We start from the raw sequence: 57,461 nt of genomic DNA, 5'->3' as shown, positions 1-57,461 counted from the left end.
GCCCACGCCGACCGGCTGCGCGGCACCCTGAGCGCGCTCGGCCGGGAGAACGGCCATCTGGTGATCGCCGGGGCCGGCTGGATCGGTCTGGAGGTCGCCGCCGCCGCGCGCACCTACGGGGCCGAGGTCACCGTCATCGAGCCCCGGCCCGGCCCGCTGCACACCGTCCTGGGGCCCGAGATGGGCGCGCTCTTCGCGGATCTGCACCGCGAACACGGGGTGCGCTTCCACTTCGGCACCCGGGTCACGGAGATCACCGGCGAGGACGGCCAGGTCTCCGCCGTACGCACCGCCGACGGCGACGAGCACCCCGCGCACGACGTGCTGGCCGCCATCGGCGCCGCCCCGCGCACCGCGCTCGCCGAGTCCGCCGGCCTCGCGCTCGCCCCCGGCGGCCCGGACGGCCCGGGCGGTATCGCCGTGGACGAGGCGCTGCGCACCAGCGACCCGGACATCCACGCGGCCGGGGACGCGGCGGCGGTCCGCTACCCGCTCCCGGCGTCCGCGGACGGCACGCACGCGCCGGGCGAGTGGCTGCGGGTCGAGCACTGGGCCAACGCCCTCAACGGCGGTCCCGCCGCGGCCCGTTCGATGCTCGGCCACCAGGTGCGCTACGACCGCGTCCCGTACTTCTTCTCCGACCAGTACGACCTCGGCATGGAGTTCTCCGGCCACGCCCCGCCCGGCTCCTACGACCAGGTGGTCTGCCGGGGCGATGTGGGCAAGCGCGAGTTCGTCGCGTTCTGGCTGCGCGGCAACCGCGTGCTGGCCGGGCTCAACGCCAACGTCTGGAACGTCACCGACGAGGTGCAGGCGCTCATCCGCAGCGGCGCCCCCGTCGACCCGCTGGCCCTGGCGGATCCGGGTGTACCTCTCGCCGCACTGGGCACCCAGGACGCCGGCACCCGGAACGGGACGCCGGCCTAGGGAGCGCCACCGCACCCCTGTCCGCTCGGAGGCGGACGGGGTGCGGTGGCCACGCCCCGGGCGGTGCGGCCTGAACCGGTGGTGAGCCGTCCGGCAGCGGCCCGGCCCGGTGGTGGCCCTCGGGCGCGGGCGCAGCCGGGGCCGCGCCCGCGCCGGGAGCCCGCAGGCCCGTGTGCCCCGTCGGCGGCACCGGCGGATCGCTGGTGATGCCGCCGAGGGGCATCCGGGATAAATTGCGGACGAACCGGCACATAGGGCGCCCGGGGTGCACCGGGTACGCCGGGCGCACCGGACAGCGAGCAAGGGACGCGTGAGCATGCCGAAGCAGACCGTGGCCGAGCAGTTCGTCGACACCCTGGCGCGCTCCGGGGTGCGCCGGCTGTACGGGGTGGTGGGCGACAGCCTGAACCCGATCGTCGACGCGGTCCGCCGCACCTCCGCCATCGACTGGGTCCAGGTGCGCCACGAAGAGGCCGCCGCCTTCGCCGCCGGGGCCGAGGCCCAGCTCACCGGGACCCTGGCCGCCTGCGCCGGCTCCTGCGGCCCCGGCAATCTGCACCTGATCAACGGCCTGTTCGACGCCCACCGCTCCATGGCCCCGGTGCTGGCCCTCGCCTCGCACATCCCCAGCAGCGAGATCGGCACCAGCTACTTCCAGGAGACCCACCCCGAGCGGCTGTTCACCGAGTGCAGCCACTACAGCGAGCTGATCTCCACCGAGCAGCAGATGCCGCGCGTGCTCCAGACGGCCATCCAGCACGCCGTCGGCCGGCAGGGCGTCAGCGTCGTCGCCCTGCCCGGCGACATCGCGGCCCGGCCCGCGCCCGAGAGCCCCGAGGAGCACGCGCTGGTCACCTCGCGCCCCCGGGTACGCCCCGGCGACGCCGAGATCGAGGCGCTGGCCCGCATGATCGACAAGGCCGAGAAGATCACCCTCTTCTGCGGCCGGGGCACCGCCGACGCGCACCAGGAGGTCATGCACCTCGCCGAGCTGCTGAAGTCGCCCGTCGGCCACGCCCTGCGCGGCAAGGAGTGGATCCAGTACGACAACCCCTACGACGTCGGCATGAGCGGGCTCCTCGGCTACGGCGCCGCCTACGAGGCCACCCAGGAGTGCGACCTGCTCATCCTGCTGGGCACCGACTTCCCCTACCCGGGCTTCCTGCCCAAGAACAACCACATCGTCCAGGTCGACGTCCGCGCCGAGCACCTCGGCCGCCGCTCCCAGCTCGACCTCGCCGTCTGGGGCGACGTCCGCGAGACCCTGCGCGAGCTGATCCCCAGGATCCAGCCCAAGACCAGCCGCCGCTTCCTGGACCGGATGCTCAAGAAGCACGCCGACGCGCTGGAGGGCGTCGTCAAGGCGTACACCCGCAAGGTCGACAAGCACGTACCGATCCACCCCGAGTACGTGGCCTCCATCCTGGACGAGGAGGCCGCCGAGAACGCCGTCTTCACCGTCGACACCGGCATGTGCAACGTGTGGGCCGCCCGGTACCTCACCCCCAACGGCCGCCGCCGCGTCATCGGCTCCTTCAGCCACGGCTCGATGGCCAACGCCATGCCGCAGGCCATCGGCGCCCAGTTCCTCGACCGGGACCGCCAGGTCGTCTCGATGTCCGGCGACGGCGGCTTCTCCATGCTGATGGGCGACTTCCTCACCCTCGTCCAGTACGACCTGCCGGTGAAGGTCGTGCTGTTCAACAACTCCTCGCTCGGCATGGTCGACCTGGAGATGATGGTCGACGGCATGCCCTCCTACGGCACCAGCACCCCCAGCACCGACTACGCCGCGATGGCCCGGGCCGCCGGGGCGCACGCCGTGCGGGTCGACAAGCCCAAGCATCTGCGCGGCGCCCTGCGCGACGCCCTCAAGCACAAGGGCCCGGCACTGATCGACATCGTCACCGACCCGAACGCGCTCTCCCTGCCGCCGAAGATCACCCGCGAGCAGATCAGCGGCTTCGCGCTCTCCGCGAGCAAGACCGTCCTGGACGGCGGCGTCGGCCGCATGGTCCAGATGGCCCGCTCCAACCTGCGCAACATCCCCCGCCCCTGATCACCGCCCGGTCTCCGGGCCGAGCCCCTGCCCGGCCGTCCCGTCGGTGGCGCGCCGTAGACTTCCCACGTGGCCGGCAGGATCAATGACGAGGACGTGAAGGCGGTACGGGACGCGGTCCCGATCGACTCCGTCGTCTCCGAATACCTCCAGCTCCGCAACGCCGGCGGCGGCAACCTCAAGGGCCTGTGCCCCTTCCACGACGAGAAGTCCCCGTCCTTCCACGTCAGCCCGAGCAAGGGCTTCTACCACTGTCTCGCGGGGGAGACCCGGGTGCTGACCTGGGAGGGCGTCAGGCCGATCCGTGAGCTGGCCGGTGGCACCCATCGCGTCCTCACCCGGAGCGGCAACTGGTACGAGGCCCCCTTCCGGTCCTTCGGCGTCCAGCCTCTGATGAAGATCACGCTGAGCCGCAACGGGCAGACGAAGGTGATCCATGCCACGCCGGAACACCGCTGGTTCGTCCGCTCCGGCAAGAGCCAGCGCGGGCTGCGGGAGGTCATCACCTCCGAACTCCGTCCCCAGCACCGGCTCGGCCATGTCTTCCCCGGCTCGCGGGTCCGGCGCACAACGCCTTCGCCGTTCGGTATCGCGCACGGCATCACCTACGGCGACGGCACGCTGAACGGCACCGGAGCCATGGCACAGCTCGATCCCGTGAAGGACGCCGAGCTGCTCACCTGGTTCCCGCACAGCGCGCAGACGCACAGCGAGCGGCAGATCCAGATCCACCATCTGCCGAAGTTCTTCAAGTCGCCGCCGCCGCTGGACGAGTCCGTGCCCTACCTGTACGGATGGCTCGCGGGGTACGTCGCGGCCGACGGGCACGTCGCCAAGGACGGCACGGTCATGCTCCACTGCGCCGAGCGGGAGACCCTGGAGTATGTGCGTGCCGTCTGTACGAGACTCGGCATCGGCACCTACGGCATCACCGAGCAGGTACGGGAGGGCTTCCCCGGCCGCGAGGCCAGCCCTGTCTACCGCGTGCACTTCCTCAACGAGGACCTCACCGAGGACTTCTTCCTCCACTCGGCACACCGCAAGCGGTTCGTGGAAGCGGACAAGAAGTTCACCCGGCGCGGCTGGGTCGTGCAGTCGGTCGAGAGCACCGAGCGGGTCGAGGAGGTCTTCTGCGCGACCGTCGAGCAGGGGGCGGCGTTCGTCCTGGAGGACAACATCCTCACGGGCAACTGCTTCGGCTGCGAGGAAGGCGGGGACACCCTCGACTTCGTCATGAAGGTCGATCATCTGTCCTTCTCCGAGGCGGTCGAGCGGCTCGCGGCGCGGGCCGGGATCACGCTGCGGTACGAGGAGGGCGGGTACGGCCGGGCCTCGCAGCAGGGAGAGCGGACCCGGCTGGTCGAGGCGCACAAGGTGGCGGCGCGGTACTACGCCGAGCAGCTGGACGGGCCGGAGGCCGAGCCGGCGCGCAGGTTCCTGGGCGAGCGCGGGTTCGACCAGGAGGCGGCGCGGCACTTCGGCATCGGGTACGCGCCGGCGGGCTGGGATCATCTGGTGCGGTATCTGCGCGGGCAGGGGTTCACGGACCGCGAGCTGACGGCTTCCGGGCTGGCGCAGGAGGCGCGCAACGGCCGGCCGATCGACCGGTTCCGCGGCCGGCTGATGTGGCCGATCCGGGACATCACGGGCGACGTCGTCGGCTTCGGCGCCCGCAAGCTGCGCGAGGACGACCAGGGGCCGAAGTATCTGAACACGCCCGAGACGCCGATCTACCGCAAGTCCCAGGTGCTGTACGGCATCGATCTGGCGAAGCGGGAGATCGCCAAGGAGAACCGCGCGGTGGTGGTCGAGGGCTACACCGATGTCATGGCCTGCCATCTGGCCGGGATCCGGACGGCCATCGCCACCTGCGGCACCGCGTTCGGCGGGGAGCACGTCAAGATCCTGCGCCGGGTGCTGATGGACAACTCGCAGTCGGAGGTGGTCTTCACCTTCGACGGCGACGCGGCGGGCCAGAAGGCAGCGCTGCGCGCGTTCGAGGACGACCAGAAGTTCGCGGCGCGCACCTGGATCGCGATCACACCGGGCGGGATGGACCCGTGCGATCTGCGGCTGGCGCAGGGGGACGCGGCGGTGGCCGAGGTCGTCGAGGGCCGCACCCCGCTCTTCGACTTCGCGATGCGGTCGATCGTCGACCGGCACAACCTGGATACGGCGGGCGGGCGTTCGGCCGCGCTGGAGGAGGCCGCGCCGGTGGTGGCGCAGATCAAGGACGGCGCGCTCCAGCACGAGAGCGCCGTGCGGCTGGCCGGGCTGCTCGGCATCGTCGACGAGCAGTTCGTCGTCCGCCGGGTCGCGCAGCTGGCCCGCTGGGCGCGGGAGCGGGGCCGTGCCGCGCCGCAGCAGGGCGGGCGCAACGGCCAGGGGCAGCGGCCGGGGCCTGGCGGTGCCGGTGCGCAGGCGGTGGCCGCTCCGCCGGTGCGGCGCGGCCCGGATCTGCATCTGCGCAGCCCGGCGCACCGTGTGGAGCGCGAGCTGCTCAAGCTGGCGCTCCAGCGGCCGGAGCTGGTCTCGCCGGCGTTCGACGCCTACGAGCCGGACGAGTTCACGGCCCCGCCGTACGCGGCGGTGCGGTCGCTCATCGAGGCGGCGGGCGGCGCCGAGGCGGGCGTGGGGGACGGCGGGTATCTGGCCCGGGTGCGGGACGCGGCGCCGGACGACGGCGTGCGCGCCCTGGTGACGGAGCTGGCGGTGGAGCCTCTGCGCGCGGCGCGGAACCGCGAGCCGGACGAGGCGTACGCGGGTGAGCAGTTGGTGGCGGTGCGCCGGGCGGCGGTCAACGCACGCATCGCGGAGCTGGAGGGCGTGGCCCGTCGGCTGGAGGCCCGGCGGGACGTGGAGCAGTCGGCGGCCGTGCGGCAGCAGATCTGGACGCTCCAGCAGTACGGGATCGCCCTGCGCGAGCACGGGGCCGGGGCGCTCTGAGCCCCTCCGCCCGGGGCGGCCGGGGCGGATGTGCCGGCTGTGGCGACACCGCGTGCGCACCGCGTCACGTTCGGCCCAAAAACTGTACGCACGACCCTCGTGGCGGCGGTGTGTCGTACTCCACACTGGTTTGCGGTGCATGAGTCCTCGGAGCGGGGTGGTGCCGGGCGCGCCGGTCGTGCCGGCCCTGTCGGCCGCACCGGCCACGAGAGGCCGCGGTGCCCCGCGCACTCGCACATGACGTACGGGATGGAGCGCGGCCGGGCCGCAGCCGTCCCCGTCTCGCACGCCGCCCCCGAACCGGCAGCGATCACCCTGGAGGTCGCCCCCGTGCAGACCCGGACCCTGACCCCCGCGGCCACGGCCGCCCCCGCAGCCCCGCCGGTCGCTCCGCTCCCGGCGCCGCCGGCCGTTCCGCTTCCGCCGCCCGGTGCCCCGGCCGGCCTCGTGCCCGCCCAACCGGGCCCGCCGGGGCTGGAGTCGGACCCGCCGCCGGCGCTCGCGCCGTCGCCGGTGCCGGTGGAACAGCGGGAGCCGGCGGAACCGGAACCTGCCGGGCCCGCGGCGGTACGGGCCGAGCAGCCGTCGGGCCCGTCGGCCGATCTGTTCCGCCAGTACCTGCGGGAGATCGGCCGGATTCCGCTGCTGTCGGCGGCGGAGGAGGTGGAGCTGGCGCGCCGGGTGGAGGCGGGCCTGTTCGCCGAGGAGAAGCTCGGCCGGGAGACGGGCCTGGACGAGCGGCTGGCGCTGGACCTCGACCGGATCGTGGTGCTGGGCCGGGTGGCCAAGCGGCGGCTGATCGAGTCCAATCTGCGGCTGGTCGTCTCGGTGGCGAAGCGGTACGTGGGCCGCGGGCTGACCATGCTCGACCTGGTGCAGGAGGGCAATCTCGGCCTGATCCGCGCGGTGGAGAAGTTCGACTACGCGCGTGGCTACAAGTTCTCCACCTATGCGACGTGGTGGATCCGGCAGGCGATGTCCCGCGCGCTGGCCGACCAGGCCCGCACCATCCGGGTGCCGGTGCATGTGGTGGAGCTGATCAACCGGGTCGTGCGGGTGCAGCGCCGGATGCTCCAGGAGAGGGGCTACGAGCCGTCGGCCGAAGAGGTCGCCGCGCAGCTGGAGTTGACCGAGGAGCGGGTGACGGAGGTGCTGCGGCTGGCGCAGGAGCCGGTCTCGCTGCATGCGCCGGTCGGCGAGGAGGACGATGTCAGCCTGGGCGATCTGATCGAGGACGGTGACGCTCCCTCGCCGGTGGAGTCGGCCTCGTTCCTGCTGCTGCGCCAGCATCTGGACGCCGTGCTGAGCACGTTGGGGGAGCGGGAGCGCAAGGTCGTGCAGCTGCGGTACGGCCTCGTCGACGGCCGGCCCCGCACGCTGGAGGAGATCGGCCGGCTGTTCGGGGTGACGCGGGAGCGGATACGGCAGATCGAGTCGAAGACGCTGACGAGGCTGCGCGAGCACGCCTTCGCGGACCAACTGCGCGGCTACCTGGACTGATCGGTTCGGCCGGCGGTGGTGCGGGTGTCGCCGCCGGCCCCCAACCCCCCTGTGGGGGATGTCTGTTGCACATGCGTGCGACACGACAGGCACCCTTGTCAGGGTGTTCGAAACCTCACCATAATCGCGGCAGCATTTCCGGCGCTGCCGCGAGGTGGCAGGACATCCTTCCGTGCTCCCGGATGATCCCGCCGTGTCCGTTGTCATGTGCCTGGCATAAATGGCAGGTGCGGCGGATGCCCCGACCGGCGCCGGACCCTGCACAACCCCCCACGAGAGGACATCCGTTGAAGAACACGGTCAAGCACGTCAAGAGACTCGCCGCCGTCGGCACCGTCGCCCTCGCCGCGTTCAGCCTGAGCCCGAACGGCGCCACGGCCGCCCCCGCCGAGCACCACGGCAGCCAGCCCGGCACCCGTATCGTCGGCGGAACCCCTGCCGAGCAGGGCGAGTTCCCGTTCATGGTCCGGCTCTCCATGGGCTGCGGCGGCTCGCTGGTGGAGAAGGACGTCGTGCTCACCGCGGCGCACTGCGTGGACGGCAGCGGCGACGACACCAGCATCTCCGTCACCGGCGGCGTGGTGGACCTCGACAGCCCCGACGCCGTCACGGTGAAGTCCACTAAGGTCATCCAGGCGCCCGGCTACGACGGCAACGGCAAGGACTGGGCCGTCATCAAGCTGGACAAGCCCATCGACCAGCCGACGCTGGCCATCGCCGAGACCGACGCCTACAACAACGGCGACTTCCAGATAGCCGGCTGGGGCGCCGACAAGGAAGGCGGCGACCAGCAGACCAAGCTCCTCAAGGCCGAGGTGCCGTTCGTCGACGACGCCACCTGCAAGAGCGCCTACTCCAACCTCATCGAGGACGAGGAGATCTGCGCGGGCAAGCTCGACACCGGCGGCATCGACTCCTGCCAGGGCGACTCCGGCGGCCCGATGTTCCGCAAGGACGACGCCGACCAGTGGGTCCAGGTCGGCATCGTCAGCTGGGGCGAGGGCTGCGCCCGGCCCGGCAAGCCCGGTGTCTACACCGAGGTGAGCACCTTCGCCGGCGACATCAAGAAGGCGGTCGGCGAGCTGGGCTGACCCCGCTCGCACCCGGAGACCTCTCGTGCCCGTACACCCCCGTGGGCGTACGGGCACGAGTGCGTCCGGCAGGCGCCCCGGGGCCTCAGTCCACCTCGGCCGCCGCCTGCGCGAACTGCGCGTTGTACAGCCGTGCGTAGGCGCCGTCGCGTGCCAACAGGCTCTCGTGGTCGCCCTGTTCGACGATCGAGCCGTTCTCCATCACCAGGATCACGTCCGCGTCCCGGATGGTGGAGAGCCGGTGGGCGATCACGAAGCTGGTGCGGTCGGAGGCCAGCCGCGCCATCGCCTGCTGGATGAGCACCTCGGTACGGGTGTCGACCGAGCTGGTCGCCTCGTCCAGCACCAGGATCACCGGGTCGGACAGGAAGGCGCGCGCGATGGTGATCAGCTGCTTCTCGCCCGCGCTCACCCCGGAGCCCTCGTCGTCCAGCACGGTGTCGTAGCCGTCCGGCAGCGTGCGGATGAACCGGTCGGCGTGCGCGGCGCGTGCGGCCTCCTCGATCCGGGCACGGCTCACGCCCTCGCCGCCGTTCTCGGTGACGGCCGGCCCGTTCGCCGCGCCGTAGGCGATGTTCTCCGCGATGGTGCCGCCGAACAGCCAGGTGTCCTGGAGCACCATGCCGATCCCGGCACGCAGCCGCTCGCGCGGCATCCCGGCGATGTCGGCGCCGTCCAGCAGGATGCGCCCCTCGTCGGTCTCGTAGAACCGCAGGAGCAGATTGACCAGCGTGGTCTTTCCGGCTCCCGTCGGTCCGACGATGGCCACCGTCTGGCCCGGTTCGACGGTCAGCGACAGATGCTCGATCAGCGGGGTGTCCGGGTCGTAGCGGAACGAGACGTCCCGCAGCTCCACCCGGCCCCGGGCGTCGCGGGGCGCGTCCACCGGCCGCTCGCGACCGCCCTCCGGCCCCGGCCCGGGCACCCGCTTCGGCTCCTGCCCCGGCTCCTGCTCCTGCTCCGGCGACAGCTCCTCGGCGTCCAGCAGTTCGAAGACGCGCTCGGCGGAGGCCACCCCGGACTGGATCAGGTTCGCCATCGACGCCACCTGCGTCAGCGGCTGGCTGAACTGCCGCGAGTACTGCACGAACGCCTGCACGTCACCGATCGACAGGGAGCCCGAGGCGACCCGCAGCCCGCCGACGACGGCCACCAGCACATAGTTGAGGTTGCTGACGAACATCATCGCGGGCTGCATGATCCCGCTGATGAACTGCGCCTTGAACCCGGCCTCGTAGAGCGCCTCGTTCTGCTCGTGGAAGGTCTCCGCCGCCTCCTTCTGCCGGCCGAAGACCTTCACCAGCGCATGCCCGGTGTACATCTCCTCGACGTGCCCGTTCAGCCGCCCCGTGGACTTCCACTGGGCGACGAACTGCGGCTGGGCCCGCTTGCCCACCCGCGTCGCGACGAGCGCCGACAGCGGCACCGTGACCAGCGCGACCAGCGCCAGCAGCGGCGAGACCCAGAACATCACCGCCAGCACACCGACGATCGTCAGCAGCGAGTTGACCAGCTGGCCCAGGGTCTGCTGGAGCGTCTGGCCCAGATTGTCGATGTCGTTGGTGACCCGCGAGAGCACCTCGCCGCGCGACTGCTTGTCGAGGTAGGACAGCGGCAGCCGGGACAGCTTCGCCTCGACCCGCTCCCGCAACCGGAAGACCACGTTGTTGATCATCCGCACGGAGATCCGCCCGGAGACCGCCATCAGCACACCCGCCAGCGCGTACACCACGAGCACGAGCAGCAGCACCCGGCCGACGGCGGCGAAGTCCACGCCCTGGCCCGGGGTGAAGTCCGTCCCCGAGAGCATGTCGGCCGCGCCGCCCTCCCCGGACCGGCGCATCCCCTCCAGCGCCTGCTCCTTGGTGACGCCGTCGGGCATCCGCTGCCCGATGAAGCCCCCGAAGACCAGGTCGGTGGCCTTCCCGAGGATCTTCGGCCCCGACACGCTCAGCCCGACGCTGACGACGAGCACCAGCAGCATCAGCAGCAGCCGGCCGCGCTCCGGCCGGAACTGCCGCAGCAGCCGCTTGCCCGAGCCCTTGAAGTCCATGGACCGCTGCGGCGCACCGGCCGCCCCTCCCGGCCCGCTCATGCGCTTCCCTCCGCTTCGGGACCCGTCCGTGGAGCGGGTGCGGTCATCGAGGCCGCGCGCTGCCGGGCGCCGGGGCCCTCTCCCGCCGCCTCGCTCTCGGTGAGCTGGGAGAGCACGATCTCCCGGTAGGTCTCGTTGTCCGCCATCAGCTCCGCGTGGGTGCCGCGGCCCACCACACGGCCCTCGTCGAGGACGAGGATGCGATCGGCGTCCCGGATGGTGGAGACGCGCTGCGCGACGATCAGCACCGTCGCGTCCGCCGTCCGCCGGGCCAGCGCGGCCCGCAGCGCGGCGTCCGTGGCGTAGTCCAGGGCGGAGAAGGAGTCGTCGAACAGATAGATCTCCGGCCGGTGCACCAGCACCCGGGCGATCGCCAGCCGCTGGCGCTGCCCGCCGGAGACGTTGCTGCCGCCCTGCGCGATCGGCGCGTCCAGACCGCCGTCCATCCGCTCGACGAAGTCCCGGGCCTGCGCGGTCTCCAGGGCGTCCCACAGCTCCTCGTCGGTGGCGTCCGGCCGCCCGTAGCGCAGATTGGACGCGACGGTCCCGGAGAAGAGGTACGGGCGCTGCGGCACCAGGCCGACGGTGCGCGCGAGCACCTCCGGGGCGAGGTCGCGCACATCGTGCCCGTCGACCAGGACCGTGCCCTCGGTGGCGTCGAACAGCCGGGGCACCAGCCCGAGCAGCGTCGACTTGCCGCTGCCGGTGGAACCGATGACCGCGGTCGTCTCGCCGGGCCGGGCCTCCAGATCGACGTCGTGGAGGACGGGGGCCTCGGCGCCCGGGTAGCCGAACCCGGCGCCGCGCAGCCGGAGATGACCGTGGACGCGCGGCTCGCGCACCGGGTCGGCGGGCGGCACCACGGTGGAGTCGGTGGACAGCACCTCCTGGATGCGCTCGGCGCACACCTCGGCCCGCGGCACCATCATGAACATGAAGGTGGCCATCATCACGGCCATGACGATCTGCATGAGGTACGAGAGGAACGCGGTCAGCGCCCCGACCTCCATGGCCCCGCTGTCGATCCGGTGCGCGCCGAACCAGACCACCGCGACGCTGGAGAGGTTCACCACGGTCATCACGACGGGGAACATCAGCGCCATCAGCTGCCCGGTGCCCAGCTGCACCCGGGTCAGCTCGGTGTTGGCGGAGTGGAACCTGCGCTGTTCGTAGCCGTCCTTGACGAAGGCCCGGATGACCCGCACCCCGGTGATCTGCTCGCGCAGGATCCGGTTCACGTTGTCGAGCCGGTCCTGCATGGTGCGGAACAGCGGCCGCATCCGCCGCACGATCAGCATGACGGCGACGCCCAGCACCGGGACGACTCCCAGCAGCACGGCGGAGAGCGGAACGTCCTGGCCGAGCGCCATGAAGATGCCGCCGAAGCACATGATCGGCGCGGCCACCATCAGCGTGAAGGCCATCAGCACCACCATCTGCACCTGCTGCACGTCGTTGGTGGTGCGGGTGATGAGCGACGGCGCCGAGAAGTGGCCCACCTCGCGGGCGGAGAAGGACTGGACGCGGTCGAAGACGTCGGAGCGGATGTCCCGCGCCACGGCGGCGGCGGTCCGCGCCCCCAGGAAGACCGCGCCGACGTTGCAGACGAGCTGCACCACGGAGACGGTCAGCATCCAGCCGCCGTGCCCGAGGATGTAGCCGGTGTCGCCCTTCACCACGCCCTTGTCGATGATGTCGGCGTTCAGGGTGGGCAGATAGAGCGAGGCACAGGTCTGCACGAACTGGAGCAGAACGAGAAGCGCGATCGGCTGCCGATAGGAGCGCAGCCGCGCGCCGAGTAGGCGTATCAGCACACGGAGTTCCTCGGTGGCTCAGTGAGGGTGACGGATGAAGGAGCGGCCCCGGGCGCCGGACGTGCGGCGAAAGGCGGGGCTCTGGTCGGGCATTGTCGAGTATTTCCCGTGCGTTCGCGGTCAAGTCCGGGCAAAGGCGCCGACGAGCGCCCTCGGCCGAACCCGGAGGCGCACGCCGCACCGCGCGCCCCGGCAGCCTCAGCCGTGCGGCTGCTGACCGGAGTGCGGCTCGGCCGGGAAGGCGCCGGGGTACGCCTCCTCGCGCACGGTCGTGTACTGCTGGCGCACCGCCTGGCCCACGGCCAGCTCGTCACCGGCCTCGAAGATCCGGCAGGCGGCGGCCGGCCAGGCCGGCGGCGCACCGGAGCCGGACAGCGCCCAGGCGGCCTGCCGCGCGGCACCGATCGCCGCGTAGTCGGCCGGCTCCGGCACCACGACCTGCGCCCCGAGCAGCCCCGGCGCCGCCGTGCGCACCGCGTCCAGCCCCGCCGCCTTGCCCAGCAGGAACACCCGCTGCACCTGCACGCCCCGGCCGCGCAGCACGTCCAGCGCGTCGGCGAGCCCGCACAGCATGCCCTCGACGGCCGCGCGTGCGAGGAACTCGGGCTTCATGCTCTCCCGGCGCAGCCCGTGCAACGAGCCCGCGGTGTGCGGGAGATCGGGCGTCTGCTCGCCCTCCAGATAGGGCAGCATCACCATCCCCGAGGCGCCCGGAGTGGACCGCAGCGCCAGCTCGGAGAGCCCGTCCAGATCGGTGCCGAGCATCTCGGCCGTGCCGCGCAGCACCCGCGTCGCGTTCAGTGTGCGCACGACGGGCAGATGCATCCCGGTCGCGTCGGCGTACGAGGTGATCGTCCCGCTCGGGTCGGTCAGCGCCTCGTGGTGCACGGCGCACACCGAGCCGGTGGCGCCCAGCGAGATCACCGCGTCCCCGAGCCCGATGCCCAGCCCGAAAGCGGCGGCCATCGTCTGCCCGGTGCCGGCCGAGATCAGCAGGCCCTCCGGGGTCTGCCCGGCGGGCTCGGCGGGGCCCAGCACATCGGGCAGCCCCGGCCGGTGGCCCAGCGCCAGCTCGGCCAGCTCGGCCCGGTAGCTCTCGCCCGCCGCCGACCAGTAGCCCGTGCCGGAGGCGTCACCGCGGTCGGTCACCCGCCGCGCCGGCCGCCCCAGCAGCTGCCACACCAGCCAGTCGTGCGGCTGCAACACCTCGGCCACCTGCCGCGCCGCCTCGGGCTGCTCCCGCGCCAGCCAGCGCAGCTTCGCGACGGGATGCGCCGCCTGCGGCACGGTGCCGACGGCCTGCGCCCAGGCGGCCCGGCCGCCGAACGCCTCGACGAGATCGGCCGCCGAGGTCTGCATCCGCGGATCGTTGCCGAGCAGCGCGGGGCCCACGGGCGCGCCCGCGGCGTCCAGCGCGACGACGCCCTGCTGCTGGGCCGAGACCCCGATGGCCCGGACGTCGGCGAGCTGGCCGGTGCTGGCGGCCTTGCCCAGGGAGAGCAGCCAGGACTGTGGATCGTCCCGCTCACCGGTGTGCTCGGCGTGCCCGTGCCGGACGACGGCGCCCGTGTCCGCGTCGCAGACGACGATGCTGGTGTACTCGGCTGAGCTGTCCACTCCGGCGACTATCCCCATGGCCGGAATGATGCCTCATCCGCCGCGCCGCCGTGGCCGCCGGGCCCGCTCCGGCCGCCCGGCCGGAAAGCGGTACGCGCCCCTCCGCCCCGCGGCGCACGGAAACCCCTGGGAAACCCGGTCGTGACGGGACGAGAATCGAGCAGGAAGCCACGCGGCCCGAAGCCGGACCGCAGCAGAACGGCCAGGAACGAAGCACCGTCGCCCCCGCCGAACCCATCGAACCCGCCGAACCCGACGAGCACATCCCGGCCCGACGGGAACCGACGCAGGTGGCCCCGGCCCCGACAGGAACCGAGCAGACGGGCCCCGGCCCCCGCCGGAGGACAGGCCCGACAGCCCCAGGAATCCGGTCCGACAGCCCCCAGGAGCCCGGGCCGACGGCCCCCGGGAATCCGGTCCGACAGCCCCCACAGGAAAGAGGGTCCCGTGCACCCCACAGCGCCCGAACCCGACAGCGCCCCCGCCCCCTCCGGCGACCCGTCCGGCGCCCCCTCCGACGACACCGCCCGCGCCCCCGGCACGACCCCCGTGGAGAACCCCCTCCGCGCCTGCTCCCTCCACCAGCTGCGCCGCCGCACCAGCATGAAGTGGCGCACCTACGACCCCGACGTGCTGCCCTTGTGGGTGGCCGAGATGGACGTCCCGCTCGCCGAGCCGGTCGCCCGCGCGCTGCACGAGGCCGTCCGCGCCAGCGACACCGGCTACCCGGTGGCACGCACCTACACCGACGCGCTCGCCGTCTTCACCCGCGACCGCTGGGGCTGGGAACTGCCGTCCGAACGCACGGCCCTCGTCCCGGACGTGATGCTCGGCATCGTCGAGCTGATGAAGCTGATCACGCGCCCGGGCGATCCCGTGGTGGTCAACTCGCCCGTCTACACGCCCTTCTACCAGTTCCTGACCCACCTCGACCGCCGCGTCGTGGAGGCCCCGCTCACCCCCGACGGCCGACTGGACCCGGCCACCCTGCGCTCCGCCTTCGCCCGGGCGACCGGCACCCGGGGAACCCGCGCCGCCTATCTGCTGTGCAACCCGCACAACCCGACGGGCACCGTCCACACCGCCGCCGAACTGGCCGAGGCCACCCGGCTCGCCGCCGCACACGGCGTCCGCGTCGTCGCCGACGAGATCCACGCCCCGCTCGTCCTGCCCGGCGCCCGCCACACCCCGTATCTGACGGTGCCCGGCACCGAGCGCGCGTTCTCCGTGATGTCCGCGTCCAAGGGCTGGAACCTCGCGGGCCTCAAGGCGGCGCTGGCGGTGGCCGGCGCGGACGCGGCCGGCGAGTTGGCCGCCATGCCCGAGGAGGTGAGCCACGGCCCCAGCCATCTCGGCGTCATCGCACACGCCGCCGCCCTGCGGCACGGGACCGGCTGGCTGGACGCCCTGCTGGCCGGGCTCGACGAGAACCGGCGCCTGCTCGCCCGGCTCCTGGCGGACCGGCTGCCCGAGGTGCGCTATCTGCCGGGCGAGGGCACGTTCCTGGCCTGGCTCGACTGCCGTGCCCTGGGCCTGGGCGACGACCCGGCGGCGGCCTTCCTGGAACGGGGCCGCGTCGCCCTCAACTCCGGCCCGGCGTTCGGCACCGGAGGCGCCGGGTACGCACGGCTCAATCTGGCCACCTCGCCGGAGATCCTCACGGAGGCGGTGCGCCGTATGGCCTCCGCGGTGTGACCGCCGGGCCGTCCGCACCGCCCGGCACGCGGCGCCCCGGCACACAGTCGGCACGCGGCGCCCCGGCATACAGAGACCCGGCTATGTGGCGGTGCCCCGGCATACAGGGACCCGGCTTGTGGCGGCGGCCCGGCATGCCAAAGGGCCCCGTAGCCGGCCGAAACCGGCGGCGGGGCCCCTTAGCTGTTGCGCTGTGCTGTTGCTGCTCCTACGGCTTCACCGCCGCACCGGCCGCACGGGCCGGTGGTTCAGCAGCGCTTGGAGGAGTACGCGAAGCTCTGCTTCGAGTCGTAGCGGGCCTTGATCATGCCGCGGGCCGCGGTGCAGTGGCGGACCGTGGCGGCCGGGCCGGACCAGAACTCCTGCGCGTTGGTGCGGTGCCACTGACGCAGGCCGACCAGCTTCTTGGTGTTGAAGTCGTAGACGGCGATGTTGGTGGCGTAGTTCTTGTGCGTGTTGCGGAAGCTCTGCCACACCCACAGGTAGCCGTAGTTGCGGTTGCAGCTCGGCGAGTAGAACTGCCGCACGGTGCCGATGACCTGGCCCTTGCGCTTGATGTAGCGCTTGTTGCCGATCTGGTACGCGTCGCTGCAAACGCCCGACGCCTGAGCGGTCCGGCTGTGGGGGTTGCCCTCCGGAGCCGGGGCGGTGGACATCGTCGTCGCCTTCTCGTCCTGCTGCGGCTTGGGGCCGTCGCCGGCGCTGGCGGCGCCGGCCGGGAGAACGGCCACCGCACAGGCCGCAGCGGCCACGACCGCCTTAGACGACAGGGAAATGCGCATGGAGCTCCTCCTTGAGGGAGAAAGGGATGTTCCGGTGATTTGGCTCATACCGGGGCATCACAGTAAGATCCGGCGCTTCCTCAGTGAGGGATTGAGCGCACGGCGGGTCGCGATCGAGGGCGGCGCCGCACACGACGGAGCCCGGTTCCCGGCCACCGGTGCGGCGGCCGGGAACCGGGCTCCCCTGCCCTCTGTCGTCCCCCGTGCCCTGTCGTCTTCTCCCCTTCCCCCGGCGGCGGTTGGGCCGTCAGCAGCGCTTCTGGGAGACGGCCTGGGAGGGCTGCGGCGCGCCCGCGGGACGCAGCGTGCCCACCCCGGCGGTGCAGTGCGAGACGGTGTCCGCCCCGTTGGACCAGAACTCCTGCCCGGTGGTCGCCTTCCAGCTGCGCTCGCCGTGCACGCTGTCGTCGTTGTAGCTGTAGACGCCGACGGTCACGTCGTAGGGCTTCGCCCCGTCACGGAAGCTGTCCCACACCCACAGGTAGCCGTAGTTCTCCTTGCACTTCTTCGAGTAGAACTGCTTGACCGACGCGACCGTCCGGCCGTCCTTGGTGATCAGACCGCGGGTGCCGATCTCCGTGGCGTCGGCGCAGACCCCGGCCGCCTTCGCCATCTTGCTGGCCGGGTTCCCGGCGGGCGACGGGGCCGTGGAGCGCCGGCTCTTCTCCGGCTGCGGGGCGGACGGGCCGCTGCCCGCGTAGGCCGCTCCGGCCGGCAGGAGCGCCAGCGCGCAGGTCGCGGCGATGACGGCGCCCTTGGCATACCGAGTCGAACGCATAGTGATTTTTCCCCCTCTTTCGGTCTGTAGCAGGTCGTAACAGTCCATCGGAGGCATGTGGTTGATGCCCCGGATACCAGTTGGACCCGTCACCCGCCGCGGGGGTTGTACGCCCGAACCCGGAAACCGTCGAACTCCCGGCCGGGGGAGGGGTGTTCAGGCCGTGTGGCGCAGCTCGTCGAGCACCCGGGCGTGTGCCGCGGCGGGATCCACGCCGAGCCGTTCGAAGAGCGCGAGCGACGTCCTGTCCGCGCAGCGCAGCAGCCCGAGCACCAGGTGCTCCACGCCGATACGCCGGTCCTTGCGCGCCAGGCACTCGCGCAGCGACAGCTCCAGCGCCTTCTTCGCCCCGGCCGTGAACGGCAGATGGCGCGGGAGCGTCGCCGGCCCGCTGCCCGTGCCGCGCCGCCGGCCGAAGGGTGTCCGCCGACGGGTGGACGGCGCGGGAGCGGGGGTCTGAGGGGAGTCCAGCGCACCGGGGCCGAACGCCTCCTCCGCCCGGCCGCGCACCGCTTCCAGGTCCACACCGAGGCTGCGCAGGGCCCGGGCGTCCTCCGCGTCGAGTGCGGCGTCCCGCCCGGTCACCACCGCGGCGACGGCGGTCCGGCACGCCTCCGCGGTCACACCGAGCCCCCGCAGCGTCGTCGTCCCCGGCTGCCGGGGGTGCCGCAGTGCGGCGAGCACCAGATGTTCGGTGCCGATCCGCTCGTGTCCCAGTGCGCGGGCCTCCTGCTGCGCGCCGGTCACGACCTCGCGCGCCGCTGCGCTGAACCGCTCGAACACCGCTACCTCCCCGTCCGCTTGGCGTGCTTCTTGTGTACGGCCTGCCTGCTGACTCCGAGGGCGGCGCCGATCTCGTCCCAGGACCAGCCCTGGCGACGTGCGCTGTCCACCTGGAGCGCTTCCAGTCGTTCGGTGAGCCGGCGCAGCGCGGCCACGGCCCGCAGGCCGACCCGCGGGTCGCTGTGCGCGGCGGCCTCCGCCGTGCTCACCGTCTCGTGTGCATCCGATCCGGCCATGGTGTCAACGTAGGATGACACGGCGGATCTGTCAATGGAGGTTGACGCAAGGTCCGGCGCTCAGTCCTCCCCGGCCGGCTGGACGCTCAGAAAACCCTCGTCCAGCAGGCGGCAGGTCTCCTCCAGCAGCTCCTCGCGCCGCTCCGCGTCCGTCTCGGTCGTGCGCATCGTGACGGTGAGCGCGCCGACGGCCGTGACGGCGCCGACCCGTACGACGTGGGAGTCCCGCGGCAGTCCGAGGCGCGCGGCGATGCCCTGCTCGACGGCGCGCACGACCTTCCGGGTCAGCTCGGTCGCCTGCGCCGCCACCTCCGGATTCCGGGCCATGACCTCGCGCACGACGGTGGAGCGGTTGCCCGGCTCCGGCGGGAAGGCCGTCGTCGTCATGGCCCACAGTGCGGCCCGTACCGCGCTCTCGGAGCGGGGCCGCTCGGTGATCAGCTCGACGATGTAGGCGTCGTCGTCCTCGTCCCAGGCGAGGAACGCCTCGTCCTTGGCGGCGAAGTGGTTGAAGAACGTCCGCCGGGAGACCCCGGCGTCGGCGCAGATCGCGTCGATGGTGACCTGGTCGGCGCCGTACTGCCCGGCCAGCTTGGTCGCCGAGTCCCGCAGCCGCGCCGTGGTCGCCCGCTTCCGGCGCGCACGCCGGCCCGGTTCCTGCTGCTGCCTGGGTTCCTGCTGCTGTGGTCCGCTCACTGTTCCGCCCTGCCCGGGTCGTCCATCGGGATCTTTGTGTTTATTGCACTCATTGCACCCCGAGGTTACCCTCGGAATCGGGGAGTGCAATCAGTGCACTGTCAAGAGTGCAATCAGTGCACCGCCCCGGCCCGTCCGCCTGTGCGGGCTGTGCGAGCTGTGAGGGGCTCCCCTGCCCGCGGCTTTCCGCGACGTTCCGCGACGAGAAAGGCACGACATGACCGAGTACGCGTTCAAGAAGACCGGCCGGAAGGTGTCCAACTGGGGCCGCTGGGGCGACGACGACGAGAAGGGCACCCTCAACTACGTCACACCGGACACGGTCAAGCAGGCCCTGAGCGCCATACGGACCGGCGAGCGCTACGAGTTGAGCATCCCGGTGGGCGACTCCGGCCCGCAGACCGGCTGGATGAAGCGCATCAACCCCGTGCACACCATGTCCGTCACGCCCTACGACCTCACCGGCCCGGACGGCGTCGCCATCAGCGACGACTTCATCACCATGCCGCTCCAGTCCGGCACCCAGCTCGACGGCCTCACCCACGTCGGCTACGACGGCGCCTTCTACAACGGTGTCCCGCTCGACGCCATGACCCCCGGCAGCGGAGCGACCCGGAACGCCGTCGACGCCACGCTCCCCGGCTTCGCCGGCCGCGCCGTCCTGCTCGACGTCGCCTCCCTCGACGGCGGCGAATGGCTCGCCGCCGGCCGCGCCGTCACCGTGGCCGACCTGGAGCGCGCCGAGGAGGCCGCCGGGGTCCGACTCGGCACGGCCGACGCCCTGCTGGTGCGCACCGGCTGGCTGCGCAAGGGGCTCACCCAGGGCTGGCAGGGCTGGCTGGAGGAGGAGCCGGGCCTCGCGCCGGAGTGCGCCGAGTGGATCCACGAGCGCGAGCTGGCGATGGTCGCCTGTGACAACTGGGGCGTCGAGGTGCTGCCCGCCTCCGACGGCATGGTGCCGCTGCACGCCGTCCTCATCCGGGACATGGGGATGATGCTCGGCGAGATGTGGAACCTGGAGGACCTCGCCGAAGCCTGCCGCGCCGACGGCACCTGGGACTTCTTCCTCACCGCCACCGCCCTGCGCATCACCGGCGGCGCCGGCTCCCCCGTCAGCCCGGTGGCCATCCGCTGACCCGCCCGAAGCCCGCGGCACGCACCCCGGCGGCGCCTACTTCTTGAGCAGGTGCCCGGCCGTGCCCACGACGGGTCCACCGGATCTTGGGCGGGATGGATGAAAGGGGGTCACCGGTGGGGCGTGGTGACCCCCGGGGGCGTGTTGTCCCAGGTAGAAACGGTTCTCCTGGGACCACTCCGGGTGGGGCGGGTGGGACTCGAACCCACGGCCGACGGATTATGAGTCCGCTGCTCTAACCGGCTGAGCTACCGCCCCGTAACAGCGCACCGCGTACATCTGTGCGCGCCGTCTGCCGCAGCATAGCTGTTCATAGGATCTGCCGCCCGGGCCGGGGGAGATCTACGCAGGTGAGGACCGCAGGGAAGGGGCGATCGGTTCCCGTTTTCCCCGAACTGTTGCGGGCGGGGGCGGGCCGGGGCGGTGCCGGGCACGGAAAAAGGGCCCCCGGTGGAGGCCCTTCGGATGAAGCTCCCGCGACTGGACTCGAACCAGTAACCTGCCGGTTAACAGCCGGCTGCTCTGCCGATTGAGCTACACGGGACCGTGTCATCGGTCTCGCTCCCGTTCCCGGGGGCGTTCCCTTGCGGCGGTGAATACATTAGCGCATGCCGGGGGGTGCTCCGAAATCGGTATGGGTCGCGGCCCCCGCGGTACCCCTGACCCGGCGGTGCGGAACCGCCGTGCGGCACGCTGATCGTCGTCGCCGACAGAGCAGAAGCTGACAGAAGGGGCTGACCATGCGCTACCGGCTCGCGTTCGTCGCGGGAGTGGTCATCGGGTACGTGCTCGGCACGCGTGCGGGGCGAGAGCGGTACGAGCAGCTCAGGAAGGGGGCGCGGAGGATGGCGGAGAATCCGGCGGTCCGCAACATGGGCGAGGCCGCGGTGCTGGGCGGCCGGCAGGCGGCCTCGCGGGCGGCGGAGGCCGTGGGGGACCGGCTGCCGGCGCAGGTGAGCGACCGGCTGCGGACGGTGCGCGGGCAGCGTGCGCGGGTCGGCAGCGAGTGGGGCGAGGGCTGACGCCGGCGGTCGCGGCGGGTGACGGCGGGCGTCGGCAGGTGCTGCCGTCGCCCGCCGTCGGTGTTCCCGGTCAGCCGGGCAGGCGGCCGCGGCCCTTGCCGGTGGCCTCCAGCAGGGGGGCCAGCAGATCGCCCTGGGACTCGATGCGCGGGGGCAGATCGCGGGTGAGGAAGACCAGGTCGTCGGTGCTGCCGGCGGCGTCCAGCTCGTCCCAGGTGAGCGGGGTGGAGACGGTGGGGCGGGGCTTGGCGCGCAGGGTGTAGGGGGCTGCGGTCGTCTTGGCGGCGTTGTTCTGCGACCAGTCGACGAAGACCTTGCCGGGGCGCAGGTCCTTGGCCATCTTGCTGACGGCGTGGTCGGGCATCTCGCGCTCGGCCTCCTGGGCCAGCCGTTTCGCGTAGGCGGAGGCGTCGTCGGAGTTCTGCGGCTCGATGGGGGCGATCAGGTGCAGGCCCTTGGAGCCGGAGGTCTTGGGCAGCAGGTGGATGCCGTCGTCGGCGGCGCGGGTGCGCAGCCAGCGGGCGACGTGGCGGCAGTCGAGGATGTCGGCGCCCTCTCCCGGGTCGAGGTCGAAGACGAGCCGGTCGGCCCTGCCCTGGCGCGGGACCTGCCACTGGGGGGTGTGCAGTTCCAGGGCGGCGAGGTTGGCCGCCCAGACGAGGCTGGCCTCGTCCTGGAGGAAGATCTGGTGCAGCGGAGTGCGGCTGACGACGGTGATCTCGTGGGTGGTCACCCAGTCGGGGGTGCCGCGGGGGACGTGCTTGGTGAAGAACTTCTCGCCCTCGACGCCGTCCGGGTAGCGGAGGAACGAGAGCGGGCGTCCGTCGAGGTGGGGGAGGACGGCGTCGGCGACCGAGGCGTAGTAGTGGATGGCCTCGCCCTTGGTGAAGCCCGTCGCCGGGTAGAGCACCTTGTCCAGGTTGCTGAGGGACAGCCGGTGGCCCCCGATCTCCGTGTGCGGCATACCCTGAGAGTCCCATGGAAGGGACAAAGTATGCGTTCCATCTGGAAAGGGTCCATTTCCTTCGGGCTGGTCACGATTCCGATCAAGGTCGTCTCCGCCACCGAGAACCACAGCGTCTCCTTCCGCCAGGTGCACACCGTCGACGGCGGCCAGATCCGCTACCGGAAGGTGTGCGAGCTGGACGAGGAAGAGGTGCCGCGGGAGGAGATCGGGCGTGCGTACCGCACGGAGGACGGGCGCAGCGTTCTGCTCTCGGACGACGATCTGGCGGCGCTTCCGCTGCCGACGGCCCGCACCGTGGAGATCCTCGGCTTCGTGCCCGCCGAGCAGATCGACCCCATCCAGCTGGACCGCACCTACTATCTGGCGGCCGACGGCAAGCGGGCCGACAAACCGTATGTGCTGCTGCGGGAGGCGCTGACCCGGTCGGGGAAGGTCGCCGTCGCCAAGCTGGCGCTGCGGGCGCGGGAGAGCCTGGCGATGGTGCGGGTGTACGAGGACGCGCTGGCCCTGCACACCATGCTGTGGCCGGACGAGATCCGTCCCGTGTCGGGCGTCGCGCCGGAGAGCCGGGTGACGGTGCGGGACGCCGAACTCGACATGGCGGACGCCCTGATGGAGACCCTGGGCGAGCTGGACTTCGGCGAGCTGCACGACGAGTACCGGGAGGCGCTGGAGGAGCTGGCGGAGGCCAAGGCGGAGGGTGCCGAGCCGGAGGCGGTCGGGCGGGAGCCGGCGGCGGGCACCGGCAAGCTCGTCGATCTGATGTCGGTGCTGGAGCGCAGCGTCCAGGAGGCGGCGCAGAGCAGGGAGGCCGGGGAGGCCACCGTCCACGAGCTGGACGGGCGGCGCGGGAGGTCCGCCTCGGGCGGGGGCGCGGCGAAGGGCACGACGCGGGGTGCGGCGAAGGGCGCGGCGAAGAAGACCGCGGCGAAGAAGGCCGCCACGAAGAAGAGCGCGGCCAAGAAGGCGGGGCAGGGCAAGGCGGGCGGGGCGGCGGCGTCGCGGGGGAAGAAGGCGGCCGGTGCGCAGGGCGCGGCCAAGAAGACCGCGTCCGGCAAGGCGTCGGCCAAGAAGACCGGTAGCCGGGGGAGTTCGTCCCGTAAGACGGCGTGACGGCGCACGGGGCCGTGTCGCGCGGGCTGTGCCGCGCGGCCAGTGGTGCCGCGGGCAGGTGTCGTACGGGCGGTGTCGTGCGGGCGGTGTCGTGCGGGTGTGTGGCGCGGGCGGGGTCACGCTCCGGGGCGGCGGCCCTCGGGGAGGAAGAGCACCGAGTTGACGTAGCGCCGGTGCGGGGCGAGGGAGCGGCGCAGCAGGCCGTGTTCGGCGACGTGCGCGGTACGGCGCTGGTGTGCGGCCAGATCGAAGTCCGCGAGCGGCATCCAGTGGCGTGCGGGCAGCACCCAGCCCGTGTAGCCGAGCGAGGACAGCAGCGCGAGCACCGGCTCCAACGGCTGGATGCGCAGCTCCAGTTCGATGAAGAGCGCGGGCTGTTCGCGTTTGACGGTCGTCTCGGCGCCGTGCAGGACGGCCAGTTCGCTGCCGTCCACGTCGATCTTGACCAGGGTGACGTCGGTGAGGGCGAGTTCGTCCAGCGGGAGGCAGTCCACGTCCAGCGCGGCCTCGTGCACCTCGCGGCGGACCAGTGAGGAGACGCCCCGGTCGCCGCGGCCGTCCGGGGGCAGCCACAGGGTGGCCGTGCCCGTGCGGTCGCTGGCCGCCGCCTGGAGGACCTCGGCGTTCGGCGGTGCCTCGGCACGCAGCCTGCGGGCCAGGTGGGGGACGGGCTCGACGGTGACGACGCGCTCGGCGCGGCGGGCCAGCCGACGGGTCCACGGCCCGTACCAGCCGCCGATGTCGACGGCGGTGCCGCCGCGTGGGCAGAAGTCCGCCAGGCGGCGCAGCTCGGGCTCGAAGCGGGGGTAGAGCAGATCGGTCGCGCGGGTCAGCAGCGGGCCCGGCAGACGGGGGCCGATACGGGATGCCAGGGTCATGAGGAGGGGGCCTCCGGTTCGTCGGCGTGCCCGAGGAGCCGGGTGTGCTCCTCCTCGGTGACCTGCTCGCCGGAGGACGGCAGGAGCTGGGGGATGCCGTCCACGACGGGGTAGCGGCGGCGCAACCGCGGGTTGTAGAGGGCCTCTTCGGGCTCCAGGTACAGCAGGGGTCCCTTGTCCAGCGGGCAGGCGAGGATCTTCAGCAGGGGGTCGTCGGCGGAGAGCGGCATGGTCAGGGCCTTTCGGGAGCGTGTTCGGGCGGGGCGGGCCGCAGCGTCGCGGACAGCGGGCGGCCCGCCGGCGGCAGGGCGGGCGGGTCCGGATCGGCGGAGGCGGACGGGCCGGGCGGCAGGGCCGCACGCGCGGGCGCGGGGGCGGCCGGGAGCGCGCGGGTCCCGGCGTCCGCGTCCGCTCCGGGTTCGTGGCGGGGCAGGGCCACCAGGACGGCGACGGCCACGACGGCGCCGCCCAGCCGCAGCCCGAGGCGGAGCGGTTCGGTGGGCAGCGGCTCGTCGAAGGCGACGGTGCCGCTGACGGTGGCGAACAGGAAGTTGACGGTGGTGACCACCGGCACGATCAGCGAGGCCCGGCAGCGCTGGAGCGCCGTCTGGGAGAACACGAGGCCCGTCGAGCCGGTGAACAGCAGGATCCACGGATAGGGCGAGGTGAGCACGGCCCGCGCGGTACCGGTCGGATCGGCGGGGTCGAGCAGCCCCGCCACCCCCTTGATCGCCAGCGAGCTGACGCCGTACAGGAAGCCGACGGCGACCCCGTACGGGACCCCGGCCGTCGGCAGCCGGTGGCGGCGGCGGGAGCGGCGTTCGGCGGACAGGAACAGCACCGTGCCCAGCGCGAGCGAGGGCACGCAGAGGGCGAGCAGGACGGGGACCGGGGCGGCACGGCTGATCGTCTCGGTGCTGTCGCGCAGCGAGAGGACGAGCATGACCAGCGCCGCCACGATGGCGACCATGCCCCGGCGTTCCCGCCCGCTGGCACGCTCGCCGAGGAAGAGCGCGGACAGCAGCAGGAGCATCACCAGACCGGTGACGAACAGGCCCTGCGCCGCCACCAGCGGCAGGGTGCGGTAGACGAGGAGCTGCGCGGCGAAGCCCAGCAGCAGGGCGGCGGCGCCCAGGATCCACAGGGGGCTGCGCAGCAGGTGCAGCACCAGCCGCGCGGGGCGCCCGGCCGACAGGGGCGGCAGCGCGGACAGGGCACGCTTCTCGATGACGAAGCCGGCGCTGAACAGCAGATTGGCCACCAGGGCAGCGGCGACGCCCCACACCATCAGCGCCCGCCCGGTCCCGAAGGCGGGGCGGTCCCGGCGTTCCGGGGCACCGCCCGGGCGTGCACCAGCAGGATGGAGGCGAGGGACGGCGCGTGGCAGGCGGCGCGGTCCAGCGGGCGGAAGGGGCGCGGCACGTCGTGGTAGGGCGCTCCGGCCACCCGGACGACGCGGAACCCGGCGGCGGGCAGCATCGAACGCAGCGCCCGGGCGGTGTACAGCCGCAGATGGCCGACGACCTGGCTGCCGGGGCGGCCGTGGATACCGCGCAGGGACACCTCCGAGAACAGCGGCTGGGTGCCGAACAGCAGCAGGGCGCGGTTGTACCAGGCGGCGAGGTTCGGGGTGGACAGCAGGAGATGCCCGCCCGGGCGCAGCACCCGGTGCAGCTCGTCCAGGGCCGCGTCCGGGTCGACGAGGTGCTCGATGACCTCGGAGAACAGCACCGCGTCGGCGGAGCCGTCGGCGAACGGCAGCCCGGGGGCGGAGAGTTCGCCGCGTACCGCGGTCAGGTGCCGGGCGGCCCGCCGCAGCGCGTCCTGGGACCAGTCGACGCCGACGATCCGGTGCCGGGCGAGCAGCCGGGAGGCGGTGGCCGCCGCGCTGCCGTCGCCGCAGCCGATGTCCAGCACGGTCGACGGCACCGGGCCCAGCGCCCGGGCCAGCAGCGCCGCCTGCCGCCGTGCCCGGTCGGGGCCGGAGGCGACCGGCGTCCGCGGGTCCTCGTACAGCGCGTGCAGGGAGCGGGGCGGCCCGGCCGGGTCCGCGGCGCCGGGCGTTCCGGCCGCCGCGTCGGCCGCACGGGCGGTGCGGGTCATGCGCGCTCCTCCTTCGTCGGCTCGTCCGGCAGCCGGCCGTCGCCCCGCTGCGGGGCCCGGCGTGGGCGCTCCTGGTGTGCGGTGGGGCCCTGGTCGGGGTCCGTGCCCGGAGTGACCGGTGTGATCGGTGTGCCCGGTGTGATCGGCGCGTCCGTGGCGTCTGCTGCCTCTGGTGCATCCGTTGGGTCCGGCGCGTCCGGTGCGTCGGCCGGGGCGGGCTTCCGGTGGGTGTCCGGCGGGGTGGGGGTGCTGGGCTCGGCGGGGGCGTCGGGCCCAGCGGAGGCGCTCGTCTGCTCGGAGGTGCCGGGGCGGCCGGGGGCGTCGGGCTGTTCACGGGCGTGGGGCTGTTCGTGGGCGTCGGGCTGCTCAGAGGCGTCGGACCGCCCGGTGCCGTCCGGTCGTTCGGAGGTGCCGGGGCGTCCGGAGGCGGCGGGGCGTCGGGACTCGGGAAGGTGCCCCGAGGCGGTGGGGTGTCCGGAGGTAGTGGGGTGTTCGGGTTCGGGAGGGTGCCAGGAGGTGGCGGTGAGGGATTCGGTGAACAGGGCGCCCAGACGGGCGCCGGCCTCGTCGTCCAGTCGGGCGCGGGACCAGCGCAGGGCCAGTTGGAGCCGGCCGCCGGTGGAGACGGTGGTCACGGACAGGCCGCGCGGCATCCGGGCGGGCGCGGAGAACCAGACGGCCTGTGCGCGTCCGGCGTCCCCGAAGTCCAGCGGGTAGGGCACCCGGCCGATGTTGGACAGGAGCGTGCTGGAGGCCCAGGGGCCGGCGGCGCGGCGCAGGGCGCGGATGCCGGCGGCGCGCAGTCCCACGGGCAGTACGGGCGCGGTCAGCAGATCGCCGCTGAAGCCGAGTTGGGGGCGCTCGGCGGACTTCAGCGCGCGGGTGTGCGCGGCGGTGGCGCGCAGCATACGGGCGACGGCGGCCGGGTCGGGCGGTCCGTCGGCGGTGAGCGGTCCGTGCAGCGTGCGCTCCAGGGGGCCGAAGGTGACCTCGACGAGCCGGGTGCCGTTGCCGAGCGGCATCTCGGCGGTGCGCGGGCGGTCGTCGACCGGCATGGTGATCCGCACCGGACGCTGCGGCGCGCGGTGTGCGTGGTTCCAGCGGACCAGCGTCAGCCAGGTGGCCACCAGGAGCTGGTCGTTGACGGTCCAGGCGGCCGGTTCGCCCGGTTCGCGCGGGGGCCGGGCCGGTACCGGGAGGTCCGCGATCAGCATCCCGTTGCCGGAGCCGTCCGGTCCGCCGGGGTGCCGGGTGTCGGCGGCGACCCGGGCGGGGCGTGCCCAGGGCGAGCCGGTACGGCCGGGCCGCTGTCCGCCGGGCGGCGCGGGGGCCGCGGCACGCACGGGGGGCGGGGCCGGGGCGTTGTCGGCTCCGCCGTACAGCTCGGCAGCCGTGGCCACGACGCGCAGACAGGACGGGCCGTCCAGGGCCGTGTGGTTGATGGTGAGCAACAGGACCCAGCCGGGCGGGTGTTCGACGACCTCGGCGCGGAACGGTGGCGAGGTGTCCAGCGGCGGGCAGTCGGTGAGCGCCCGCCGTCTGGCCTCCTCCAGGGTGCCGCCGGGGTAGGCGACGGGGTCGGTGTCCGGTCCGTCCGTCAGCACCCACTCGTACCGGGGACGCCACCAGTGGGCGGGGGCCTGGCGGACCAGGACGCGCGGATGGCGGCTCATGGCCTCGGCGAACGCGGCGCGCAGCCGGGCCGGTTCGGGCCGCGACGGGAGATGGATCTCGACGTGCACCGTCTCCGGCTCGTCGTCCGTCAGACAGTGCCGGCTGATCTCGTCCACGGTGGGGAAGGGGATGCGCCGCTCCCTCTCCCGGCCGTTCTCCCGGCCGCGCGGCCCGCCGTCGGGCCCGGTCCGCGGGCGGGCGCCCGCGCCGGTGTGTGCCGTGCGGGGGCCGTCGTGCGGCCGGGAGCCGGCGCCGTCGTCGGCGGGCGCGTTTCCGGCGTGCCGGTGCGGTGCGGTCATGCGGTGGGTTCCTCCCCCCGGCCGGGCGGCTGCGGGGGCCGCGCGGTGCGGTGCTCGTGCCGGTCGGACGGTCCGGTTCCGTGGGACGGTCCGGTTCCCTGGGACGGTCCGGTTCCCTGGGGCGGTCCGGGCGCGTACGGACCGGGCTCGTGCGGTCCGGGTCCGTACCGCTCGTGCGGTCCGGGTCCGTACGGTCCGGCCCCCTGGGGTTCGGGCCCTCGCGGTGCGGTGGTGTACGGGCCGGGGCCGTGCGGAGCGGTTCCGTGCGAGGCGGGCGCGTAGGGGACGGGGCCCTGGGGGTCCGGCCCGTACGGGTCGGCGTACGGCGGGTGTGCGGGCGCCGGTTGAGGGGGGCCGGAAGGTCCGGGGTGGCCGGGGAGTCCGGGGTCCGGCGGGCCGGGGTCCGGGTCGGGTGGGGGCGCGGGTGCGGGGTGTTGCGCCGGCAGGCGGCGGTGCGGCGGGCTCACCAGGGCGGCGGCGAGGGCCAGCAGGGCGAGGGCCTGGGCCACGTGCCCGTAGGCGCCGCGCTGTTCGGCCAGCGCGTCCGCCGCGCCGAGCGCCGCGAGCACACCCGCGCCCGCCATCGCGACCAGCGCGACGGGCACCAGCACCCGGGAGCGCAGCCGGGCCACCACCGCGAGCGCCGGCACGATCAGCGCGTACGGGCCGGAGACCAGCGCCAGCACCAGCGTGAGTGCGACGGTGCCCAGCACCCAGCCGGCCGGCGGCGGGGGCGCGTCCTCGTCGCCGAGCGGTCTGCCGGCGCGCATCCGGACGAAGGCGAGGCCCAGCAGGGCGACGATGCCCAGGCCGCCCGCGAGCAGGCCGCCCCGGTACCAGCCGGCCGGCTCGTACTCCAGGTGCACGGTGCCCTTCTTGCCGGCGGGCACGAGGAAGCCCTGCTGCCAGCCGTCGAGCCGGAGCGGGGTCAGTTCCTCGCCGTCGAGTGTGGCCTTCCAGCCGTCGTTGGCGTTCTCGTGGGTCTGGAGGTAGGCGGCGGGTCCGTCGGCGACCTCGACGGTGCGCTCGTCGCCCGCCCAGTCGCGGGCGGTGCTGCCGCGCTCCTCGGGCGCGCGGCCGCGTGCGCCGGCCGCGCGTGCGCCGCCGTCCTCTCCCCGGCCGAAGGTGACGTCGGTGAGCGCCAGCGGGCCGGTGTGCCCGGCTTCGACGGTGTGGGTGCCGGAGTCCAGCGAGAGGCGGCCGTCCTGCGCCTCGCCCGCGCACAGTTCGACGTCGACCGGCCGGCGTTCGGTCAGATCGCGCACCTTGCCCTGGGCCCGGGTGGCGTGCAGGGTGCCGTCGACGGCGAGCATCGGGCCCTTGCCGCAGGGGAGTTCGAAGGTCTCGTCGGGTCCGGGCGCGGGCACGCGGTACTCGTCCAGCGCCGGGAGGTAGACCTCGTTGAGGCCGACGGGCAGCTGGAGGTTCCGGTCGGCCACCGGGTTGTGGACGGTCAGCTTCCGGGTCTTCGTGACGGTCAGCGTCAGCCGGTCGGTGGTGATCGGCTCGAAGCGTGCCTGGCCGTTCTTGTCCACTCCGGCCGTCGTCCCGCCGTCCGGCGAGCTGATCCGTACCTCTTGCGCGGCGGCCGAGATGCCGCCGGCCGGCGCCAGCACGATCTCGTCGATCTTCTTCTTCTCCGGCCAGCGCAGATGGATCGTCGGCTTGTCCCCGGCGATCCACGCCGTGGACAGATTGCCGTCCACCAGATTGCGGGCGCTGAGCGAGGTGCCCGTTCGCGCGGTGGAGTCGGCGGTCGCGGTGATGCGGTCCCGGGAGCCGGGCGCGGCCTCGTCCAGCAGTTGGTCCAGTGCGTCGCCCGGCACCGGCAGGGCGCGGGCGCGTACGTCCCAGGTGCCGCGCTGTGCGGTGCCGAACTGCCGGTGCAGGCCCAGCTCTTCGGAGGCCGGGGCGAGCCCGCCGGGGTCGCTGCCCCGGTGCAGCGAGACGAGTTCGCTGCCGGAGCCGGTGTTCTTGCCGTCAGCGGGCAGCTTCAGCAGCCGGGTGACCTGGACGCCGGGGATCCGGATCTCCGAGAACCCGGCGCCGGAGAGTCCGGCGCGCGGGGTCTGGGCATCGGTGATGGTCAGCTTCAGCCAGTGCGCGGCGCCCTTGGGGGCCTTGACCCGCTGCTGCTCGCCGGTCGGCCGGAGGATGTCCTCGGTGGCGCCGTGGTCGGTCTCGATCCGGACGCGGGTGGGCGCGGCGCGGGAGGGCGTCCCGGCCAGCGGGGTCAGCTCGATCCGGTCGGGCACGTCGACGGCGCCCTGGAAGGCGATCTTGATCCACTGGCCCTCCGGTTCGCCGGCGGAGCCCTCGGCCCACGCGGTGTCCGGGTTCCCGTCGAACGCGCCGACGGGTTCGAACTGCGGCAGATGGAACAGCCAGTTGCCGCTGCTGGAGGCCGTCACCGAGCGCGCCCCGCGCAGCACCGAGGTCGTCTGGTGGCCGGTGCCCTCGGTCGGCAGGATCTGCTTGGGCTCCTTGCCCGGCCGCTGGACGCTGTCGGGGTGGTTGCGCTCCGTGGCGGTGTAGGTGTGCGAGGTGTTGGTGTTGACGAGCCCGAACCGGGTGTCGGCACGGCGCAGCCCGTCCCCGTTCACCTGGAGCGGCGGGGTGCCCAGGCCCGGGTGGTGGTCGCCGGTGAGCACCACGGGGCGGTCCTTGAGCCGTGCGTCACCGGCGAGCGGAAGCAGCGCCTCCGGGCCGCCGCTGAGCTGTGCCGTGCCGGAGACGGGCCGGAGCGCGACCCTGCCGGGGCGTTCGACACCCGTCGGCCGGTAGATCTCCACGGCCTTCTGGCGCGGATAGAAGCCGGCGACCTGGAGCGGGGTGTCCGGCGGGATGCGTCCACCGGTCAGCGTCGGCCCGAAGCCCTTGACCTTGCGGTAGCCGGACGCCTCCAGCGTCCGCTTGACCGTCTGCGGCGGGACGTATCCGGCCTGGTCCGGATCGAGGTCGTTGCGCACGACGACGTCGTAGAGCCCGGCCCTCGCCAGGTAGTCGGCGAGCCCGGGCACCTCGCCGCCGCTCATCAGCGCCTGTTCGACGGCGTCGGTCGCGCGCCGGTTGCCCGGGGTGCCGAACGGGACGTAATCGCGCTGCGCCCAGGGCGACTTGGCGAGCACGTCCAGCGGCTGGTCGATGGGCGAGCCCCAGGTGTAGATGCCGTGCGCGGTGGCGGGGGTGACGTACGCACGGGTGTGCGGGGAGTGTGCGCGCAGCCAGTCCGCGGTCTGCTGCCAGTGCCGGGGCAGCTGCGTGAAGCCGCCGGACTGGAGGATGTCCCCGTTGACGTAGGGCAGGCACAGCCCCGGCAGCACGGCCAGCGCCGCGACCCACGGCAGCAGCCTGCGGCCGGGCAGCCGGCGCGTGCCGCGGGTGTCGAGGGCGACCCCGAGCAGGTGCGCGAGCCCCAGGCACAGGGCGAGGGCGAGCCCGGGCTGGAACTTGTAGATGTTGCGGAACGGGCGCAGCCAGCCGTCCAGCCAGCCCTGGATCTGCTCGGCGAAGGGGGCGCCGAGCGCGCCGCCGTACCCGGCGAGCACGATGCCGGTGACGGTGAGGGCGGTGAGCACCAGCCAGCGCCGCTCGGGCAGATCGCGGCGGGCGAGCCCGGCCAGGCCGAGCGCGGCGGCGAAGGCCCCGCCGAGGACGGCGAGCCAGCCGGCGGCGACGGTCCAGCCGGCCGGCAGCCACGGCTCCCCGAAGTGGAGGTAGGCCGTCCAGTTGCCGGCGCCGCGCAGCATCTCGGTGGCCGACATGGCGCTCGTCGTGGTGTCGGCCGTCTCGACGTACGGCATGAAGTCCTCGCCGTACGCGCCCAGAAGCAGCAGCGGCACCCACCACCAGACCGTCGCCAGCACCACCCCGGGCAGCCACCAGGCCAGCAGGGCCCGGCGCGGGCGGCCCGTGCGGGTGGCGATGTACAGCAGGACCGGCAGCAGCGCGGCGAGCGTGGAGGCGGCGTTGACCCCGCCCATGAAGGGAATGGCCAGCGCCGACCGGGCAGCGGCCACCCGCGGCGCCACCGAACGCGAGGTGAGCGGCAGCAGCACCCAGGGCAGGACGGCGCCGGGCAGCGCGGCGGCCGAGGTGGAGCCGACCACGATGGTGTACGTCGGCCACAGCGCGTAGCAGACGGCGGCCGTCAGCCGGGTGCGTGGCGTCCCGGTGCCGAACCGCTCGGCCAGCCGCAGGGCTCCCCAGAACGCGGCGGCGACGACGAGCGACATCCACAGCCGCTCGGCCAGCCACGTCGGGATCTGGAGGAGATCGGTCAGCCCGTAGTAGGGCAGCGAGGGGAACAGATAGCCGGCGTACTGGTCGGCGATGCCGCCGAAGCCGCCCCTGTTGTGCCACAGCTCGCCCAGATCGCCGAGGAACCTCCACGGGTCGGCGGCCACGCCCAGCTTCGTCTCGAACGTCGTCCTCCCCGGCGACGCGGCCAGGAAGGCGGCGAACACGACCGCCCAGAAGCCGAGCAGCCACCACCGGCCCCGCGGCCCGTCCGGCGGCGGCACGGGCTCGGGCTGCGGGGCCGGGGTCTGGGGTGGCGCCTGGACGGTCGTGGTCATGAGGGACACCGCCGGAGGATGAGAAGGAGGTTCCAGGTGGCGAACTCGCGCAGCCCCGGCACGCGGGCGACCGCGTGCGCGAGGAAGGGCCAGTAGCGGGAGCGGGCCGCGACCAGCCGCACGTCCTCGCGCGAGCGGACGTGCCGCAGGGTGGGCCCGATGTGCACGGCGAAGAGGTTCTCGCCGAGCGTGTGCTTGGCCGGGCGGCCCGTGCGCCGCTGGTAGCGCGCACGGGCCCGCTCGGCTCCGAACCAGTGCCAGGGCGCGGTCTCGTGACCGCCCCAGGGCGAGTACCAGTTGGTGAACGCGACGTAGATCAGCCCGCCGGGCCGGGTCACCCGCACCATCTCGGACAGGAAGGTGTGCGGATCGGCCACGTGCTCCAGCACGTTGGACGAGAAGCACACATCGGCGGTGGCGTCCGCCAGCGGCAGCAGATAGCCGTCGGCGACGACGGCGCCTAGCGGCCTGCGCCCGCCCGCGTGCAGCTCGCGCACATCGGGCTCGAACAGGAAGGCGTGCGCGCCCCTGCGGCGGAACTCCTCCGTGAACCACCCGCCGCCCCCGCCGACGTCCACCACGGTGCGGCCGGCCAGCGGAACATGCCGCTCCACCTGACGGACGGCGTCCCGCGCGAGCAGCCCGTAGCAGTGCTCGGGGTCGGTCTGCTCACGCAGGAAGGCACGGAAGAGCGCGACGGATCTTCGCAGGGAGGGATCGCGGGGTTCGCGCACGCCCCCTCACCGCCCCGCGGAACGGACGCCGGGGAGGGCCCGCCCCTCGGCGGCAGCGGAGCCACCGCCGGCAGCGGACCCACCGCCGGTGCCGCCGGGACCGCCGACACCGGGCGGACTGCCGGTGCCCGTCGGACGGCCGGTACCGGCGGCACCGTCGACCGCACCGGCGGCACCGTCGACGCCGACCGCACCGACCGCACCGGCGGCGCGGGTCCGGACGGCGGTGGCCGGGACACCGGCCCCGGCGGATCCACCGCCGTACGCGGGGCGGCCGGGCGGGGCCGCCCGCCCTGCCGCCGGCCCCGCCGCCCGCCCGGCCGCCGGGGCCTGGGCGCGCGTGTACGCCTCCGCCGCCACCGCGCGGAAGCCGCGCACCGTCTCCGCCCAGCGGTACCGGGCGGCCCGGCGCTCGGCGGCGCGGCCCATGGCGGCGCGCCGCCCGGCGGACAGCGCCAGCGCGCACCAGTGGGCGGCGAACGCGCTCTCGCCGCGCGCGAGCAGCCCCGTGACGCCGTCCTCGACGGAGTCGCGCAGCCCGGGGATGTCGAAGCCGATCGCCGGGGTGCCGCGTGCCGCCGCCTCCATGACGACCAGCCCCCACCCCTCGACCAGCGAGGGGTGCAGCAACAGCCAGGCGCGGCACAGCAGTCGGTGCTTCGCGCGCTCGCCGATGTGTCCGGTGAACGTCACACCGGGACCGGCCATGGCCTCCAGCGCGGACCGTTCGGGACCGTCGCCGACGATCACCAGCCGTCCGCCGGTGACCGGCCGGACCCGCTCCCACAGCCGCAGCAGCAGATCGATCCGCTTGTACTCGACGAGCCGCCCCATCGCCAGGAACAGCGGCCCGGGCGAGCGCGGTACGGCCGGGGGCGGCTCCTCCACGCCGTTGTGGACGATGCGGATCTCCTCGTCCGGTACGCCGAGCCGGGTCAGCGCCTGCGCGGTCGAACCGGAGACGGCCACCTTGAGGTTGCGCCGGTGGTTGTGCGCGAGCGCCCAGTGCTCCAGCCGGCGGCCCAGCCGGGCGGCGGGCGCCGGATAACGCATGCCCCACAGATCGGTGTGCACGTGGTTGACCAAGCACAGCGTGGGGCCGTGGTGCCACAGCGGGGCCAGATACGGCATCCCGTTGCACACCTCGACCAGCAGATCGCACTCGCCGATCCGGCGGGCGAAGGCGCCGCGGGCACGCAGGAAGTGCCCGGCGTCGCCACCTGCCGAGACGACGCGGTAGTCCCGGTGGGCGGCCGGGCCGCCGCACAGCAGGGTGACCTGGTGGCCGTGTGCGGTGAGTCCCTCGGCGATCCGGTCGACCAGCAGCTCGGAGCCGCCGGCGGCCGGATTGCCGAGATCCCGCCGCGCCAGGAAGACGATGCGGCGGGGAGACCCTGGATCGGCGGCCCGGTGCCGGCGCGGTGCGGCCTCGTGCCGGGTGGGGCCGGCGGAGGCGAGGGCGGCGGGCGTGCCGTGTGGGGGGACCAGGGAGGGTGGTACGTGCTGGGGCATATGTGCTCCAACTCGTCTCTGGATACGGGAGGAACCGGTCGTGACGCGGGTCGTGCACGGGTCCCGTGCGGGTGCGCGCACGGGCGGTCGCTCAGGTGCCGGTGGTGCGTCGTTCTTCCGGCGGTGTGTTTCTTCCGGTGGTGCCCGGGGCGTCACCGGCGGCTCAGGTGCCGCCGGCGGCGGTTCCGGTGGTGCCGTGGTGCCGGAAGTGCGGGGGGACGGGCGCGCGGGGCGGTGCACGCCGGAGGCTCAGTGTTCGTCGCTGCGTTCGGGGGTGGCTACTCACCGGAGTGACAATTTTGGCGCCGTTTTCCCCTGACGCCTCATCACTTCGCGCTCTCCGAGGCGTTCCCGGCGCACGGGGCTGCCGCGCCGCGAGCTGCTCCCGGTCCGCAGCGCGCGGAACGCGCTCCCCGCCGCGTGCGGGGTGTTCCCGTGCTCAGGCTCCCGCGTGCGCCCCCGCGCCGCCCGTCCGCCGGCGGCGTCCCCGCGCCACCAGCACACCGCCCGCCACCGTGCACAGCGCACCCGCCGGTGCGGCCGCGGCCGGTGCCGTCCCGCCCACCAGCCGGAGCTGCTCGTTGTCCTTCTTGGCCAGCTCCACGGCCTCGGCCTGCGTCTTCGCGGTGAAGGCGAGCTTGTCGCTCTCCAGCAGCGTCACCTTGTCGCTCTTGCCGCCCGGCGCACGCAGCACCATCCGCGGTCCCGTCGCCGCGTACAGGATCCGTCCCGTGCGCTGGTCGACGATGAACTCCATGCCCGAATTCGCGTACCACTCCTCGGCGTTGACCTGCCCGCTCTTCGGCCGGTCCACCAGCAGCCCGGGCACCTGCCGGGTGCCCGCGCGGGCTGGCTCGACCGTGCCGGTGAACCGCAGCCCCTCGTAGCCGCGCACCTTCGCCTTGCCCCGGTAGTGCAGCGGGACGGAGTCGCCCAGGGTGCCGTCCCACCACGCGTAGGTGCGCTTCTCCACATCGAACGGCCACTTCAGATACGCCTCGCCGCTGAAGTCCGCCGGCTTGGAGCCGCAGCAGTCCACCGGCCGGTTGGTCTTCCGGTCCGTCACCCAGCGCTCCGTCGTCCACTGGAAGGACTTGCGCGGATCGTCGAGCTTGCGCGTCTTCGGGTTGTCGATCGTCTGCGAGACGTCCCACACGGCCCGGCCGCTCTTCTCGCTGGCCGCCACATCGCCCAACACCCGCCGGGTGAGGGTCAGTTGCTGATCGTCCTTGGTCTTCAGCTCCTGCTGGTCGAAGTACGAGCCGGTGCCCGTGAAGACGGAGGTGATGTTCACATCCGTGGGGGTGCGCTTGGCGCGCGGCTCGACGTACCAGGCGAGCATCGGCGCGAGCACGAGCAGGAAGACGCCCAGGCCCAGCAGGACGAGGGCGAGCGGCGAGGCGGTACGGCGCATGGCGGGGCACTCCGGGGTGGTCTTGGCCTGCGGCATCCGGGCTTCGGGCCGGGGCAGGGAGACTGCGGAAACGGGGAAGTGCGCGTGCGGGGGACTGCGGAAGGCTGCGGAAAGCGGAGCAAGTGCGCGTGCGGGCAGGCCAGTTGGCGCCCAGGCGGCCCGCTTCGGTCGTCAGGGTCCGTATGGGCCGGAAACCGTAGGCCGTCCCTTGACACGCAGTCAATGCTTCCCGACACTCAGCAATCCAGGAGGGACAGGTACCCGGGGCGGGGCCGTCGCACCGGGCCGGCGCGTGTGCGCACGGCCCGACAGCCTCACGGCACCGACGAAGAGAGGTCCGCCTCCGCCATGCACAGACTCCTCGCCGCCGCGCTCACCTGTGTGGCCGCCGCCGGCCTCGCCGTCGGTACGGGCCTCGGCATCGTCGCCGCGCTCGATGCCACCCCCGAGCAGCCCAACGAGCCGCTCGTGCACTTCCATTCGTCGCCGGACGAGATCCCCGGCCTCGGCGGCCCCACGCCGTCCGCCGCCTCGCCGGACGCCTCCCCGGACGCTTCCGGCAGCGCGTCCCCCGACGCCTCGGAACCGTCCGAGGATCCCTCCGCGAGCGACTCCTCGTCCGCGCCCGGCTCCTCCCCGCCCGGTGAGGCCCCCGGCCGAGCCTCCACCGGGGACTTCGACGCGCCCTCCGACTCCGCGCCGGACACCGGTACCCCGGGAGGCTGACGTGAAGGCCGCCACCTCGCGCTCGGCCTGGCAGGACGTTCCCGCCCTGCGCGTACAGCAGTTCGCCCGGCGTGCCATGACCGAGGTGCCCGTCCTCGCCCAGGACATCCTCACCGCCATCCGCCGCGAGTACCCCGGGCTCTCCCTGGCTCTGGACGAGTCCGGCGAGCCCATGGCCCTCATCGGGATCCGCCGCGCGCTGGAACACTTCGTCGAACACCTGGAGACCGGGCTCGACACCCCGCACGTCCCGCCGCGGGTCTTCCAGGAGTTCGGCCGCGGCGAGGTCCTCCAGGGCCGCAGCCTCGACTCGCTCCAGGCCGTCTACCGGCTCGGCATCCGCCTCGCCTGGCGCCGGCTCGCCGAGATCGGCACCCAGATGGCCATCCCGCCGCCCGCCATGTACGAGCTGGCCGAGTCCGGCTTCCAGTACCTGGACGGACTGGTGGCCGAGTCGGTGCGCGGCTACGCCGAGGCCGCCGCCCGGCAGGCCGGGGAGCGCCTGCGTCTCCAGCGCCGCCTCCTCGATCTGCTGCTCACCGAGCACCCGCACCCCCGCGGCCCCGGTGACCGCGCCGACCTGATCGCCGACCGCGCGGCCCGTATCGGCTGGCGGGTGCCGCACACCGTCGCCGTCGCCGTCCTCGTCCGGCCGGCGCGCTCCGCCGTCCCGCCCGCCGTCGAGGACGAGGTCCTCCTCGACATGGAGTGCGAGCAGCCCCGCCTGGTCGTCCCCGACCCGGAGACGCCCGGCCGCGCCGAGCTGCTGCGGCGGGCGACGGCCGGCTGGTCCGGTGCGGTCGGGCCGCCGGTGCCCCTCGTCGAGGCCGCCAAGTCGCTGCGCTGGGCCCGGGCCGCCGTCGGCCTGATGGAGCGCGCCCTGCTGCCCGGCGGGGAGCTGCTCTCCTGCACCGAGCACACCGAGGCGCTCGTCCTGCTGCCGCCGGAAGAGCTGATCGCCGGGCTGACCCGCCGCCGGCTCGCCCCGCTCGCCGCCTGCGGCCCCGCCCACAGCCGCCGGCTCGCCGAGACCCTGCTGGCCTGGCTGGAGACCCGCGGCGGCGCTCCCGAGGTGGCCGGCCGGCTCGGCGTGCACCCGCAGACGGTCCGCTACCGGCTGCGCCAGATCAGAGAGCTGTGGGGTGACGAGATCGACGACCCGGACATCCGCTTCGAGCTGGAGCTGGTCCTGCGCTCCATGCGGCTGCGCGGCGAGCTGGCACCGGGCTGACGGCCGCCGCTACCGCGTCGGATCGCCCTTGATCAGCGCGAACGTCGCCCCGAAGGGGTCGTTCAGCATCGCCAGCCGGCCCACCGCGGGGACATCGGTCGGCGGCATCAGCGACCGGGCGCCGCGCCGGGTCGCGGTGTCGTGCACCGCGTCGCAGTCGGTCACCGCGAAGTACGGGTGCCACTCGGAGGACGAGCCCGCCGCCAGGTTCTCCCGGGGGAGCTGCATGATCCCGCCGTGGCTGGAGTCCTCCTCCGTGCCGCCGCCCGGCGCCGAGGCCACGTGGTACGTCATCTCCCCGGCGCTCATGGACTCGTAGCTCCACGACAGGACGGCGGAGTAGAACTCCTTCGCCCGCTCGGCGTCCGTGGTGTACAGCTCGGCCCAGCACAGCGTGTGCTCGTCCATCACCACATCGAGGCCCGCCACGTCGCCGGGCTGCCAGACCGCGAAGTCGGCGCCCGTCGGATCGGTGAACTGGGCCAGCCGCCCGGCGGAGAAGACGTCCATCGGGCCGGCCCGCAGCGTGCCGCCGTTGCGCTCGACGTCCTCCGCCGTGGCGTCCGCGTCGTCGGTGTGGAAGTAGAGCGTCCAGGACGGCTCGGCGCCCTCGTCCATCAGCGGGCCGGCCGCCGCCACGTCCCGCCCGTCCAGCTGGAAGAAGCCGTAGCCGCCGGCCTCCGGACCGGCCGACTGGAACGTCCAGCCGAAGACACCGGTGTAGAAGTCGACTGCGGCATCGATGTCCGGGGCGCCCAGGTCCAGCCAGTTGGGCGTTCCGGGTACGTAGTCGGTCGTCAGCACGGGCCTTCTCCGGTTCTGCCGCGAGGGCCTCGGGGGAGCGCGGTGGCCTGCCCGTCCGTGGAGGCGGAGGGCCGCACGGCCGCGCGCGCCGGACGCCCTCAGTATGGCAGCGGACCCCGCGCGCCACATGTCAGCGGCCCGGCCCCGGGGGGCTCAGGCACCCCCTCCGTCGCCCACCCCGGCGGATCCGGTGGACCCGGCCGGCCCGGCTTCCGCGCCGCCGGTGGGCTCCCCCTCGCCGCCGCCCAGCATCCGGCGCAGCAGATCCCGCAGCAGGGTGCGCTCCAGCGGCGTCAGCTCGGCCAGCGGCTCGCCCGCGAAGTCCAGGCCGCCGCGCAGCCGGGCTGCGGTGTCCCGCCCCTCGTCGGTCGCCGCCGCGACCTTGACCCGGCGGTCGGCGGGATCCGCCCGCCGCTCGACCAGACCCCGGGTCTCCAGCCGGTCGACTATGCCGGTGATGTTCGACGGCTCGCACTTCAGCCGGCGCGCCACCTGGCGCATGGGGGCCGGCTCCTGTGCCAGCAGCGTCAGCACCCGCGCCTGCGCACCCGTCAACGCGTGCTCGGCGGCGGCCAGTTCGTACTCCTCGTGATAGCGCGCGACCACCGTGCCGAACAGCTCCACGACCTCGACGGTGAGCGGATCCGGTGGGGTGCGGGTCTTAGCTGCCATGACGCCAGGATAGCCGAATGCTTGACAACATGAAATATCCAGGTGCAGGGTCTTTTCAGAACCTGAAACTTCTGGAGGCTTCCCCCACCATGACGTCTTCCGCGACACCGTCCGGGTCCCCCGGATCCGCGCACGCCACGCCTTCCACCGCCCGCGCCTGGCATCTGACGGCCCGCCCGCAGGGCTGGCCCACCCCGTCCGACTTCGCCCTCCGCGAGCAGCCCGTCGAGGCGCCCACCAGCGGCCGCATCCTGGTCCGCAACCTCCTCATGTCGGTCGACCCGTACATGCGCGGCCGGATGGACGACGTGAAGAGCTACGTGCCGCCCTTCCAGCTGGACGAGCCGATGGACGGCGGCGCCGTCGGCGAGGTCGTCGCCTCCGAGGCCGAGGGCTTCGCGCCCGGCGATCATGTGCTGCACGGCCTCGGCTGGCGCGAGTACGCCACGCTCGACGCCCGGCACGCCACCAAGGTCTCGGCCGACGCCGCCCCGCTCAGCGCCTACCTCGGCGTGCTCGGCATGACGGGCCTGACGGCCTACGCGGGCCTGTTCGAGGTGGCGTCCTTCCAGGAGGGCGACGCGGTCTTCGTCTCCGGCGCGGCCGGCGCGGTCGGCAGCCAGGTCGGCCAGATGGCCCGGCTCAAGGGCGCCTCCCGGGTGATCGGCAGCGCCGGTTCGGCCGAGAAGGTCCGCCTGCTCACCGAGGAGTACGGCTTCGACGCGGCGTTCAACTACAAGGACGGCCCGGTGGCCGAGCAGCTGCGCGAGGCCGCGCCGGACGGCATCGACGTCTACTTCGACAACGTCGGCGGGGAGCACCTGGAGGCGGCCATCCGCTCCTTCAACGTGCACGGCCGCGCCACGATCTGCGGAATGATCTCGCAGTACAACGCCGAGAAGCCCAGCCCGGCCCCGCGCAACCTCGCCCTGCTCATCGGCAAGCGGCTGCGCCTCCAGGGCATGCTGGTGCAGGACCACCGGCACCTCCAGCCGCGCTTCGTGGAGGAGGTCTCCGCCTGGGTGCGCTCGGGCGAGCTGAAGTACGACGAGACGGTCGTCGAGGGCATCGACAACGCGGTGGACGCCTTCCTCGGCATGCTCAAGGGCGAGAACACCGGCAAGATGATCGTCCGCGTCGGCGACTGAGCCCGTCGAACCCGCCCCGCCCGGCGGCCGGTTCGCGCCCTGCGGCCCGCGCCGCGGCCCGCACACATCCGGCCGCCGGGCACCGGGGAGATAGCGCCCTTCCCCGGACGAACCGGAACCCTGGCGACGATCACCCGTCGGCGCCGCGACCGGCACCGCCTACGCTGGTCGTCGCACCGGCGGAACAGGGGCGCGAGTTCCCCGGTCGCTCCACCAACAGGAGGACAACACATGGCAATCCAGCCCATCGACGTCGTCTACACGGCCGTCGCCACGGCGGAGAACGGCCGCGACGGCCGCGTGGCCACCAACGACGGCAAGCTCGACGTCGTCGTCAACCCGCCCAAGGAGCAGGGCGGCAACGGAGCGGGCACCAACCCCGAGCAGCTCTTCGCCGCCGGTTACAGCGCCTGCTTCCAGGGCGCCCTGGGCGTCGTGGCCCGCAAGGAGGGCGCGGACATCTCCGGCTCGACCGTCACCGCCGAGGTCGGCATCGGCAAGACCCCCGAGGGCGGCTTCGGCCTGACCGTCGCACTGAAGGGGCACATCCCCTCCGTGGACGAGGCCACCGCGAAGGACCTGCTGGAGAAGGCCCACCAGGTCTGCCCGTACTCGAACGCCACCCGCGGGAACATCGAGGTCACGCTGCACGTGGTGTGACCGCCCGCACCTCCGGGGCGTCCGCGGGCGCCCCGGAGGCCCGGCACCGTACCCCCGGCGCCGGCCCGTCACGGCCGCAGCAGCACCTTCCCGGCCGCGGGGTCGTCCCGCACCCGCTCCAGGGCCTCGCCGAACCGGTCGAGCGGATACTCTTGCGTGACGAGCGCACGCGGCGCCAACTGCCCCTCGGTGAACGCCCGTACGGCATACGACCAGGCCGCCGAGGGCGCACCGAAGACGGACCGCACCGTCAGCTGACCGAGCACGAGCCGCAGCGGGTCGAGGCCCTCGGCCCCGTCACCCAACGCCCCGGCGAGCACCACACAGCCCCCCGGCCGGGCCAGCCGGCAGGCGTCCCCGGCCGTCCCCGGCGCCCCCGCCGTCTCCAGCACCGCATCGAACGCGCCCCGCTCTCGCGCCACTTCGTCGGGCGTACGGGCCCGGCTCGCGCCCGCGTCCAACGCCAGCTCGCCCCGCGTCCGGCGGGGATCGACGGCCAGCAGCTCGCCCGGCGAGAAGGCCGCCAGCAACTGCACCGCCAGCACGCCCAGCGTGCCGGCGCCCACCACGGCGACCCGGTCACCCGGCCTCACCCCCGCCGCCAGCACCGCCGCCGCGGCGACGGCCGCCGGCTCCAGCAGCGCGGCGGCCGTCAGGTCGGCCCCGTCCGGCAGCGGGTGCAGCAGCCGCGCGGGCAGCACGAGGACGTCGGCGAAGGCGCCGGGCTGGGTGAAGCCCGTCTCGTCGTAGCCGCGCAGACACAGGGTGGTCGCCCCCTCGCGGCAGCGCACACACCGCAGACAGGCCCGGAAGCCCTCCGCGACGACCCGGCGCCCGACCAGCCGCGCATCGACGCCCTCCCCGACGGCATCGACCGTCCCCGACCACTCGTGCCCGGGCGTGACCGGATAACGCACATGGCTGCGCGGCCGGGTGCCCTCGTACAGCTCATGGTCGCTGCCGCAGATCCCCGCGGCATGCACGGCGACCCGTACCTCTTCCGGGCCGGGCTCCGGCCGCGGCCCGCTCACGATCCGGTGCCGTCCCGGGGCGTCCACGACGACGGCCCGTGCGCCGCTCGGCGCCCTCTGCTGCGGTGTGTGCGGATGCGGCGTGTGGATCACGACTTCTGGTTCTCCCTCCGTACCGCGGCCGCCCGCCGAGGGCACCTGCCCCGCGCCGAGGGCCTACCCTTCCGGCCGCTTCGCCACGATCTGACGGTACGCCAGCTCCGCCAGGCTCCGCTGCCCGGCCTTGTTCGGATGGAACCAGTCCCACCGGCTCAACTCGTCCTCCGTGAACCGGTACCGGAAGACCGCGCCGTTGTCGTACCGGCAGCGCAGATCCTTCGCGCACTCCTGCTTCAGCACGGAGTTGTAGGCCACCACCCGGTCCTGGACCTGCTGCCGGCGCTGCTGCGCCGCCCCGTCCACGGCCTGCGGGTCCTTGAGCATCGACTGGCAGATCCCCAGGCCCCACACCCGTCGCCCTATCGGGTTGTCCCGGCCCTGCTCCCACAGCCGCTTGAGGTCCGGCACGCTGGAGACATAGACCTGGGTGCGGGGCTGTGCCGCGCGCAGCGTCCGCATCGCCTCCTGGAAGCCCGCGCGGAACTCCTCGACGGAGGTCATCTGCTGGACGCTGGGCCGGCAGGCGTCATTGGCGCCGATCATGACGGTGACCAGGTCCGGTGCCGAGCGGGCAGCCTTGCGCATCTGTGCGGGAAGATCCGCCATGACGGCCCCGCTCGTCGCGAAGTTGCCGTCGCCCCCGTCCCCCTCGCCGTCCTTCCCGTCCCCGCCGTTCTTCTCGCCCTTCCCGTCCTTGCTGTCCTTCGCGTCGCCGCCGGCCGGGCCGTCCGCCAGCCGTGCGGCCAGCGACTCGACGGTGGCGTCCGTACCCGTCGCCCACGAGACCTTCGTGCAGTCGGACAGCAGCGAACAGGCGTCGAATCCCCGGGTGATGGAGTCGCCGACGGCGGCGACGGAGCCGGGATGCCGGTTCCAGATCCGCTGCGGCTTCGCCGGGTGGGGGCGTGACGAGGAGTCGGCGCGCTGTCCGCCGTCGCCCTTGCCTCCGCCGGGTGAGCCGCCGCAGGCGACGGCGAGCACCAGTCCGGCCACGAGGACGGCCGCGAACACGCAGAGAGTGACGGCGCGTGAGGGGAGAGCGGGGCCTGTGCGACGGGATGTTCCGGAGTGTTCCGGTTTCCGGTTGTCCGTACCGCTGCTGTCCGTCATCCGGCCCCCTCTGCTGCTGGTCTCGAACCGACGGTACGTCACCCGCGGTTTTCCGCTGCGCGGTAGTTTGAGGGCCCGCCCTCGGTACTACGGGGCGCACGGCGACTGGTAAATATTACCTCGCGTCACAACCTGTCCCTTTCGGGGAGAATTGGGCGCGGTGGTGTTTACTATTCGTAACCTCGGGAGCTGGTAGAGAAGTGACCGGTGGTGCAATATGTCAGGCGCTGAACCGGCGCATGACCGATAGGTGATCGAGGTCGCCCGGCAGCGGCCCTCGAACCGCACTGGAGGTCCCGGTGACGACGACACGTGGAGTTCTGTACGTCCACTCGGCGCCCCGCGCGCTGTGCCCGCACGTCGAGTGGGCGGTGGCCGGAGTGCTGGGCGCCCGCGTCCATCTCGACTGGATCAGACAGCCCGCCTCGCCCGGCACCTGGCGGGCCGAGTTCTCCTGGCAGGGCGACCCCGGCACCGCCTCCAAGCTCGCCTCGGCGCTGCGCGGTTGGCATCTGCTCCGCTTCGAGGTGACCGCCGAACCCTGCGCCACCGCCGAGGGCGAGCGCTACAGCTCCACCCCCGACCTCGGCATCTTCCACGCCGTCACCGGCATGCACGGCGACATCCTCATCCCCGAGGAACGGCTCCGCGCGGCCGTCGCACGGGCGGGACGCGGCGAGAGCGATCTGGCGGAGGAGATCGCCAAGCTGCTCGGCAAGCCCTGGGACGACGAACTCGAACCGTTCCGGTACGCGGGCGAGGGCGCTCCGGTGCGCTGGCTGCACCAGGTGGTCTGACCGGCGCAGCAGCGTGCCGCCCCGCCCCGCCGCCGCGGCACGTCCTACCGTTCCCGCATGTCTGACACCACCTCCGTCGCCGTGCTCGGCACCGGCATCATGGGCGCGGCGATGGCCCGCAACCTCTCCCGGGCCGGCTTCGACGTCCGTGCCTGGAACCGCACCCGTGCGAAGGCCGAGCCGCTCGCGGCCGACGGCATCACCGTCACCGCCGAACCGGCGGATGCGGTCCGCGGCGCGGACCTCGTCCTCACCGCGCTCTTCGACGCCACCGCCGTGCTGGAGACCATGCGCGCTGCGGTCCCCGGACTGGCCGCGTCCGCGGTCTGGGTACAGGCCGGCACCGTCGGCCCCGAAGGCGTCCCGCCGCTGGAGGAGTTCGCCCGGGAGCACGGGCTCCGCCTCCTCGACGCCCCCGTGCTCGGAACCCGCGAACCCGCCGAGAACGGCGCGCTGACCGTGCTGGTGGCCGGCGACCCGCAGGCAGTGCGGCAGGCCGGGCCGGTCCTCGACACCATCGGCGCCAAGACCCTCGTCCTCGGCGGGCGGCCGGGCGCAGCGAGCCGGTTCAAGCTGGTGGCCAACCACTGGGTGCTCACCGTCATCAACGGGACGGCCGAGACGCTCGCACTGGCCGAGGGGCTCGGCGTCGACCCGCGCGACTTCCTCGGCGCCGTCGCCGGCGGCCCGCTCGACATGGCCTATCTGCGCAACAAGGCGGGCCAGGTGCTCGCCGGCGACTACACGCCCGCCTTCCCGCTCGCCGGGGCACGCAAGGACGCCGAGCTGATCTCCCGGGCCGCCGAGGGCGCGGGTGTACGGCTCGACGCGATGCCCGCCGTCGCCGCACGGCTGCGCCGGGCCGAGGAACAGGGCCACGGCGCGGACGACGCGGTGGCGTCCTGGTTCGCGAGCTTCGCCGGCTCCGACTACGGCTCGGGGGACGCCCGCGGCTGCGCATAGGGACTGCGGACTTCCGGAACCGGGTGGACAGGACCGCTCAGCGGGAACGGCGAGGGGCCGGGCACAGCATGAGGGGCGGCCTCAGCCGAGGCCGCCCCTCACCCGTGTTCCGTGTGGACGCTCAGGGCGTACGGAACGCCAGCACCACGTTGTGGCCGCCGAAGCCGAACGAGTTGTTCAGCGCGGCGATCCGGCCCTCGGCCGGGAGCGGGCGCGCGGTGTCCCGCACGACATCGACGTCCGCCTCCGGGTCGAGGGTCTCGATGTTGATCGTCGGCGGGGCCACCCGGTGGTGCAGCGCCAGCAGCGTGGCCACCGTCTCGACACCGCCCGCGCCGCCCAGCAGGTGACCGGTCATGGACTTGGTGGCGGAGAGCGCCATGTGGTCCACGTCGTCACCGAAGACCTTGCGCAGCGCCTTCAGCTCGGCCAGGTCGCCCTGCGGGGTCGAGGTGGCGTGCGCGTTGATGTGCATCACCTCGGCCGGGTCCAGACCGGTGTTGGCCACCAGGTTCTGGAGGGCGTGGGCGATGCCGTTGCCGGAGGGCTCGGGCTGCACGATGTCGTGGCTGTCGGCCGAGATGCCCTGGCCGACCGCCTCCGCGTAGACGCGGGCACCGCGCTCGCGCGCGTGCTCGGCCGACTCCAGGACGATCACACCGGCGCCCTCGCCGAGCACGAAGCCGTTGCGGTCCACGTCGAAGGGGCGGGAGGCGCCCTGCGGGTCCTCGTTGTTCTTGGACATCGCCATCATGTTGGCGAAGGCGGCGATCGGCAGCGGGTGGATGGCCGCCTCGGTGCCGCCGGCGATGACGACGTCGGCCCGGCCGGTACGGATCATCTCGATCGCGTAGCCCACGGCCTCCGAACCGGAGGCGCAGGCGCTGACCGGGGTGTGCACGCCGGCCCGGGCATTGACCTCCAGGCCGACGTTGGCCGACGGCCCGTTGGGCATCAGCATCGGCACGGTGTGCGGCGAGACGCGGCGTACGCCCTTCTCGCGCAGCACGTCGTGCTGCTCCAGCAGAGTCGTCACACCACCGATGCCGGAGGCGACGACCGCGCCGAGCCGGTCCGGGTCGACGGTGGAGTCCTCGCCGGCCCGGGCCGTGTACCCCGCGTCCGCCCAGGCCTCGCGGGCCGCGAGCAGCGCGAACTGCGCCGAGCGGTCCAGCCTCCTGGCCTGCGGGCGGGGCAGGATCCCGGCCGGGTCGGCTGCAGCGCGGGCGGCGATACGGACGGGGAGTTCCGCCGCCCACTCCTCGTCGAGGGGCCGGACGCCGGAGCGCCCGGCGACGAGACCTTCCCAGGTCGATGCGCTGTCGCCACCCAGCGGTGTGGTTGCGCCGATACCGGTGACGACCACGGAATGTTGGGTCGCGTTCACTGGAATTCTCTCCACTGGTAGAGGGTGTCGTTTGAGCCACCTGGGCCAGGTGGCGACAAACGCGTCAACGGTTTCCTCAGCTCTGGTGCTTGAGGATGTAGTCGGCCGCATCCCGGACGGTCTTGAGGTTCTTGACGTCGTCGTCCGGAATCTTCACTCCGAACCGCTCCTCAGCGGCCACGACGACCTCGACCATGGACAGCGAGTCCACGTCCAGGTCGTCCGTGAAGGACTTGTCCAGCTCGACGTCCTCGGCGGGGATACCGGCGATCTCGTTCACGATCTCACCGAGACCGGCGACGATCTCTTCCTGCGTGACGGCCATGGCGGCGCTCCTTCGTATTGCGGTGAATCGCAGCGCCCGGCGTCTTCGCGGGGGCTGCGGGGATCTTGACTAGGGGAGGGTAACGACCGTCGCTGCGTAGACGAGACCCGCCCCGAACCCGATGACGAGGGCGGTGTCGCCGCTCTTCGCCTTCCCGGTGGCCAACAGCCGCTCCATCGCCAGCGGAATGGAGGCGGCGGAGGTGTTGCCGGTGGTCTCCACGTCCCGGGCGACCGTGACGTGCTCCGGCAGCTTGAGGGTCTTCACCATCGAGTCGATGATCCGCACGTTGGCCTGGTGCGGGATGAAGACGTCGAGATCCTCGGGGGCTATGCCCGCCGCGTCGAGGGCCTGCTGGGCGACCTTCGCCATCTCGAAGACGGCCCAGCGGAAGACCGTCTGGCCCTCCTGGCGCAGGGCCGGGAACTTCAGCGCGCCGTCCTCGTCGAGGGGCAGCTGGGAGACGTCGCCGACGCGAAAGCCGTCCCAGGGGACGGTCTGGGCGATGACGTCCCGCTTGTCGCCCTCCGAGCCCCAGATGGAGGGGCCGATGGCGGGCTCGTCGGACGGGCCGACGATCACGGCGCCCGCGCCGTCCCCGAACAGGAAGGCGGTGGAGCGGTCCGTGAGGTCCGTGAGGTCCGAGAGCCGCTCGGCGCCGACCACGAGCACGTACTCGGCGCTGCCCTCGACGATCATGCCCTTGGCGAGGGTCAGGCCGTAACCGAAGCCCGCACAGCCGGCGTTGATGTCGAACGCCGCGGCCTTGCCCGCGCCCATCCGGTCGGCGACCTCGGTGGCCAGCGCCGGGGTCTGCATGAAGTGCGAGACGGTCGAGATGACGACCGCACCGACCTGGTCGGCGGTGATGCCGGCGTCCGCGACGGCCTTGCCCGCGGCCTCCAGCGTCATCTCGGCGAGGGTCTCCTCCGGGCCGGCCCAGTGCCGGGTCGCGATGCCCGAGCGGGAGCGGATCCATTCATCGGAGGAGTCGATGTGCTTGAGGATCTCCTCGTTCGGTACGACACGGGTCGGACGGTAGCCGCCGACGCCGAGAATGCGCGCGTACGGAGAGCCCTGGGCGGGCTTGATCTTCGCGGTCATGCTTCTCGGGCTCCTTGGAGGTCAGGCGGAGGTGTGGTCGGCGACGAGGTCCCGCGCGGCTGCGAGATCCTCCGGCGACTTCAGCGCCAGCCTCTCGACCGTCGGCAGGGCGCGCTTGGCCAGGCCGGCCAGGGTGCCACCCGGGCACAGCTCGACGAGGGCGGTGACGCCGCGCTCCTCGAACGTGCCCATGCACAGGTCCCAGCGGACCGGCGCGGAGATCTGGTGGACGAGGCGGCGCACGATCTCCTTGCCGGAGTCGACGGCCTGCCCGTCGAGGTTGGAGATGTACGGCACCACCGGGTCGCCCGGCTCGACACCGGAGACGGCTGCCTCCATGGCGGGCACCGCCGGGGACATGTGTTCGGTGTGGAAGGCGCCCGCCACCTTCAGCGCGACGACCCGGGCCTTCTCGGGGCGGTTCTCGGACAGCGCGGCGAGCTGCTCACGGGTGCCGGCGGCCACGATCTGCCCGGCGCCGTTCATATTGGCCGGGGTCAGGCCCAGCTCGGCCAGGTGCGCGGTGACCGTCTCCTGCTCCCCGCCCAGCACGGCGGACATGCCCGTCTCGGTGGCGCCGGCCGCCTCGGCCATGGCCTGGCCGCGGGCGTGCACGATCCGCATGGCCTCCAGCGGGGTCAGTACCCCGGCGAGCGCGGCGGCGGCCAGCTCGCCCACGCTGTGACCGGCGACCGCGGCCACACCGCCGAGCGGCGGGCCGTCCTGCCCGGGCTCACCCAGCAGTTCGTACGCCGACAGCAGGCTCGCGGCGACCAGCAGGGGCTGGGCCACGGCGGTGTCACGGATCTCCTCGGCGTCGGCCTCGGTGCCGTAGTGCACCAGATCGAGGCCGATGGCGTCCGACCAGGCGGAGAGCCGGTCGGCGGCACCGGGAGGTTCGAGCCAGGGGGTCAGCAGGCCGGGCTTCTGGGAGCCTTGGCCGGGAGCGACGAGTACGAGCACTCTTTCACTCTCTCCTGTGGGCAGCGGTCCCCGCCGGTGGGGACCGGGACGAAGAACGGTGAGGGGTTTTGTGCACCCTCGACAAAGGACGGGCGGTAGCTTACGGCTGGCTCCCGGAGTCGGCGAGACGCCCCAGGATCAGCGCGATGCGCAGCGTGAAGGCGGAGCGTACATCCGAGGGCGACCAGCCGGTGACGTCTGTCACACGTCGCAGCCGGTAGCGGACGGTGTTGGGGTGCACGAAAAGCATCCGCGCGGCGCCCTCCAGGCTACTGGCCTGCTCCAGATACACACTGAGCGTCTCCAGCAGCGCCGAGCCCGCCTCCTCCAGCGGTCTGTAGATCTCCTCCACCAGCAGTTCCCGCGCGACCGGATCACCGGCCATCGCGCGCTCCGGCAGCAGATCGTCGGCCAGCACCGGGCGGGGCGCGTCCGGCCAGGCCGCGCACGCCTTCAGTCCGGCCGTCGCGGCCTGTGCGGAGCGGGTCGCCGCCTGGAGGTCGGCCACCACGGGCCCGGCCACGACGGGCCCCGCGGCGAACGGGCCGATCAGCGACTTCGCGGCCTTGAGCGGATCGTCCGAGCCGCCCGCGATCACCACCAGCCGGTGGCCCAGCACCCCGGTGAGCACCTGGAGCTTGGCGTGCCGGGACGCGCGCCGGATGGCCTCGACCGTCAGTTCGCTGTCCCCGTCCGGCGCCGTGCCGAGGACGACGGCGACGTGCTCGGGCGAGTTCCAGCCCAACGCCGCGGCACGGGAGACGGCGCCCTCGTCGGCCTCGCCGGAGAGCACCGCGTTGACGACGAGCGACTCCAGCCGGGCGTCCCACGCGCCGCGCGCCTCGGCCGCCTGCGCGTACACCTGCGCGGTCGCGAAGGCGATCTCCCGTGCGTACACGAGCAGGGCCTCGCGCAGCACGGCCTCGTCGCCGGGGGCCGCGACCTCGTCGATCTCCGCCTCGACGACCTCGATGGTGGTGCGCACCATCTCCACGGTCTGCCGCAGCGTGATCGCCCGGGTCAGCTCGCGCGGTGCCGTGCCGAAGACGTCGGTGCTGATCGCCTGGGGGGTACCGGGGTGCCGGAACCACTCCGTGAAGGCGGCGATGCCCGCCTGGGCGACGAGGCCGATCCACGAGCGGTTCTCCGGTGGCATCGCGCGGTACCAGGGCAGTTGCTCGTCCATGCGCGCGATCGCGGCAGCGGCGAGCTTTCCGGAGGACTGTTCGAGCCGGCGCAGTGTTGCCAGATGCGGGTGCTGGGGCGGATCTGTCGGTTCGGGCACGCACCAAGCGTGCCTCATCCGGCGGACGTACCCGGGCGTGGGGGCGCACGCATGCCCGCGTACGCCCTTGCCGGCCGGGGCTACGGTGGGGCGCATGACGCAGGTGTGGAGGGCGGCCGACCGGTACCGAGGCGGGGACGAGGCGGCGGGGATCGACACCCGGCACGCCTTCTCCTTCTCGGGCTTCTACGACCCGGACAACGTGCGCTTCGGGCTGCTGATCGCCTGCAACGAGGAACGGCTGGCGCCCGGCGCCGGGTTCGCCCCGCACCGGCACCGGGACGTGGAGATCGTCACCTGGGTCGTCGAGGGCGAACTGGAGCACCGCGACGACGCCGGGAACTCCACCCTCGTACGGCCCGGCGATGTGCAGCGGCTCACCGCGGGCAGCGGAGTACGGCACTCCGAGAGCAACGCCGGCGACGGCCCCCTCCGCTTCGTCCAGATGTGGCTCGTGCCCGAGGAGTTCGGCGCCGAGCCGGAGTACGACATCGTCCGGGGCATCGCCGACGGCACCCCGTACGCGCTCCCGGGCAGCCGCGCCGTCCTGCACGTGCGCCGCCTCGCCGAGGGGGAGCGGACGGCGGTGCCGGACTGCGCGTTCTGCTACGTCCACACGGTGCGCGGCACGGCCGTGCTCGACGGTGGCGGGCAGGACACGGATGCAGCCCCGCACGCCCGGCACGAGCCGCGCGAGCCGTACGCGCCGCCCGCGCTGCACGAGGGCGACGCCGCGCGGATCCCCGATGCCGCGGGCCGCGAACTGCGGGCCGTGGACGGACCGGCGGAGCTGCTGCTGTGGGAGATGCACGGCGAGCCGTCCTACGGCTGAACTCCCGCTGCGCGTAGGGGAGTTGCCGTACGGCGGTGAGGCTGCGTAGGGCTGTGGCCGTACGGGCGCGAGGCTGCGTAGGGCTGTTGGTGTACGGCGGGGGCGGTAGGGACGGTGCCGTACGGCGGTGGCCGTAGGGAGGGTGCCGTACGGCGAGGGGACAGCGGCGGGGCTGTCGCTGTACGGCGGTGAGGCGAGCGATCGGGCTGTCGGCGTACGGCGGGTGCGGTAAGGCATCCCTCGGCGGACTGCCGCGGGGTGGCCGTCGGCAGGTACGGGCCGTCGCGGGTCCGCGGGCCGGCGGGTACGCGGGTCCGCCGCTGGACGGCGTCGGTCAGCCGCGGAGGTCGGCCAGTACCGCGTCCGTGAAGCCGGGCCACACCTCGACGGCCCACGGGCCGAAGGCCCGGTCGGTGAGGGCGGCGCAGGCGGCGCCCGCCTCCGGATCGACCCACAGGAAGGTGCCCGACTGCCCGAAGTGCCCGAACGTACGCGGGGAGGACTGCGCCCCCGTCCAGTGCGGGGACTTCCCGTCGCGGATCTCGAAACCGAGACCCCAGTCGTTCGGCTTCTGGTTGCCGTAGCCCGGTAGCACCCCGCTCAGGCCGGGGAAGACGACGGACGTGGCCGCGTCGAGCGTCGTCCGGTCCACCAGGGTCGGAGCCTGGAGTTCCGCGGCGAACCGCACCAGATCGTCCACCGTGGAGCAGGCGTCCTTGGCGGCCGAGCCCGGCAGCCGCGTCGCGGACATGCCCAGCGGGTCCAGCACCGCCTCCTGGAGATAGGCGGGGAACGGGATCCCGGTGACCTCGGCGAGATGGCCGGCCAGCGTCTCGAAGCCGGTGTTGGAGTAGATCCGGCGGGTGCCGGGCGCGGCCTGGATGCGCTGCTCGTCGAAGGCCAGCCCCGAAGTGTGCGCCAGGAGATGGCGGACGGTCGCGCCCTCCGGCCCGGCCGGCTCGTCCAGCTCGACGGCGCCCTCCTCCAGCGCTACGAGAACGGCGTACGCGGACAGCAACTTGGTGACGGAGGCCAGCTCGAACTCCCGGTCCGTCGGCCCGTGCGCCCCGGCCACCTTGCCGTCGGCGCGGACGACGGCCGCCGCCGCGGTGGGTACCGGCCAGTTCTCGATCATGCGCAGGCTGTCCATGGCCCTGAGCCTAACCCGCTGCTTCCACCGCTGTTTCCGCCCTTGCTTCGAGTGCGCTCGAAGCCCGTAGCGTTCACTTGTGACCGTGACGGAGACGATGACGGAGACTGCGACGACCACGGCGACGACGGCTACGGCCCCGGCTCCCGCCCCGGCGAAGGCGGCGAAGACGGCGAAGACGACGGCGGCGGCGAGGACGGAAACGAGGGCGGAGACGGCGACGGCCGCCGGGGGAGCCGCGGACCGGTGCCTGGCCCGGCAGCCGGTGCATCCCCGGCCGGACGGCGAGGACCGCTACACCATCAGCGAGGTGGCCGCGCTCAGCGGTCTCAGCGCACACACCCTGCGCTGGTACGAACGCATCGGCCTCATGCCGCACGTCGACCGGTCCCACACCGGGCAGCGCCGGTTCAGCAACCGCGACCTGGACTGGCTCGACCTCGTGGCGAAGCTGCGGCTGACCGGGATGCCCGTGGCCGACATGGTCCGCTACGCCGAGCTGGTCCGGGAGGGCCGGCACACCATCGAGGAACGCAAGTCCCTGCTGGAGGACACCCGCGAGAACGTGCTGCACCGGATCGCGGAGCTGCGCGACACCCTCGCCGTGCTCGACCACAAGATCGAGATGTACGGCGATGCGGTCCGCGTCGATGCGGCCCGCAGCGACGCCACCCGTGCGGTGCCCGCGCCCGACCGGGCCGCCCCTCGGCCCTAGCGGTCGGCGGTGCGCCCTCGGTGGCCGGTGCTCTGGCCTCGGCGGTCGGCCCGGATCACCACGAACATCCAGGTCGGCCCGGATCACCACGAACGTCAAGGTCGGCGCGCGAGCCCAGGTCATCGAGGAGGCCCGGACCACCGCGAAGGCCCGGGCCATGGGGACGGCCCGGGCCGTCGTCGAGGCTCAGATCACCGCGAAGGCATAGCAGGCGAAGCCCGCCGCCAGCGCTCCGGCCAGTGCTCTGCGCCCCGCCGACACCCCCTGCCACGGCGCCTCGAACCGCCGTGCCGCACGGCCGATCATGAGCAGCGCCAGCGCGAACACCGGCAGCCAGGCCAGCCGCGCCAGCACCCAGCCCACCGTCTCCGGCGCGGTCGTCAGCCCGCCGATCGGGCCCAGCAGCCCACCGGGCACAGCGGCCGCCAGCATCGCCGTCTGGTGCCAGCACAGGATCGTCATGGCCGACAGATTGACGACGACCACCGGCGCCCACAGCCCCGGCCGCCGCAGCAGCCGCCCGATCCGTCCGTGCAGCAGGACCGCCGCCCCGCACTGCGTCGCCGCCAGCGCGAGCACCAGCAGCGACGGCGGATGCGAGTTCGTCCGCTCCTGGCCCGGCACACCCACCATCGACGCCGGGTAGTGGAAGACGAGCAGCAGCACCGCGAACAGCACCGCACCCCCTGCCAGCAGCAGCGCCCCGCCCCGGCGCGGCAGCCGCCCGCGTCCCCAGGCCACGCCCAGCTGGTAGGCGAACAGCCAGCCCGGCAGCAGATTGACCAGCCCCAGCCAGGAGGGCACGGCCTGGGCGTACGGCCCGTAGCGCAGCAGATCGACGACGGCGACGACGGCCAGCAGCGGGAGCGCCGTCCACGCGCCCCAGCGGTCGGCCGCCCGTGCGCAGTACGGCGTCAGCGCCGTGACCCCGGCGTAGATCCCGACGAACCACAGCGGCTGGACGACGAGGACCGCCGCCGTCCGCAGGGTCTCGTCCGGCACCCCCAGCGTGCCCAGGACCGGCAGCAGCGCCGCCCACACCGCCGTCACCCCGAGCACCGGGCGGCCCAGCCGGACCAGCCGGCCGCGCAGCCAGCTTCCCGTCGTCCCACCACGGGCGAGCGCACGCCGGTACGAGAGGACCGAGGAACAGCCGCCCACCAGGAAGAAGATGCCCAGCATCTGGAGGACCCAGCTGGCCGGCGCGAGGAAACCGAAGGTCCCCAGGGGGCTGGCGTTGTGCAGTCCCCCGGACGGGTCGAGGACGAATCCGCCGAGCATCCAGTGGCCCAGCGGGACACACAGCAGGGCCAGGGCCCGCAGCCCGTCGAGAGCCCGGTCCCGGTGCGCGGGCGTGCGCTCCTCGACGGAGTGCGCCGCCCGGGCCACGGTGCGCCGCAACCGCGCGACCCGGCCGGACCCCGGCGCCACCGCCACACCTGCGGACCGGACCGGGGGCGTTCCGGCCGGCGTTCCTGCCGGTGCGCCCGCTGATATGCCCGTCGGTGTGGCCGGAGCTGCGTTCGCCGGTGTGCCCGTCGGTGTGGCCGTCGGTGTGGCCGGAGCCGTGCCCGTCGGCGTGGCCGGAGCCGTGCCCACCGATGTGGCCGGAACTGCGTCTGCCGGTGTTCCTGCCGGTGCGCTCGCCGTGCGGGGCGGGGCGTCCACCGGGCCGGACAGGGCGTTCGCCGTGCGGGGCCGGGCGTCCGTGCCGGTCGGTGTCGGCACCCGGGTCGCGGTCGGTCCCGAAGTGCCGGGCCGGACCGGCGGGGTGAAGGCGTCAGTGGACATCGCGGCACTCCTGGGAGGTGGTGAGGCAGTGGACGGAGCCGTATGTGCGCAGCGCGATGGCGGCGAAGTTGGCGAGGGAGTCGGTGCCGGGCCGCAGATAGCCGGAGTGGCCGTCGGCGTCGGCGGCGGTCACCACGCGCGCCCCGAAACCGGGCCGGACCGGGTCCCCGCCGTGTCCCAGCCCGAGGAACCGGACATGGGGTACGTGCCGGATCCAGTCGTCGGGGGCGCGCGCGGCCCACACGGGCACCGGCGTGCGCAGCGCCGAGACGGAGTCGGCGTGCACGCCGGGGGAGCCGAAGAAGACGAGGCCGGAGGCGTCCCGGAGGTCGAGCTGCCCGGCCGCGAGGCCGCACACGACGGAGCCGTAGCTGTGGCACAGCAGCGCGGGCGCGGGTGCGCCGGTGCGGGCGAGACCGTGCAGGAAGCGCGTCAGCCGGGGCGCTCCGGATTCCGCCAGCCGTCCGGTGGCCGCGTCCGGCCCGACACCGACCGGTGTCGTGTAGCCGACCCATGCGATCACCGCGGTCCGGGTGTCCGGGGCCTGCCGGTGCATCCGGGCCCGCAGGGAGCGGGCCATCGCCGCGGGTCGGCCGTAGCGGTCGGCACCGCCGTCGTCGAAGGTGGTGAGGTCGATGTCCGAGCCGGGCACGAACACCGCCGTGCGCCGGGCGCGCGCCAAGTCGCCGTACACCTCCGCGACTTGGCCTCTCCCCCGCGGGTCGAAGGCCAGGATCTGCCGCTGCGGAGCGAGGAGTTCCGTGTACCGCGCCGCCTGTTTCCGGGCCAGCCGGTGCTGCTGGGCGGTCAGCCCGGCGGCGGTGGAGCGGGTCAGGGCCGCGTCCCGTTCCTCCCGCAGCGCCAGCCTGTTGGCCCGGTACCGCAGCGCGGTGGGCGCCCCGTCGAGGTTGCCGACGGTGAGCGGATGCCGGCGCGTGAGGGTCGCGCGCTGAGACGCCGTCAGCCCGTCGAAGAACGCGGCCACGCGGCCGGGCGAGGCCGTCGCCGGATCCGGGAGCGGCCGGCCCAGCACCTGGTCGGCGCGCCAGTCCGCCGCCCCCGGTGGCGGACCGGTGACCGGGTCCTGCTCGGTACCGAACGTGGCTCCGGCCGTACCGGCGACCGTGACGCAGGCCAGCACGGCGGCGAGCAGCGCGCGCCTCAAGCGACGCCTCATGGATGTCCCCTCCTTCCGCCGCCCCACCGTTCGGGGCGGCGGAAGGAGAGTGCGGTCCGGCTCGCGCCCACCGCGTCGCACCACGGAGCCAAACCGGGGGTGCTACCGGGGTAGGGGGTGGAGGAGCCGGACCCCCGCCGGGGCTACTGGTCGCCGGCTACTGGTCGCCCGGAGCGATCAGCCCGGACTCATAGGCGAAGATCACCGCCTGTGCGCGGTCCCGCAGATCGAGCTTGGCGAAGATCCTGCTGACGTGTGTCTTGACGGTCTGCTCCGCCAGCACGAGCGTCTCCGCGATCTCCCCGTTGGACTGGCCCCTGGCCACCAACTCCAGGACCTCCGACTCCCGTTCGGTCAGCCCCTTGAGCCGTGCGGCGTGCGTGGACGCACGCGAGGCGCGCCGCACGGGACGCTGCCGGCGCGCGAACTCCGCGATCAGCCGGCGCGTCACCGACGGCGCCAGCAGCGCCTCGCCCTCCGCGACGACCCGCACCGCCGCGATGAGATCGGCCGGCGGCGCGTCCTTGAGCAGGAAGCCGCTGGCGCCGATGCGCAGCGCCTCGTAGACGTAGTCGTCCACGTCGAACGTGGTGAGCATGAGCACCTTCGGACGGTGGACGACCCCGCGCGGCGGCTCCAGCAACTGCTGTGCCGCCTCCAGCCCGTTGAGCCGAGGCATCCGGACATCCATGAGCACCACATCGGGATGCCTGCTCCGGCACACCTCGACGCCTTCCGCGCCGTCGGGTGCCTCACCGACGACGTCGATGTCGCTCTGCGCCGCGAGCAGCGCCGCGAACCCGGCGCGCACCATGGCCTGGTCGTCGACGATGACCACCCGGGTCACCGCGGAGGCGGTGGAAGTGGTGTCGGACGTACCCGTACCGCTCATGCGCCCAGTGGATCCTTTCCGTTCGTCGGCCCGTCGTGGCCGTCTGCGGCGCCGGCCGGACGGCCGGCACTCCCCTCACCCCGCACCGCCCGGCCGCACACACCGCTCGGCCCCGCAGCACACCGCCCCCCTCACCGCTCCCCCCCCCCCCC

General features: G+C 73.5%; 46 protein-coding genes, 2 tRNA genes and 2 pseudogenes (1 of these 50 running past the window's edge). 17 read left to right on the top strand and 33 right to left on the bottom strand.

Annotated elements, in window-relative coordinates:
• From SCA03_RS17970 to SCA03_RS17950, 5 genes are all read left to right on the top strand, one after another.
• Window positions 1-927 carry the 3' portion of an NAD(P)/FAD-dependent oxidoreductase gene (locus SCA03_RS17970; protein WP_086815559.1) on the top strand. It extends 402 nt beyond the left edge of the window, so only the last 927 of its 1,329 coding nucleotides appear in the window; the start codon falls outside the window, past its left edge; it ends in the stop codon at window positions 925-927.
• A 316-nt stretch (window positions 928-1,243) separates the two neighbouring features.
• Complete coding sequence (locus SCA03_RS17965) at window positions 1,244-2,986, top strand: pyruvate dehydrogenase (protein ID WP_030882358.1); 1,743 nt, start codon at window positions 1,244-1,246, stop codon at window positions 2,984-2,986.
• Between the two features lie 69 nt (window positions 2,987-3,055).
• On the top strand, window positions 3,056-5,932 hold the full coding sequence (dnaG, locus tag SCA03_RS37010) for a DNA primase (RefSeq protein WP_030882361.1): 2,877 nt from the start codon (window positions 3,056-3,058) through the stop codon (window positions 5,930-5,932).
• Window positions 5,933-6,067: 135 nt separating this feature from the next.
• Complete coding sequence (locus tag SCA03_RS17955; protein WP_371863954.1) at window positions 6,068-7,432, top strand: RNA polymerase sigma factor; 1,365 nt, start codon at window positions 6,068-6,070, stop codon at window positions 7,430-7,432.
• A gap of 287 nt (window positions 7,433-7,719) precedes the next feature.
• Window positions 7,720-8,523 carry a S1 family peptidase gene (locus SCA03_RS17950; protein ID WP_030882367.1) on the top strand — a complete coding sequence of 268 codons (804 nt, stop codon included), beginning with the start codon at window positions 7,720-7,722 and terminating at the stop codon, window positions 8,521-8,523.
• Window positions 8,524-8,608: 85 nt separating this feature from the next.
• On the opposite strand, the gene SCA03_RS17945 is transcribed toward SCA03_RS17950, so the two are convergent.
• The 3 genes from SCA03_RS17945 to SCA03_RS17935 form a co-directional block, all read right to left on the bottom strand.
• A complete protein-coding gene (locus SCA03_RS17945) occupies window positions 8,609-10,618 on the bottom strand; it encodes an ABC transporter ATP-binding protein (RefSeq protein WP_086815560.1) in 2,010 nt (669 codons plus the stop codon).
• Entirely contained in the window at window positions 10,615-12,432 is a 1,818-nt protein-coding gene (locus SCA03_RS17940; RefSeq protein WP_078873269.1) for an ABC transporter ATP-binding protein, read from the bottom strand. Before SCA03_RS17940 ends, SCA03_RS17945 begins: the two co-directional genes overlap by 4 nt.
• A 198-nt stretch (window positions 12,433-12,630) precedes the next feature.
• Window positions 12,631-14,067 carry an FGGY family carbohydrate kinase gene (locus SCA03_RS17935; protein WP_051846703.1) on the bottom strand — a complete coding sequence of 479 codons (1,437 nt, stop codon included), beginning with the start codon at window positions 14,065-14,067 and terminating at the stop codon, window positions 12,631-12,633.
• Between the two features lie 585 nt (window positions 14,068-14,652).
• Here SCA03_RS17935 and SCA03_RS17930 point away from each other — a divergent pair.
• Window positions 14,653-15,744 (top strand): MalY/PatB family protein, encoded by a 1,092-nt coding sequence (locus SCA03_RS17930; protein WP_086818299.1) that lies wholly within the window; start codon window positions 14,653-14,655, stop codon window positions 15,742-15,744.
• Window positions 15,745-15,992: 248 nt separating this feature from the next.
• On the opposite strand, the gene SCA03_RS17925 is transcribed toward SCA03_RS17930, so the two are convergent.
• The 5 genes from SCA03_RS17925 to SCA03_RS17905 form a co-directional block, all read right to left on the bottom strand.
• Window positions 15,993-16,526 carry a hypothetical protein gene (locus tag SCA03_RS17925; RefSeq protein ID WP_030882378.1) on the bottom strand — a complete coding sequence of 178 codons (534 nt, stop codon included), beginning with the start codon at window positions 16,524-16,526 and terminating at the stop codon, window positions 15,993-15,995.
• Window positions 16,527-16,773: 247 nt separating this feature from the next.
• Window positions 16,774-17,304 (bottom strand): hypothetical protein, encoded by a 531-nt coding sequence (locus SCA03_RS17920; RefSeq protein WP_030892785.1) that lies wholly within the window; start codon window positions 17,302-17,304, stop codon window positions 16,774-16,776.
• 156 nt (window positions 17,305-17,460) lie between these two features.
• A complete protein-coding gene (locus SCA03_RS37005) occupies window positions 17,461-18,087 on the bottom strand; it encodes a Clp protease N-terminal domain-containing protein (protein ID WP_030892787.1) in 627 nt (208 codons plus the stop codon).
• Between the two features lie 2 nt (window positions 18,088-18,089).
• The gene (locus tag SCA03_RS17910; RefSeq protein WP_051846704.1) at window positions 18,090-18,323 is read right to left on the bottom strand and encodes a hypothetical protein; all 234 of its coding nucleotides are present in this window, start codon (window positions 18,321-18,323) and stop codon (window positions 18,090-18,092) included.
• 60 nt (window positions 18,324-18,383) lie between these two features.
• Window positions 18,384-19,019: a TetR/AcrR family transcriptional regulator gene (locus SCA03_RS17905; protein ID WP_030882385.1), complete on the bottom strand. Its 636-nt coding sequence runs from the start codon at window positions 19,017-19,019 to the stop codon at window positions 18,384-18,386.
• Window positions 19,020-19,236: 217 nt separating this feature from the next.
• On the opposite strand from SCA03_RS17905, the gene SCA03_RS17900 reads away from it, so the two are divergent.
• Window positions 19,237-20,154, top strand: coding sequence for a cyclase family protein (locus SCA03_RS17900; RefSeq protein WP_030882388.1), 918 nt, complete (start codon window positions 19,237-19,239; stop codon window positions 20,152-20,154).
• Between the two features lie 184 nt (window positions 20,155-20,338).
• Here the strand turns inward: SCA03_RS17900 and SCA03_RS17895 are convergent.
• Both SCA03_RS17895 and SCA03_RS17890 read right to left on the bottom strand, forming a co-directional pair.
• A tRNA-Ile gene (locus SCA03_RS17895) sits at window positions 20,339-20,412 on the bottom strand.
• Window positions 20,413-20,625: 213 nt separating this feature from the next.
• Window positions 20,626-20,698 (bottom strand) — tRNA-Asn (locus tag SCA03_RS17890).
• 196 nt (window positions 20,699-20,894) lie between these two features.
• Here SCA03_RS17890 and SCA03_RS17885 point away from each other — a divergent pair.
• Window positions 20,895-21,176 (top strand): hypothetical protein, encoded by a 282-nt coding sequence (locus SCA03_RS17885; protein ID WP_030882391.1) that lies wholly within the window; start codon window positions 20,895-20,897, stop codon window positions 21,174-21,176.
• Between the two features lie 70 nt (window positions 21,177-21,246).
• On the opposite strand, the gene ligD is transcribed toward SCA03_RS17885, so the two are convergent.
• On the bottom strand, window positions 21,247-22,140 hold the full coding sequence (gene ligD / locus SCA03_RS17880; protein ID WP_086818386.1) for a non-homologous end-joining DNA ligase: 894 nt from the start codon (window positions 22,138-22,140) through the stop codon (window positions 21,247-21,249).
• A 30-nt stretch (window positions 22,141-22,170) separates the two neighbouring features.
• Here ligD and ku point away from each other — a divergent pair, with 30 nt between their 5' ends.
• Window positions 22,171-23,256, top strand: a complete 1,086-nt coding sequence (gene ku / locus SCA03_RS17875; protein ID WP_086818387.1) for a non-homologous end joining protein Ku — start codon at window positions 22,171-22,173, stop codon at window positions 23,254-23,256.
• A gap of 116 nt (window positions 23,257-23,372) precedes the next feature.
• Here ku and SCA03_RS17870 read toward each other — a convergent pair whose 3' ends face one another.
• The 9 genes and pseudogenes from SCA03_RS17870 to pgfA form a co-directional block, all read right to left on the bottom strand.
• On the bottom strand, window positions 23,373-24,134 hold the full coding sequence (locus tag SCA03_RS17870; RefSeq protein WP_030882405.1) for an FkbM family methyltransferase: 762 nt from the start codon (window positions 24,132-24,134) through the stop codon (window positions 23,373-23,375).
• Window positions 24,131-24,364: a Trm112 family protein gene (locus SCA03_RS17865; protein ID WP_030882408.1), complete on the bottom strand. Its 234-nt coding sequence runs from the start codon at window positions 24,362-24,364 to the stop codon at window positions 24,131-24,133. Before SCA03_RS17865 ends, SCA03_RS17870 begins: the two co-directional genes overlap by 4 nt.
• 2 nt (window positions 24,365-24,366) lie before the next feature.
• Entirely contained in the window at window positions 24,367-25,422 is a 1,056-nt protein-coding gene (locus tag SCA03_RS17860) for a DMT family transporter (protein WP_086818388.1), read from the bottom strand.
• Window positions 25,422-26,237: a class I SAM-dependent methyltransferase gene (locus tag SCA03_RS17855; protein WP_086818389.1), complete on the bottom strand. Its 816-nt coding sequence runs from the start codon at window positions 26,235-26,237 to the stop codon at window positions 25,422-25,424. Before SCA03_RS17855 ends, SCA03_RS17860 begins: the two co-directional genes overlap by 1 nt.
• 515 nt (window positions 26,238-26,752) lie before the next feature.
• A pseudogene (locus SCA03_RS17850) lies at window positions 26,753-28,210 on the bottom strand (condensation protein); the annotation flags it as partial.
• A complete protein-coding gene (locus SCA03_RS17845; protein ID WP_141275495.1) occupies window positions 28,207-32,787 on the bottom strand; it encodes an alpha-(1->3)-arabinofuranosyltransferase domain-containing protein in 4,581 nt (1,526 codons plus the stop codon). The pseudogene SCA03_RS17850 and the gene SCA03_RS17845, both read right to left, overlap by 4 nt.
• Window positions 32,784-33,521, bottom strand: coding sequence for a class I SAM-dependent methyltransferase (locus SCA03_RS17840; protein ID WP_030882427.1), 738 nt, complete (start codon window positions 33,519-33,521; stop codon window positions 32,784-32,786). Before SCA03_RS17840 ends, SCA03_RS17845 begins: the two co-directional genes overlap by 4 nt.
• A gap of 333 nt (window positions 33,522-33,854) precedes the next feature.
• Window positions 33,855-35,033, bottom strand: a pseudogene (locus SCA03_RS17835) (glycosyltransferase family 4 protein); the annotation flags it as partial.
• A gap of 439 nt (window positions 35,034-35,472) precedes the next feature.
• Entirely contained in the window at window positions 35,473-36,447 is a 975-nt protein-coding gene (gene pgfA / locus SCA03_RS17830) for a cell envelope lipid trafficking protein PgfA (protein ID WP_030882681.1), read from the bottom strand.
• Between the two features lie 348 nt (window positions 36,448-36,795).
• Here pgfA and SCA03_RS36295 point away from each other — a divergent pair, with 348 nt between their 5' ends.
• Window positions 36,796-37,173 carry a hypothetical protein gene (locus SCA03_RS36295; protein WP_230988787.1) on the top strand — a complete coding sequence of 126 codons (378 nt, stop codon included), beginning with the start codon at window positions 36,796-36,798 and terminating at the stop codon, window positions 37,171-37,173.
• Between the two features lies 1 nt (window position 37,174).
• Entirely contained in the window at window positions 37,175-38,404 is a 1,230-nt protein-coding gene (locus tag SCA03_RS17825) for a PucR family transcriptional regulator (RefSeq protein ID WP_030892810.1), read from the top strand.
• Between the two features lie 9 nt (window positions 38,405-38,413).
• On the opposite strand, the gene SCA03_RS17820 is transcribed toward SCA03_RS17825, so the two are convergent.
• Both SCA03_RS17820 and SCA03_RS17815 read right to left on the bottom strand, forming a co-directional pair.
• A complete protein-coding gene (locus tag SCA03_RS17820) occupies window positions 38,414-39,208 on the bottom strand; it encodes a VOC family protein (protein WP_030882676.1) in 795 nt (264 codons plus the stop codon).
• A gap of 153 nt (window positions 39,209-39,361) precedes the next feature.
• Window positions 39,362-39,880 (bottom strand): MarR family winged helix-turn-helix transcriptional regulator, encoded by a 519-nt coding sequence (locus tag SCA03_RS17815; RefSeq protein WP_086816710.1) that lies wholly within the window; start codon window positions 39,878-39,880, stop codon window positions 39,362-39,364.
• An 89-nt stretch (window positions 39,881-39,969) separates the two neighbouring features.
• Here SCA03_RS17815 and SCA03_RS17810 point away from each other — a divergent pair, with 89 nt between their 5' ends.
• Both SCA03_RS17810 and SCA03_RS17805 read left to right on the top strand, forming a co-directional pair.
• Window positions 39,970-41,028 (top strand): NADP-dependent oxidoreductase, encoded by a 1,059-nt coding sequence (locus SCA03_RS17810; protein ID WP_086816712.1) that lies wholly within the window; start codon window positions 39,970-39,972, stop codon window positions 41,026-41,028.
• Between the two features lie 231 nt (window positions 41,029-41,259).
• Window positions 41,260-41,688, top strand: a complete 429-nt coding sequence (locus tag SCA03_RS17805) for an organic hydroperoxide resistance protein (RefSeq protein ID WP_030882666.1) — start codon at window positions 41,260-41,262, stop codon at window positions 41,686-41,688.
• A 68-nt stretch (window positions 41,689-41,756) separates the two neighbouring features.
• On the opposite strand, the gene SCA03_RS17800 is transcribed toward SCA03_RS17805, so the two are convergent.
• Both SCA03_RS17800 and SCA03_RS17795 read right to left on the bottom strand, forming a co-directional pair.
• Window positions 41,757-42,812: a zinc-dependent alcohol dehydrogenase gene (locus tag SCA03_RS17800; RefSeq protein WP_230988786.1), complete on the bottom strand. Its 1,056-nt coding sequence runs from the start codon at window positions 42,810-42,812 to the stop codon at window positions 41,757-41,759.
• A gap of 63 nt (window positions 42,813-42,875) precedes the next feature.
• The gene (locus SCA03_RS17795) at window positions 42,876-43,928 is read right to left on the bottom strand and encodes a GDSL-type esterase/lipase family protein (protein ID WP_086816713.1); all 1,053 of its coding nucleotides are present in this window, start codon (window positions 43,926-43,928) and stop codon (window positions 42,876-42,878) included.
• Between the two features lie 299 nt (window positions 43,929-44,227).
• On the opposite strand from SCA03_RS17795, the gene SCA03_RS17790 reads away from it, so the two are divergent.
• Window positions 44,228-44,725 (top strand): DUF3145 domain-containing protein, encoded by a 498-nt coding sequence (locus tag SCA03_RS17790; RefSeq protein ID WP_030882656.1) that lies wholly within the window; start codon window positions 44,228-44,230, stop codon window positions 44,723-44,725.
• 57 nt (window positions 44,726-44,782) lie between these two features.
• The gene (locus SCA03_RS17785; RefSeq protein ID WP_086816715.1) at window positions 44,783-45,688 is read left to right on the top strand and encodes an NAD(P)-dependent oxidoreductase; all 906 of its coding nucleotides are present in this window, start codon (window positions 44,783-44,785) and stop codon (window positions 45,686-45,688) included.
• A gap of 121 nt (window positions 45,689-45,809) precedes the next feature.
• On the opposite strand, the gene SCA03_RS17780 is transcribed toward SCA03_RS17785, so the two are convergent.
• The 5 genes from SCA03_RS17780 to SCA03_RS17760 form a co-directional block, all read right to left on the bottom strand.
• Window positions 45,810-47,075: a beta-ketoacyl-[acyl-carrier-protein] synthase family protein gene (locus SCA03_RS17780; protein ID WP_030882651.1), complete on the bottom strand. Its 1,266-nt coding sequence runs from the start codon at window positions 47,073-47,075 to the stop codon at window positions 45,810-45,812.
• Between the two features lie 76 nt (window positions 47,076-47,151).
• Window positions 47,152-47,400 (bottom strand): acyl carrier protein, encoded by a 249-nt coding sequence (locus SCA03_RS17775; RefSeq protein ID WP_030882649.1) that lies wholly within the window; start codon window positions 47,398-47,400, stop codon window positions 47,152-47,154.
• Between the two features lie 69 nt (window positions 47,401-47,469).
• Window positions 47,470-48,504 carry a ketoacyl-ACP synthase III gene (locus SCA03_RS17770; RefSeq protein ID WP_030882646.1) on the bottom strand — a complete coding sequence of 345 codons (1,035 nt, stop codon included), beginning with the start codon at window positions 48,502-48,504 and terminating at the stop codon, window positions 47,470-47,472.
• A 21-nt stretch (window positions 48,505-48,525) separates the two neighbouring features.
• On the bottom strand, window positions 48,526-49,467 hold the full coding sequence (locus SCA03_RS17765; RefSeq protein ID WP_086816717.1) for an ACP S-malonyltransferase: 942 nt from the start codon (window positions 49,465-49,467) through the stop codon (window positions 48,526-48,528).
• Window positions 49,468-49,567: 100 nt separating this feature from the next.
• A complete protein-coding gene (locus tag SCA03_RS17760; RefSeq protein WP_158102328.1) occupies window positions 49,568-50,770 on the bottom strand; it encodes a PucR family transcriptional regulator in 1,203 nt (400 codons plus the stop codon).
• Window positions 50,771-50,846: 76 nt separating this feature from the next.
• Here SCA03_RS17760 and SCA03_RS17755 point away from each other — a divergent pair, with 76 nt between their 5' ends.
• Complete coding sequence (locus tag SCA03_RS17755; RefSeq protein ID WP_170297876.1) at window positions 50,847-51,584, top strand: pirin family protein; 738 nt, start codon at window positions 50,847-50,849, stop codon at window positions 51,582-51,584.
• 334 nt (window positions 51,585-51,918) lie between these two features.
• Here the strand turns inward: SCA03_RS17755 and SCA03_RS17750 are convergent, their stop codons facing one another.
• Window positions 51,919-52,734 carry a serine hydrolase domain-containing protein gene (locus tag SCA03_RS17750; protein WP_086816721.1) on the bottom strand — a complete coding sequence of 272 codons (816 nt, stop codon included), beginning with the start codon at window positions 52,732-52,734 and terminating at the stop codon, window positions 51,919-51,921.
• A 97-nt stretch (window positions 52,735-52,831) separates the two neighbouring features.
• Between SCA03_RS17750 and SCA03_RS17740 the strand changes: the two genes are divergently transcribed.
• A complete protein-coding gene (locus SCA03_RS17740) occupies window positions 52,832-53,449 on the top strand; it encodes a MerR family transcriptional regulator (protein WP_078875129.1) in 618 nt (205 codons plus the stop codon).
• A 186-nt stretch (window positions 53,450-53,635) separates the two neighbouring features.
• On the opposite strand, the gene SCA03_RS17735 is transcribed toward SCA03_RS17740, so the two are convergent.
• From SCA03_RS17735 to SCA03_RS17725, 3 genes are all read right to left on the bottom strand, one after another.
• Window positions 53,636-54,850, bottom strand: a complete 1,215-nt coding sequence (locus tag SCA03_RS17735) for an acyltransferase family protein (protein ID WP_030882631.1) — start codon at window positions 54,848-54,850, stop codon at window positions 53,636-53,638.
• A 379-nt stretch (window positions 54,851-55,229) separates the two neighbouring features.
• Window positions 55,230-56,417, bottom strand: a complete 1,188-nt coding sequence (locus SCA03_RS17730) for an alpha/beta hydrolase (protein WP_086816723.1) — start codon at window positions 56,415-56,417, stop codon at window positions 55,230-55,232.
• 157 nt (window positions 56,418-56,574) lie between these two features.
• On the bottom strand, window positions 56,575-57,309 hold the full coding sequence (locus tag SCA03_RS17725; protein WP_051846706.1) for a response regulator: 735 nt from the start codon (window positions 57,307-57,309) through the stop codon (window positions 56,575-56,577).
• Window positions 57,310-57,461 lie beyond the last annotated feature (152 nt).

Source organism: Streptomyces cacaoi, from assembly GCF_006539165.1.
Lineage (GTDB): Bacteria > Actinomycetota > Actinomycetes > Streptomycetales > Streptomycetaceae > Streptomyces > Streptomyces cacaoi.
This window is presented reverse-complemented; position numbering and strand designations above follow the sequence as displayed.

Coding starts and splice junctions, on each gene's coding strand:
- SCA03_RS17965 (WP_030882358.1), top strand. CDS start 1,244: ATGCCGAAGCAGACCGTGGCCGAGCAGTTCGTCGACACCCTGGCGCGC.
- SCA03_RS17945 (WP_086815560.1), bottom strand. CDS start 10,618: ATGAGCGGGCCGGGAGGGGCGGCCGGTGCGCCGCAGCGGTCCATGGAC.
- SCA03_RS17935 (WP_051846703.1), bottom strand. CDS start 14,067: ATGGGGATAGTCGCCGGAGTGGACAGCTCAGCCGAGTACACCAGCATC.
- SCA03_RS17930 (WP_086818299.1), top strand. CDS start 14,653: ATGAAGTGGCGCACCTACGACCCCGACGTGCTGCCCTTGTGGGTGGCC.
- SCA03_RS17925 (WP_030882378.1), bottom strand. CDS start 16,526: ATGCGCATTTCCCTGTCGTCTAAGGCGGTCGTGGCCGCTGCGGCCTGT.
- SCA03_RS17920 (WP_030892785.1), bottom strand. CDS start 17,304: ATGCGTTCGACTCGGTATGCCAAGGGCGCCGTCATCGCCGCGACCTGC.
- SCA03_RS17910 (WP_051846704.1), bottom strand. CDS start 18,323: ATGGCCGGATCGGATGCACACGAGACGGTGAGCACGGCGGAGGCCGCC.
- SCA03_RS17900 (WP_030882388.1), top strand. CDS start 19,237: ATGACCGAGTACGCGTTCAAGAAGACCGGCCGGAAGGTGTCCAACTGG.
- SCA03_RS17885 (WP_030882391.1), top strand. CDS start 20,895: ATGCGCTACCGGCTCGCGTTCGTCGCGGGAGTGGTCATCGGGTACGTG.
- ligD (WP_086818386.1), bottom strand. CDS start 22,140: ATGCCGCACACGGAGATCGGGGGCCACCGGCTGTCCCTCAGCAACCTG.
- ku (WP_086818387.1), top strand. CDS start 22,171: ATGCGTTCCATCTGGAAAGGGTCCATTTCCTTCGGGCTGGTCACGATT.
- SCA03_RS17870 (WP_030882405.1), bottom strand. CDS start 24,134: ATGACCCTGGCATCCCGTATCGGCCCCCGTCTGCCGGGCCCGCTGCTG.
- SCA03_RS17865 (WP_030882408.1), bottom strand. CDS start 24,364: ATGCCGCTCTCCGCCGACGACCCCCTGCTGAAGATCCTCGCCTGCCCG.
- SCA03_RS17860 (WP_086818388.1), bottom strand. CDS start 25,422: ATGGTGTGGGGCGTCGCCGCTGCCCTGGTGGCCAATCTGCTGTTCAGC.
- SCA03_RS17855 (WP_086818389.1), bottom strand. CDS start 26,237: ATGACCCGCACCGCCCGTGCGGCCGACGCGGCGGCCGGAACGCCCGGC.
- SCA03_RS17845 (WP_141275495.1), bottom strand. CDS start 32,787: ATGACCACGACCGTCCAGGCGCCACCCCAGACCCCGGCCCCGCAGCCC.
- pgfA (WP_030882681.1), bottom strand. CDS start 36,447: ATGCGCCGTACCGCCTCGCCGCTCGCCCTCGTCCTGCTGGGCCTGGGC.
- SCA03_RS36295 (WP_230988787.1), top strand. CDS start 36,796: ATGCACAGACTCCTCGCCGCCGCGCTCACCTGTGTGGCCGCCGCCGGC.
- SCA03_RS17815 (WP_086816710.1), bottom strand. CDS start 39,880: ATGGCAGCTAAGACCCGCACCCCACCGGATCCGCTCACCGTCGAGGTC.
- SCA03_RS17810 (WP_086816712.1), top strand. CDS start 39,970: ATGACGTCTTCCGCGACACCGTCCGGGTCCCCCGGATCCGCGCACGCC.
- SCA03_RS17805 (WP_030882666.1), top strand. CDS start 41,260: ATGGCAATCCAGCCCATCGACGTCGTCTACACGGCCGTCGCCACGGCG.
- SCA03_RS17795 (WP_086816713.1), bottom strand. CDS start 43,928: ATGACGGACAGCAGCGGTACGGACAACCGGAAACCGGAACACTCCGGA.
- SCA03_RS17785 (WP_086816715.1), top strand. CDS start 44,783: ATGTCTGACACCACCTCCGTCGCCGTGCTCGGCACCGGCATCATGGGC.
- SCA03_RS17775 (WP_030882649.1), bottom strand. CDS start 47,400: ATGGCCGTCACGCAGGAAGAGATCGTCGCCGGTCTCGGTGAGATCGTG.
- SCA03_RS17770 (WP_030882646.1), bottom strand. CDS start 48,504: ATGACCGCGAAGATCAAGCCCGCCCAGGGCTCTCCGTACGCGCGCATT.
- SCA03_RS17760 (WP_158102328.1), bottom strand. CDS start 50,770: ATGAGGCACGCTTGGTGCGTGCCCGAACCGACAGATCCGCCCCAGCAC.
- SCA03_RS17755 (WP_170297876.1), top strand. CDS start 50,847: ATGACGCAGGTGTGGAGGGCGGCCGACCGGTACCGAGGCGGGGACGAG.
- SCA03_RS17750 (WP_086816721.1), bottom strand. CDS start 52,734: ATGGACAGCCTGCGCATGATCGAGAACTGGCCGGTACCCACCGCGGCG.
- SCA03_RS17740 (WP_078875129.1), top strand. CDS start 52,832: ATGACGGAGACTGCGACGACCACGGCGACGACGGCTACGGCCCCGGCT.
- SCA03_RS17730 (WP_086816723.1), bottom strand. CDS start 56,417: ATGAGGCGTCGCTTGAGGCGCGCGCTGCTCGCCGCCGTGCTGGCCTGC.
- SCA03_RS17725 (WP_051846706.1), bottom strand. CDS start 57,309: ATGAGCGGTACGGGTACGTCCGACACCACTTCCACCGCCTCCGCGGTG.